The organism is Paralcaligenes ureilyticus (assembly GCF_004346225.1).
Classification (GTDB): Bacteria; Pseudomonadota; Gammaproteobacteria; order Burkholderiales; family Burkholderiaceae_B; genus Paralcaligenes; species Paralcaligenes ureilyticus.
Window position 1 is genome coordinate 1 of sequence record NZ_SMAJ01000022.1, and the last position, 55,132, is coordinate 55,132.

The following is a 55,132-nucleotide window of genomic DNA, read 5'->3' on the forward strand; positions in this document are numbered from 1 at the left end:
CGCCCGCCTGGACGAGGCAGACCCGGGCAGTCGGAGCGCGTAGCGCCCCGACCGCTGGACGGACCGGACGGTACCCACCCCTCGCCCTGCGGCGTGTTAATAGAACGACCTCACCACCCAAAACGACTCAAGAAACAGCGACGCGAAATGCGTTGAGTTCCGTAAACACTTCAACCGAAAATACCCTAGCGCTGCCGCTACATTTCAACCGCAGGCAGGCAAATTTCAAATGCCGTCCCGCGCGGCTCGTTGCTGCGCACCGAGATCGATCCGCCATGGCGCACGACAACCGTTTTCACCAGCGCCAGTCCGAGGCCCGCACCCGAAGGGTTATGAGGCGCGTCTTCGTTCAGCCGGGTGAACGGCTCGAACAGGCCAGTTTGCTGCTGCAAACTGATGCCCCGGCCCTGGTCGAGAATGAGAATCGCCCAGGCTTGGTCCCGGCGGTATACATGACAGCTGATTTCCGTGTGGTCGGGGCTGTACTTGATGGCGTTATCGAGCAGGTTGCACACGGCGCGGGCGAGTAGCGTTGATTCGCCGTTTACCCAGGCCGCCTCCGGGTGATCCGTAAAGAGTATGGCCATATGATGTTGCTGCCCGAGCGCCCAGAATTCATCGCACGCTTGTGTTACCAGATCGACCAGATCCAGCGGCTGGCGGGTAATTTCTATGGCCTCGGCTCGCGCAAGCTGCACAAAACCGTCCACCAGGCCAAGGGTCTTGCGGGCGTGGGTATTGACGCGATCGAGCAGTTCCGGTTGCGGCAGGGCATGGCCGGGATGGCTTTGCATCTGTGTGAGTGCAAGTATGGAGTTTTGCGGCGAGCGCATGTCGTGCGACAGGAACCGCAGAGTGGCTTCGCGTTTGCTTTGCGCGTGGCGCAATTGCGCGATGGCGCCGTGCAGTTGAGTGATCCGTGCAGACAGAGAACCATCGGCGCGCGTGCGCTCTCCGGGCACCAGCGCCAGATCGATGGCGCCGCGTTCCGAGTTCAGCTTTCGCAGTTCGTGGTCGATGTGCTGCAGGGCGGCTTCCTGGCTGCGCCAGCTCCATACGGGATAGGCCAGGGCGACGCCGATCAGGCTTGCGGTAACCGGCATCCATATTTGCGCATAACGCATCAGCAGCCAGCTTGCTACAAAAATCAGCAGCAAAACGGCGGCAATGATCAAAAATGAACGTCGAGGCGACAGGCGGCGCAATGCCATGCACGCCAGCAATACCGGCAGGCAGGCCAACAGGGCGGTTTGCCAGCGCCCGGGGGTGCTTATCCATTGGTTTTCGAGAGCGCTTTGCAACTCGTTGGCCAGGACTTCGACGCCGGACATGGCGTTGCCCATGCGGGCGGCCGGCGTCGAGAATTTATCGCCCAGGCCCGTGCCCCAGGCGCCTATCAGCACATATTTGTCTTTAAAACGGGCGGCCGGCACACGGCCGTCGAGTACGGCCCAATAGGGGTACATGGTGAAGTGGCCGGGAGGTCCGGCATAAGGAATCAATAAGGGCGTGGCAAGCGGCCGGGTTTTCAGGCGCGCCAGTGCGGTATCCGCTGCGGCGGCCTCCAGCATGGAGACGACGAAATGCTGGGCCTGCGCACCCGAGGCCGGCGCACGCTGCAGGGTTACCGAACGCACCGTGCCATCGGAGTCGAGGTCGGCGTTGATATAACCGAGGCGATTAGCCGCTTCGGCCAGCGGCGCGAGCGGCCTTTGTCCGGTGCCCGCGCCCAACACCAGCGGCAGTACGACCCTGCCTTGACGGGACAGGGCTTGTGCGAGTTGTGCGTCGTCGTTGGGGAAGACGCGATCGGCATCCCCGAAAACAATATCCAGCCCTATAGCCTTTGCCTCGTGCAGCCGGTCCAGCAGCCGCGCGTGTACCGTGCGTCGCCAGGGCCAATGACCAAGCGCTTCCAGGCTACTGTCGTCGATGGCAATGATGGCGATGTCGGGCGATGCCGCCCGAGTGGTGGAGGTGGCCAGGGTGGCATCGTAAAAGGTTTGGTCAAGGCGAATCAGCCCCAGGCCAGTGCTGAAATAGCTGATCAGAAGCGTGAATAGCGCCAGGGAGGCGACCACCGCCCACCATTCAACCCGTATGCGCTGTTCCAGATGCCACCAGAAGTCGGCATGACGCGCCATATCAATAATCGGTCAGCAACACGTAACTGCCATCGCCCGCCAGGATCGGAGCGCCATCCGAAGAGTGTAAAACGCTGGCGCCCAAAAAAGCCCGTTGCGCGTCTCGCCCGCCAATTCCGAGCGAGTCAATGGCTCGGACCGCCACGTAGTAGGTGCCGGGACCCGGCGCGCCGAACGTGATGTCGGGCTTGTCAAACGACTGGCTTGAAACCAGATCGGCGCCGGCCTTGTCCGATGAGACTCGCACCAGATAGGAACTGGCCGCGGCGACTGCCGGGAAACGCATGGACTGGCGTCCGCTTTTTCCAGTCGAGGCGGGCAGGTTGGGAGGAGGCAGCAAAGGCCGTATACCGAGCAGCTTGCCTTGAGCATCGATGGCGGTGCCCTGATCCTGGTGAAGCGTGGCGTTTTGCGCCTGCTCCGAGGTAATGTGCGCGACGCCCTTCAGAACCTCGCTTTGGGCGCCTCGGGAAGACGCGTGCACGCGCAGACGGGTGCCGCGCACGCCGGTAATGCTCAGAGGCGTGCGTACTTCGAACCGCCCAACGCCCGTTTCTTTGGGCGCTACGGTGGATTCCACCGAGCCCTGCTTCATGCTGATGACCGAGTCGGTCAGGCCGGCCCCCTTGAAAACACGCAGGCGTTTTATCTCCAGCGTAGACTCCGGGGGTATCGAAAGCAGGCTGCCGTCGTCAAGCTGCAAGGTGGCAAAGCCATTGGCGCCGGTGCGTACGGTTTTGCCTTCCGGGACTTGATCCTTGGTGCGCAGGGCGCGGCCGTCGACGCTGGCCTGCCCGCTCACGTGGGTGACCAGCGCGCTTGCGGGCCGTTCCGGGATCATTGAAAAGGGGATCTTGATTTCCCGCCCGATTGCGAGCTTGGTGGGGTCCTGAACGGCGTTTAGCGCCTGCAGCCGGCCCCAGTTTCCCGCCCCGCTTGTAAATCGGCCGGCGAGGGCGGTCAGCGTGTCGTTGGGCATGATTTTGTACAGAAAATCGTCGCCGCGGGCGCCGGCAGCCTGGGCATATGCAATGCCGGGGGCGGCCCCGGTCAAGGCAATCAATAGCGGCAAAAACAGAAAGCGAGCAAGCATGGGGTAATGAATGGGTTCAGGCGGGATTTTTGGGAATAAGTTCGAGACGGTACCCGAGGGCGTACGACGAACTTAGCCTCACCCCGTTTTCAGGCCGCAGATCGAGCTTTTGGCGGATATTGGAAAGATGGGTGTCAAGGGTACGCGATGTGGCGGGAATTTCGCGGTTCCAGACGGCGGAGCTTAGAACATCTCTGGAAAACAGCCGTCCTGGATTGCGCAAAAACAACAGTGCCAGCTCGAATTCCTTAGGCGCCAGCGTAATCGCCTGATCATGAAGCTGTATGGTGCGCGAGGCGGGGTCGACGGTATAAGCGCCTACATGGAATAAAGAATCGTTCGGCGTCGCCTGGTTACGGCGCGTGAGCGCTGCGATCCGCGCCAGCAGCTCCGCGGCGCGCAGGGGCTTGGACATATAGTCGTCGGCGCCTGCCTGCAAGCCTACGACCAGGTCTTCTTCCAGCGTGTGATTGGTCAGAAACAGCACGGGGATGGCATAACCCAGGTGCGTGCGTACCCAGCGCACAACGTCAATGCCCGACATATCGGGAACTTCCCAGTCAAGCAGCAGTAGATCGAAGGGCTGGGTTTTTTGCAATACGTCGAGTAGCTCCTTGCCCCGGGTGAAGATCGTGCACCGGTGTCCTGCGTCGATGAGTAGCTGTTGTATGAATTGCGCCTGGGCCAGTTCGTCTTCGAGGGAAGCAATATTCATGGGTGGGACTGGGTCCTTGAAATGATCGGCAAGCGGCTACCTGGACAAAAACCAAGGCCGTCCCAGGCTTGACGATAAAATGGATTCTTGTGTAAGCAATGGTACTTAAATGATGTTGCGGTGTCGAGCGCGTCACGTTTGCCCCAAAGCCTACGGTTGGGTAGTTGTCTTCCGATTGACCATCGCTAGATTTGCATGCTAATATGCCCAGCTAACTGACAATTTTATAGATTAATTGCCCGTTAGCCGTTGCAGGTAAAATGCAACGGCGAAACAGCTACAAAGTAGTTATAAACATGCTTCAAAAGGCAAGACCCGCTCTTTTACGTTATTCGTCTTGGGCGGTTTTGCATAACCGCCCAAGACGTTTTGCTGTCGGCTTTGTGCTGGCGACAGGTGTCTGGCGACTCATTCAAATACGTAAATTCAGTACGCAATATAGTACTTAAGAGTGCGAAAAACGTACAGGTCAAAGGATGCGTAAAGGCCATGCCAACCATTAGCCAACTCGTGCGCAAGCCGCGCGAAGTCAGTAGCGCGAACAGCAAGAGCCCCGCGCTCGAAAACTGCCCTCAGCGCCGTGGTGTCTGCACTCGTGTGTACACCACAACCCCCAAAAAGCCTAACTCGGCGCTGCGTAAGGTTGCCAAGGTGCGCCTTACCAACGGTTTCGAAGTTATTTCGTATATTGGTGGCGAAGGCCACAACCTGCAAGAACACTCGGTGGTTCTTGTGCGTGGCGGCCGGGTAAAGGATTTGCCTGGTGTGCGGTACCACATTGTGCGTGGTTCGCTCGATTTGCAAGGGGTTAAAGACCGCAAGCAGTCGCGTTCCAAATACGGCGCCAAACGTCCGAAAAAATCGTAAAACCTATGGCCAGCCTGTCTGGTCAATCAAGTGCAGCGGTGGATATGGTGTCCATCGCAGGTAAGTGGCCATCGTTTAAATGGCCGTGGTCGTGCAAAGCACGGCTCAACTGAACTGTCACAAGGAAGTAAAAATGCCCCGTCGTCGCGAAGTTCCCAAACGTGAAATTCTCCCTGATCCTAAATTTGGCAGTGTCGATCTGGCCAAATTCATGAACGTAGTCATGCTGTCGGGCAAAAAAGCAGTGGCCGAACGCATCATCTATGGTGCCCTGGACCAGGTGCAGGCTAAAACCGGCAAAGAGCCTATCGAGATTTTCAATCTTGCCATCACCAACATCAAGCCTGTTGTTGAAGTCAAAAGCCGCCGTGTAGGTGGTGCAAACTATCAAGTGCCTGTAGAAGTGCGCCCCGTGCGCCGCCTGGCGCTGGCCATGCGCTGGTTGCGTGAAGCAGCCAAGAAACGTGGCGAAAAATCGATGGATTTGCGCCTGGCCGGTGAGCTGATGGATGCGGCCGAAGGTCGCGGCGCCGCAATGAAAAAGCGTGAAGACACGCACAAAATGGCCGAAGCCAATAAAGCCTTCAGTCATTTCCGCTGGTAATCTAAGGATACGAACATGGCTCGCAAAACCCCCATTGAGCGCTACCGCAATATTGGCATTTCTGCGCACATTGATGCAGGGAAAACCACCACTACCGAACGCATTCTGTTCTACACCGGCGTTAACCATAAAATTGGCGAAGTCCATGATGGCGCGGCCACCATGGACTGGATGGAGCAAGAGCAAGAGCGTGGCATTACCATCACCTCGGCGGCCACCACGGCGTTCTGGCGCGGTATGGCCGGCAACTATCCTGAGCACCGCATCAATATCATTGATACCCCGGGGCACGTCGATTTCACTATCGAGGTAGAACGTTCCATGCGCGTGCTCGACGGCGCCTGCATGGTGTATTGCGCCGTGGGCGGCGTGCAGCCGCAATCCGAGACGGTATGGCGTCAGGCCAACAAGTACGGCGTCCCTCGCCTGGCGTTCATCAACAAGATGGACCGCACGGGCGCGAACTTCTTCAAGGTCTACGATCAGATGAAGTCGCGCTTGAAGGGCAACCCCGTGCCTATCGTTATTCCTATCGGCGCTGAAGACACCTTCACGGGTGTGGTCGATCTCGTGAAGATGAAAGGCATAGTCTGGGACGAAGCCAGCCAGGGCACCAAGTTCGAATACATCGACATCCCGGCCGACCTGGTCGGCTTGGCCAATGAATGGCGCGAGAAGCTTGTCGAATCGGCCGCGGAGTCGTCCGAGGAGCTGATGAACAAATACCTGGAAACGGGTGTTCTGACTGAAGACGAGATCAATCTGGGAATTCGCACGCGGACTATCGCGGGCGAAATTCAACCCATGCTGTGCGGCACGGCGTTCAAGAACAAGGGCGTGCAGCGCATGCTGGACGCGGTGATCGATTACCTGCCTTCGCCGGTGGATATTCCTCCTGTTGAAGGTCAGGATGACGACGGTAATGTGGTGACCCGCGTCGCTGACGACAGCTCCAAGTTTACGGCGCTGGCATTCAAGTTGATGAGCGACCCGTTTGTCGGCCAATTGACGTTTGTTCGGGTTTATTCCGGCGTGCTGAAGTCGGGCGATACGGTTTACAACCCCATCAAGGGCAAGAAAGAGCGTATCGGCCGTATTTTGCAGATGCACTCCAACAATCGCTCGGAGATCAAGGAAGTTCTGGCCGGCGACATTGCCGCCGTCGTGGGTCTGAAAGACGTGACTACGGGCGAAACACTGTGCGATCTCGATTCGCACGTGCTGCTCGAACGCATGATATTCCCGGAGCCCGTGATTTCGCAGGCCGTCGAGCCCAAGACCAAGGCTGACCAGGAAAAAATGGGCATTGCCTTGTCGCGCCTGGCGCAGGAAGATCCGTCATTTCGCGTACGCAGCGACGAAGAGTCGGGCCAAACCATTATTTCAGGCATGGGCGAACTGCACCTTGAAGTGCTGGTCGACCGCATGAAGCGCGAGTTCGGCGTGGAAGCCAATGTGGGTAAACCGCAAGTGGCCTACCGCGAAACGATACGCAAGGTTTGCGAAGAGATCGAAGGCAAATTCGTCAAGCAATCGGGTGGTCGCGGCCAATATGGTCACGTCGTGCTCAAGCTCGAACCCTTGCCTCCCGGCGGTGGCTTTGAGTTCGTCGATGCCATCAAGGGCGGCGTGGTTCCGCGCGAATACATCCCCGCGGTCGAGAAAGGCCTTCGCGATACCTTGCCGGCCGGTGTGGTGGCGGGTTATCCGGTGGTCGATGTCAAGGCGACGCTGTTTTTCGGTTCGTACCACGACGTGGACTCCAATGAAAACGCGTTCCGCATGGCTGCATCCATAGCGTTCAAAGACGGTATGCGCAAGGCCAGCCCGGTTCTGCTCGAGCCCATGATGGCGGTCGAGGTGGAAACGCCTGAAGATTATGCCGGTACGGTGATGGGTGATCTGTCTTCGCGCCGCGGCATGGTTCAAGGGATGGACGACATGGTCGGCGGCGGCAAGGTTATCAAGGCCGAGGTGCCTCTGGCCGAGATGTTCGGGTATGCAACCAGCCTGCGGTCGCAGACACAGGGCCGTGCTACGTACACCATGGAGTTCAAGCACTACTCTGAAGCACCTAAAAACGTGGCCGAAGAAGTCATCAGCGCACGTGGTAAGTAATTAGAGCCTGCCCACTCGGAGTGGGCAGGTAAATTTTTTGTTTCCTTGAAAATATCGATAGGATAAATCATGGCAAAAGGCAAATTTGAACGGACCAAACCGCACGTCAACGTAGGGACGATCGGTCACGTGGACCACGGCAAGACGACGCTGACGGCGGCGATCACGACGGTGCTGGCGGCGGCGTTTGGGGGCGAGGCGAAGGGGTACGACCAGATTGACGCGGCGCCCGAAGAGAAGGCGCGCGGGATCACGATCAATACCTCGCACGTGGAATACGAGACCAAGGCACGTCACTACGCGCACGTGGACTGCCCGGGGCACGCGGACTATATCAAGAACATGATCACGGGTGCGGCACAGATGGACGGCGCGATTTTGGTGGTGTCGGCCGCTGACGGCCCGATGCCGCAAACGCGCGAACACATCCTGCTGTCGCGCCAGGTGGGCGTACCGTACATCATCGTGTTCCTGAACAAGGCCGACATGGTGGACGACGCCGAGCTGCTGGAGCTGGTCGAGATGGAAGTGCGCGAGCTGCTCTCGAAGTACGACTTTCCGGGCGACGATACGCCGATCATCACGGGTTCGGCCAAGCTGGCGCTCGAGGGCGACAAGGGCCCGATGGGCGAGCAGGCGATCCTGGCGCTGGCCGAGGCGCTGGATACGTACATTCCGTTGCCCGAGCGGGCCGTCGACGGGGCGTTCCTGATGCCGGTCGAAGACGTGTTCTCGATCTCGGGCCGTGGCACGGTGGTGACGGGCCGGGTCGAGCGTGGCGTGGTGAAGGTGGGCGAAGAGCTGGAGATCGTGGGGATCAAAGACACGGTGAAGACGACCTGCACGGGCGTGGAGATGTTCCGCAAGCTGCTCGACCAGGGTCAGGCGGGCGATAACGTGGGGGTGTTGCTGCGCGGCACCAAGCGCGAAGACGTCGAACGCGGCCAGGTGTTGGCCAAGCCGGGCTCGATTCACCCGCACACGGAGTTCACCTCGGAGGTGTACATTTTGTCCAAGGAAGAGGGGGGGCGTCACACGCCGTTCTTCAACGGGTACCGTCCGCAGTTTTACTTCCGCACGACGGATGTGACCGGGACGATCGACCTGCCCAAGGACAAAGAGATGGTGTTGCCGGGTGATAACGTGTCGATGTCGGTGAAGCTGATCGCGCCGATCGCCATGGAAGAGGGGCTGCGCTTTGCCATCCGCGAAGGCGGACGCACCGTCGGCGCCGGCGTCGTTGCCAAAATCATTAAATAGTTGATACCTGCGTAGGAAGGGGCGGACAGCCTCTTCCTCTTTCGTTCTTTAGGACACATCATGAAAAATCAGAAAATCCGCATCCGCTTGAAAGCGTTTGATTACAAATTGATCGATCAATCGGCGGCTGAAATCGTTGAAACGGCCAAACGCACGGGCGCAGTCGTGCGCGGCCCGGTGCCGTTGCCTACACGTATTCGCCGCTACGACGTCCTGAGCTCGCCTCACGTCAACAAGACGGCCCGCGATCAGTTCGAAATGCGCACTCATCAGCGCCTGATGGATATTGTCGACCCTACCGACAAGACCGTCGATGCCTTGATGCGCCTTGACCTGCCTGCTGGCGTAGACGTGGAAATTGCACTGCAGTAAAGTTTCGCAACCCCCCATGGGGGTTAAGATGAGAAAACGCCGTACTTGGACAGTACGGCGTTTTTGTTTTATGGTGACCGGGTAAGAGAGGGATCGAAAATGAGATTACTTCTGGTGTTACTGGTGTGGGTTCTTGTTTCTGTGCCCGCCGGCGCCCAAGCGTTGCCCTGCAATCAGGGCGAGCCCGTTCGTTTTGCCGGCCAGACATGGGAAAGCGCCGAATTCACCATGAATGTGCTGCAGCAGATTCTGGAAAAGGCCTACGACTGCAAGACCGAGGCCGTGCCCGGAACGGCGGCGGCTACCGAGACGGCCTTGACTCAGAATGATTTGCAGGTCGTGGCCGAATTGTGGTCCGGGCGCACAAAAATCATAGAAGATGCCATCAAGGCCGGTACGGTTCAGGTCATAGGCAATACGCTTGAAGGCGGCGCGAGACAAGGCTGGTATGTGCCCGATTACGTGGTTAACGGCGACTCCAAGCGGGGCATCAAGGCCGTGGCGCCCGATCTGCGATCATGGCAAGACCTGCCCAAATATAAAGCGCTGTTTGCCGACCCCGAGACACCCGGGAAGGGCCGGTTCCTGAACTGCCCGAGCGGTTGGGTTTGCGAGCAGACCAACACCCGCTTGCTAAAGGTTCTTAATCTCGATCAGGGCTACACGAATTTCCGTGCCGGCACTGGCGCTGCGCTCGATGCAGCCATCAGCTCCGCCTACGACCAGGGCAAGCCCATCTTGTTCTATTACTGGCAGCCGACGGGCCTGATGGCGAAGTACAGATTCAAAAGAATCGCCATGCCGCCGTTCAATCAAGCGTGCTGGGACACGGTGGTTAGCGGCAAAGGCGAGCTTTGCCCCACCGATTTTCTGGTTGCGCATCTGGGCATTGCCGTATCTGCGCCGTTTGCCAAAGGCAATTCTGAAGTCATAAAGCTATTCCAGCGGGTGCAGTTCGAGCCGGCCTTGCTGAACCAGATCATTTACGTCATGACCAGTCAGCATGTACGGGGCGATGTGGCCGCCGACCGCTTTTTGCATGAACACCCGGAGATATGGAAGGCCTGGATGCCTGCGGACCGAGCGGCGCGCATGGCCCAGGCCCTCGGCCTTCAAAGCACCGTGGCGCAAGGCGGCCATTCGATCTTCCCGTCGTTGTCCATGACGGAGTATGTCAATAAGCAGCTGGTTTCCGCCGTGCAGCGTTATGGCCAAAGCCTGCACGCATTTAGCGACCTCATCCTGACCACTGTTCTTTTACCCATGGAGCAATTCTTCGAGGCCATACCGCCCATCCTGTTCCTTTTTCTCGTGGGTCTGTTGGCCTGGCACGCCACGCGGAAAATAAGCCTGGCGGTTTGTTATGTGGTCGGTTTGTATGCAATAGGCGCCGTCGGCCTGTGGGACAAACTGATGGAAACCTTTGCGTTGGTGCTGGTGTCCACCGTCTTCGCCATTATTATCGGCATTCCGATCGGTATCCTGATGGCCCGGCATCGCCTTTTACGTCGCGTCCTGACGCCGGTGCTCGATGTCATGCAAACGCTGCCCAGCTTCGTGTACCTGATTCCCGTGCTGATGTTCTTCGGGCTGGGCAAGGTGCCCGCCTTGTTCGCCACCACCATCTATGCCGTGCCTCCACTGATACGGCTCACCACTTTGGGCCTGCGCCAGGTGGATTTCGACATTATGGAAGCCGCCCAATCGTTTGGCGTGACGCGCTGGCAGATGCTCACGCGGGTTACGCTGCCGCTGGCACGCCCCAGCATCATGGCGGGCATCAATCAGACCACGATGATGGCGCTGGCCATGGTGGTTGTGGCGTCGATGATAGGCGCGCGCGGCCTGGGTGAAGACGTGTTGGCAGGCATACAGACCCTGAACGTCGGGCTGGGTTTGCAGGCCGGGTTGGCTATTGTCATCCTGGCCATTGTGATTGATCGCATTACGCAGGCCTACGGCAAGTCGCGGCGCAGCGCCCAGGCCCAAAACAAAGTGGATGTGCGCGATGAGTGACGTCAAAATTGAAGTCCGGGATGTGTACAAGGTATTTGGCGCCAATGAATCACAGGCGCTGGCGCTGCTGCGGGCGGGCGATACCCGGCAATCGGTACAGGCGCAGACCCAGTGCAACGTCGGGCTCGCAGGAGTCAACCTGACCGTGCCTGTGGGCCAGATCTCCTGCATCATGGGCTTGTCGGGCTCGGGCAAATCGACACTGATCCGTCATATGAATCGCCTGATCGATCCGTCGGCAGGCGAAATCCTGATCGATGGTCAAAATATCCTGGCGCTGGATATGCCGGGTTTGCGCCAGTTGCGCCGGCGCACGGTCAGCATGGTGTTCCAGAGCTTTGGCCTGTTGCCGCATATCAACGTGCTGGAGAACGTGGCGTTTGGACTGCACGTGCGCGGCGACGATAAAAAGCAGGCGCGAGAACTTGCGCTGGCCTGGCTGGAACGGGTAGGCCTGACCGAATACGCTAAAAATTATCCCGACGAACTTTCGGGCGGTATGCGCCAGCGTGTGGGCCTGGCGCGCGCGCTGGCGACCGACACGGAAGTATTGTTGATGGACGAGGCGTTTTCAGCGCTCGATCCGCTGATACGCTATGACATGCAAGACCAGTTGATTGCCCTGCAGCAACGTCTGCAGAAAACCATCGTGTTCGTTACCCACGATATTGACGAAGCTCTTCGCCTCGGCCAGCACATCGCCATTTTGCGTGACGGCAAGATCGAGCAGGTAGGCACTCCCGACGATATCAAGAATCACCCCGTCAATGATTATGTCGAGCATTTTGTGGTGCGGCGCGATTCGTAGGCGGCGGCGTCGAAACGGCATGTGAATCATGTAGCGACAGGCCTTGTGCCTGTCATGTAGTGCCACCCCTTGTGGGTGGCAAATCCCCGGACGAAATACGTATCTTGCACTACATGACAGGCACAAGGCCTGTCGCTACATGGTTTACGAGTACGTATTTGTAGCGGCACCCCTTGTGGGCGCCATGCCGTTCTCTGCCACCCAGTTCCCTCCTGCGCGCCATGAAGGGCTGTAATATGGTGGCCTCGTCTATCAATATGCACCGGCATGGTCGACAACATCCACTCCGTCCTGAAAAAGCAATCGCGGCTGCCTTTGTCGCTCAAGGTCAAGTACGTCTTGCGAACGCGCCTTGAGCGTGGCGAGTGGACTGTGGGGACTCGTATTCCGACTTTGCTCGAACTGGTGGCCGAATATGGCGTCTCGCGTGCCACCGTGCGCGCCGCCCTCGATGAACTCGAACAGGAAGGGCTGATTGAGCGCACTCGCGGCAAGGGAACCTTTGTGATTGGAGATGCGAGCAAGGAGCATTGGTTAATGCTGCCCACCGATTGGCGTTCGCTGGTTGAGCATATCGAGCATTTAAAGGTCCGGTTTACGGTGCTTGGCAGCGGTTATGGCTCGCTGGCTGCCGAGATATCGACCCAGACTCCTGCCCCGACTTATTGGTGGACCACCCGGGTGAACTGGGCTGACGATATTCCATACAGTTTCAACACGGTGTATGTAATCAAGCGCCTGCTGGATTTGAAAAAAACGCACTTCGAGTCCGAGCCGATTCTGCCCGTCATTAATCGGTATTTCAAGGATGAACTGCATTCGGCAAGCCAAGTGCTGACGATACGTGCAGCAGACGGTGTTGTCGCTAAAGAGTTGCACATTGAAATTGGCACGGCGGTAGCGCAGGCGCTGCGCGTGGCGCGCAATGCCCAGCAAGAAATTGTGTACGCGGCCCGTGTTTTGTACCCTGCGAAATACTTGAGCATAGAAACCCAGTTCCATCCGCGCGAAGAATCCGGCCGAAATCCGGCCGCTTGAGCTTGATCCGAGCAGACTATTGACAATTTGATCAGAAAGTATAAAGTACTAAAAAGCGTACTTTAATACTTATGGCTCGTTCCTTGTTATTGAACAGGAAAGGCTTTTATAAGTGCGCATAGACCTGCTTCATTTAGGGGATGGCTTTTGAAAATCACCATGCTGGGAACTGGCGCCGCCTTGCCGGATCCGGATCGGGCGCAATCGTCGATCTTGATCACTTTGGATAATGGCAAAAATTATCTCTTCGACTGTGGCGAAGGGTCTACACGTCAAATGGTGCGGGCCAACATCAATCCGGCCGATGTCGGGTGGGTATTTCTCAGCCATCTTCATTACGATCACATTTGTGGTTTGCCTTTCTTCGTTTTATCCAGCTGGGTGTTCAATCGAGACGGGCAACTTAAGGTGTACGGACCCCGTGGCACACGGGATTTTGTCGATCATTCATTTGAAAACGGCGCCTTCAAGGTCGATATCCAGGCTCGCGCCGCCTACGGAGTGCGGCAAAAGAACATCGAAGCCGTGCGTCCTCTGGTTACCGAAGTTAGTCCAGGACTCATCTATCAGGACGAACATGTCAGGATATATGTAGACCTGGTAGATCACATCCCTGCAGAAATCACAGACTGTTTTGGCATACGCCTGGAAGCTGAGGGCAAGGTAGTGGCATTCAGCGGAGATACGGCTCCGTGCGAATCCATGGTGCGCTTGGCTCAAGATGCCGATCTGCTGATTCATGAGTGCACCTTTCCCGAGTCTTTTCTTGCGCATCGCGCCAAATCGGGTGTGGGCACCTATTCTCACACCAGCCCGCTGGAACTTGGAAAAATTGCCGCGCGGGCCAAAGTAAAACAGCTCGTGCCTACTCATTTTGGCCATTTCGACTCGACTAGCCCGGTCATAAAACGAGCGGCGGCCAATCACTTGCCTATAGACTTGATGGGGCCGGATATGCTTGATGAGGTCGTGCGCGATTTGCGCAAGAGCTACAAAGGCCCGATAAGCCTGGCGCATGATTTGATGCGAATTGATTTGTAGGAGGGCGCAAACGCCTCGCCGCACGTATCGGCAGGCGCTTGATTTCAGGGAGACATTTATGTTCGCAAGGTGTTGTAGTGTAAAGACATGGCTGGTGGCCTTGAGTTTGAGTTTTAGCGCCGTAGCCAGTGCGGCTTATCCGGACCATTCGATTCGCGTCATATTGCCGTATGCCGCGGGTGCCGCAGGAGACATCGTCTTCAGGATGCTACAGCCGGGCCTAGCCAAAGAGTTGGGCCAGCCTGTGATTCTGGATTACAAATCCGGGGCCGGCGGGAATATCGGCACACAGGAAGTGGTCCGCGCTGCACCCGATGGTTATACCTTGTTGCTGGGTGCCACGAATAATTTTGTCATTAACCAGTTCCTGTATAAAGGCATGAGCTACGATCCATCGAAAGCTTTGGTGCCTATCGCCAAGGTGGTGGATGTGCCGGCATTTATTTACCTCAATGCCAGTGTGCCTGCACATAATTTTGCGGAGCTCAAGTCTTATGCAGAAAAGCATCCCGGAGTCTTGAATTACGGTACTCCGGGGGCTGGCACAACGCCGGCCCTATCCGGATGGATGTTATCTGAAGCCATACATGGCAATATGACAGCCGTGACGTATCGTGGGTCGGCTCCCGGCGTGCAGGCTTTGTTGGCAAACCAGATCCAGGTTTATATCGGAGGCTATGGGATTGCCTCCGCGTATCTGCCTTCGGGCAAGCTGCGCGTGCTGGCGGTAGCCTTGCCCGAACGTTTCGCGGCGCTGCCCAGCGTTCCGACGACCAAGGAGGTGGGCATAGGCAGTGCCGTAGTCAGTAACTGGTGGGGCATGGCGGCACCCAAGGGTACCCCCGCCCCTATCGTGGAACGTGTAGAGCAGGCCTTGCACACGGTGCTGAGCGATCCCGCCATACAGAAGAAACTGCAGGATCAGGGCTTTGTGGTCAGCCTGGAAAGTACGGCGACCTTCAAGGCCAATTTGCGCAAAGAAGCACCCTACTGGGAAGATGTCATCAAACGTTCGGGCGTGGTTATCAATTAACTAAAAGGGCGGTTGGCCGCAAATGCCATGGCGGTCAACGCAGAGGGCCAGCATGTTCTATCGTCGGCAAGGGCGCGGTGAGGCCTTGATATTGCTGCATGGGTTTGCGTCTTCGTCTCTGTTCTGGACTGCTCTGATGGAGCGGTTTGGCGAGCAATTCGACGTGATTGCGCCCGACTGGCCAGGATTTGGCGCGACGCCGGAAGCGGCGCCTTACACAAGCCTGGCCGACTACGCCGGCGGTGTGATCGACCTGGCCGATAAATTAGGCCTGGAGCGTTTTCACGTAATCGGCCACTCCATGAGCGGTTTCGTCGTGCAAACCTTGTTGTGTGACCATGCGCATCGTTTGAACCGCGCGGTGCTGTATGGCGCGGGCCTTGGCGTTAACCGCGCGCGGCGCTTTGAAACCATTGCTGAAACCTTGCTCAGGCTGGAGACCGAGGGCGTAGACGCCACGATAAGACGGATCGTCAGTTCCTGGTTCGCCGATCCCATACGCGATGCCAAGGCCCATCGCCTGTGTATGGAAGCCGGACGGGGCATGAGCCTGCCCGCCGCCGCGGCGGCCATACGTGCCACCGAGCATGCGGATTTTGAAGGGCGTCTGGGACAGGTGCAGACACGCACCCTTATCATTTCTGGAGAGGCCGAGCGTAGCCATCCACCCGTAAGCGCCATGGAATTACAGAAAGCTCTGGCCAATGCCCATTTATGTATCCTGCCTTTTTGCGGACATGCGGCGCATCTGGAACAGCCCGAGTGGTTCGAGATGATCGTGCGCGAATTTCTGTTGCCTCATCGCGGGTGATCAAATCGGTATCGGAGCGGTGGCAAGATCGAGTGGGTTGGCACGCTTGACGGTATCGAGAACCGTCCTGTACGGCGGGTACGTCGAGCATTTTGTACTATGGCGCGATTCGTAGGCGGTGGCGTCGAAATGGCAGCCACAAGGGCTGCCATGTGTCATCCACCGCTATGTGTTTGTAGATACCGTTTTATGCGTCGACTTGCCCGACGCTTACTTTGGCCTGATCTTCGAACGTGGAGATCGCCGCCGTTAGCGTGGTCGGGGTGCGTTTCTGTCTGATTTTGCCGCGGATAAAGAATAGTATCTGAACCCCCAGTAGCAACGCGCAGGCGCCGACGAACCATGCACTGATGGGGCGTTCGACGAACACGAGCAGGTTACCCCGGGAGAGCAGCAGCGCGCGGCGGAAGTTCTCTTCGACCATGGGCCCTAACACATAGCCCAGCAAGATGGGCGCCACCGAAAAATCGAGCGCCACCAAGATGGCGCCGGCGATGCCGAAAAACGCCACTTCGCCCACTTGGAAGAGGCTATTCTGGGTGCTGAAGCAGCCTACGGCAATGAAAAACATGGCCGAGGGGAGCAGGTATTTATAAGGTACCCGCAATAACTTGACCCACAGCCCTATCAACGGAACATTCAGTATGATGAGCAGCAAATTCCCGACCCAGAAGCTGGCGATCAGACCCCAGAATATATCGGGATGCTCGGTAATCAGCTGCGGCCCGGGTTGAATTCCCTGGATCATCAAGGCGCCCAGCATCAGCGCCATGACCGCATCGCCGGGGATGCCCAGGCTCATCGTGGGGATGAAATCGACCTGCGTTTTGGAGTGCGAGGCCGCCTCGGGAGAGGCCACGCCTTCAATCGCGCCGTGGCCAAAACGCTCGGGGTGTTTGGATACCTTGTGTTCAAGCGCATAAGCCACAAAAGTAGTGATGGTGGGGCCTGTGCCGGGCAAGATACCGAAAAAGGCTCCCACGGCGGTGCCGCGCAGCATCGGGAAAAACGATCTTTTCATCTCGTCTTTGGTGGGGCGCATGTCCTTGAACTTCATTTTCAGGCCGGTGCCGATGATCTGAAGGCGATTGATGCCCAACAAGAATTCGCCCACGCCGAACAAACCCATGGCTAGGGCGACCAGATCCACCCCGTCTTCGAGGTTGATCATGCCGAAGGTGAAACGCATCGTTCCCGTGTTGACGTCGGTTCCGGTCACGCCAATCAGCAGGCCCAGCAGGGTCATGGCGACCCCTTTGAGGGCCGAACCTTTGGACATGGTTGAGCCGGCGATCAGGCCCAGCATCATGATGGAGAAAATCTCGGTGGGCCCAAACTTGAAGGCCACCTCGACCAATACGTTGGAGAAAAACACCATTATTAAGATGCCCACCGTCGCCGCAAAAAAAGACGACATCATGGCGATCCCCAGGGCCGCGCCGCCGCGCCCCTGCTTGGTCAAGGGGTAGCCGTCCAGGCAGGTCACGGCATGCGGGGCGTGCACGGGCAGGTTAAGCAAAATGGCGCCAATCGCGCCGCCGTACATGGAGCCGTAGAAAATACCGGCCAGCATGAGAATGGCCGCCACGGGGTGCATGGCATAAGTAAGAGGGAGCAAAATTGCAATGGCCGACAGGGCGCCCATCCCGGGCAAAACCCCGATCAGGTTGCCGACGACCACCCCAAAAATGGACCACATCAAATTATGGGGTTCAAAGGCGATTCCAAACCCGTACGCCAGGTCGGTAAACGATTGCATTATTATGGACATGGCTTAACCCCAGCGGACGAGTGGAAACTGGAGCTGCAGCGCCCACCAGAACACCACCACGGCGACAATGCTCATGGCGATGGAAAGAATAACGGCGGCCTTGACCGTGTTTTTTCGATCGCCCATCGCGGAAATAAAAACGATGGCAAAGGTGGCAGGCAATAAACCCGTGAATTCACCGAGCACAATAAAGGCGATGATGCCTCCTATGATGCATAGCCAGCCACGCCATTCGGGAGGCAGGGCTTCTTTTGAAAGATGGTGGGTCTTTCCTATGCCGCTGATGGCAATCAGAACACCGCTAATCGCTAACAGCACGCCGATGGCGGCGGGGAAATAGCCCGGCCCCATATGGGCGAGCGACCCGATGTGATAGCCCATGCTTTTGAATACGGTGCCAAGCCCCAATACAATCATCAGGACGCCGCCGTAATAGTCTTTATTGATATTTGCCAATTGTGATCCCCCTTTTTGCAATAAAGCGGCGCCGCGACATCCCGCGCCCAGGCCTTGCTATAGTTTTTTTTGCAGGCCAGAAATGTCACCCCGCCGACAGTCTTGCAACGTTAACTGTCTAATGCTTTCGTGAAGCTGAACAGATGGGTGTTTTAGGGGTAATCACCGAGGGCCGGCTGCCCATTATTTTCCTGTGCAAATAATAGGCCGCGAACGTATGCACCCTGCGTGGGCCATGTATCGGAAAAAAGAATGCCACTTGCCAAGCAGCCCTGCCCCATGATAAAGTACAGGGCTTCGCAATAAGTTTTTTGTTATTGCGGGACTAGATACAATTCTAGACGCACATTCGTGTGGTCAAAAAACAGGGGTATACCTGGTTGCGGCGCCTGGTTACAGCATTGCTGGCAACAGCTTGTTGTTGACGAGCCACTGGCAGCAGGCGCGCCGCCCGTTTTTTGCATTGCACCTAATTAGCCCCGACCAATCGTAGTCGGGAATGGAGAAAACGATGTCGAATCCGACACCTACGCCTGCCGCCTATCGGCTTGGGCTTGTGGGGCGCAAAGTCGGCATGACCCGTATTTTTACCGAGGAAGGCGAGTCCATCCCGGTGACTGTACTGGACGTGTCCAACAATCGCGTTACCCAGGTCAAGTCGCCTGCAGTCGATGGTTACGCAGCAGTACAAGTTGCCTACGGCAGCCGACGCGCTTCGCGCGTGACCAAGCCACAGGCAGGGCATTATGCCAAAGCCGGCGCCGAAGCCGGCAGCATCCTTAAAGAATTCCGCCTCGATCCGGCCCGCGCCGCTGAATTTACAGCAGGTGCGGTCGTCGCTGTTGAAAGCGTCTTCGAAGCAGGTCAGAAAGTTGATGTGACGGGCACCACGATTGGTAAAGGCTTTGCCGGCACCATCAAGCGTCACCACTTCACCTCGCAACGCGCCTCGCACGGCAACTCGCGTTCGCATCGCGTTCCGGGTTCGATCGGCCAGGCGCAAGATCCGGGCCGCATCTTCCCCGGTAAACGCATGTCGGGTCATTTGGGTGACGCGACTCGCACTGTTCAAAACCTCGACATCGTTCGCGTCGACGCAGAACGCGGTTTGTTGCTGGTCAAGGGCGCTGTCCCCGGCCACAAGAACGCCGATGTCATCGTGCGTCCGGCAATCAAGATGTCGGCCAAGAAAGGAGCCTAATTATGGAACTCAAGCTCCTCAATGACCAAGGTCAGTCCGCTTCGACCTTTGCCGCACCCGACACGGTGTTTGGCCGCGACTTCAACGAAGCGCTGGTCCACCAGATTGTGGTGGCGTTTCAAGCCAACGCCCGCAGCGGCGACCGTGCGCAAAAAGGTCGCGACGATGTCCGTCACAGCACCAAAAAGCCATGGCGTCAAAAAGGTACCGGTCGCGCCCGTTCAGGCATGACATCTTCGCCGATCTGGCGTGGGGGTGGCCGCGCTTTCCCGAATTCGCCTGAAGAAAACTTCAGCCAAAAGGTCAACAAGAAAATGTATCGTGCCGGTCTTCGCGCGATTCTTTCTCAGCTGGCCCGCGAAGATCGCATCGCGGTGGTCGATACCTTTGCGCTCGAATCGCCCAAAACCAAATTGGCTGCGGCCAGGCTGAAAAACATGGGTTTTGAGTCGGTTCTGATCATTACCGATGTGCTCGACGAAAATCTTTACCTCGCAACGCGCAATTTGCCGCACGTTGCCGTGGTCGAACCGCGTTATGCCGACCCGCTGTCGCTGATCCACTACAAGAAAGTGCTGATCACCAAGCCGGCGATTGCTCAGTTCGAGGAGATGCTGGCATGAACACCGAACGCTTAATGCAAATCATCCTGGCTCCGATCGTGACTGAAAAAGCCACTTTCGTTGCCGAAAAAAATCATCAGGTCGCTTTTCGTGTCGTCGCTGACGCTACCAAGCCTGAAATCAAGGCCGCCGTCGAGCTCCTCTTCAAGGTCGAAGTCGAATCCGTGCAAGTCTTGAATCGCAAGGGCAAGGAAAAGCGCTTTGGCCGTTTCATGGGCAGCCGGCGCAATGAGCGCAAGGCCTATGTCTCGCTCAAAGACGGTCAGGAACTCGACTTTACGGAGGTGAATTAAATGGCACTCGTAAAAGCCAAGCCAACTTCCGCCGGCCGCCGCGGCATGATCAAGGTGGTGCACCCCGATCTGTACAAGGGTGCGCCCTACGCGCCGCTGCTCGAAAAGCAAACACGTGGATCGGGTCGCAACAACAACGGCCACATCACCGTGCGCCATCGCGGCGGCGGTCACAAGCAGCATTATCGTCTGGTCGATTTCCGCCGCAACAAAGACGGTATTCCGGCCAAGGTCGAACGTCTCGAATACGACCCCAACCGCACTGCGCACATTGCCTTGCTTTGTTATGCAGACGGCGAGCGTCGCTACATTATTGCGCCGCGCGGTCTGGCGGTGGGCGCAACGCTGGTGTCCGGGGTAGAAGCCCCGATCCGCTCCGGCAATACCTTGCCCATCCGCAATATTCCCGTCGGTACCACGATACATTGCATCGAGATGTTGCCGGGCAAAGGCGCGCAACTTGCGCGTTCAGCGGGCGCCTCGGCGGTTTTGCTGGCTCGCGAAGGTGTTTATGCTCAAGTGCGTCTGCGCTCGGGTGAAGTGCGCCGCGTACATGTCGACTGCCGTGCGACCATTGGTGAAGTCGGAAACGAAGAAAACAGCTTGCGTCAAATCGGCAAGGCTGGCGCCATGCGCTGGCGTGGCGTGCGGCCTACGGTTCGTGGCGTTGCCATGAACCCGGTCGATCACCCGCACGGTGGTGGTGAAGGACGCACCGGCGAAGGCCGCGAGCCCGTGAGCCCGTGGGGAACCCCGGCCAAGGGCTTCAGAACCCGACGCAACAAACGAACGGACAATATGATCGTTCAACGACGCAAGCGCAAGTAAGGGGCGAACCACATGTCACGTTCTATCAAGAAAGGTCCATTCGTCGACGCGCATCTGATCAAAAAGGTCGATGCGGCCGTCGAAGGCAAAGACAAAAAGCCGATCAAAACCTGGTCGCGCCGTTCCACCATCCTGCCCGAGTTCATTGGGTTGACGATTGCCGTGCATAACGGCCGCCAGCACGTTCCCGTTTACATCAACGAGAACATGGTCGGTCACAAGCTCGGCGAGTTTGCCCTGACACGCACGTTCAAGGGGCATGCTGCGGACAAGAAGGCCAAGAGGTAAGCGATGGAAACTACTGCTATTATCCGTGGCGTCCATATCTCAGCGCAGAAAACACGCCTTGTTGCGGACACTGTCCGCGGCAAGTCAGTGGCCCAGGCGTTGAATATCCTGACGTTCACACCCAAAAAAGCCGCGGGCATACTCAAGAAAGCTCTTGAGTCCGCGATCGCCAACGCCGAGCACAACGACGGCGCTGATATCGACGAGCTTAAAGTCACCACGATTCATGTGGACAAAGGCCAGTCGATGAAGCGTTTCTCCGCACGTGCAAAGGGTCGTGGTAACCGTATCGAAAAGCAGACCTGCCACATCGTGGTCAAGGTCGGGGCTTAAGGAGTCGCAATGGGACAGAAAATACACCCGATTGGGTTCCGCCTCGCGGTCAACCACAACTGGAGTTCGCGTTGGTATGCCGACGATAAAGTCTTCGGCGGCATGCTCGCCCAGGACATTCGTGTACGCGAATATCTGAAGAAAAAACTCAAAAGCGCCTCCGTTGGTCGCGTGGTGATCGAGCGTCCTGCCAAGAATGCCCGTATTACGATTTACTCGGCTCGCCCGGGGGTTGTGATCGGCAAGCGCGGTGAAGACATCGAAAACCTCAAGGCCGACCTGCAGCGCCTGATGGGCGTGCCTGTGCACGTCAACATCGAAGAGATCCGCAAGCCTGAAACCGATGCTCAGCTGATTGCCGACTCGATTGCCCAGCAGCTCGAAAAACGCATTATGTTCCGCCGCGCCATGAAACGCGCCATGCAGAACGCCATGCGTTTAGGCGCACAGGGCGTCAAGATCATGAGTGCCGGCCGTTTGAACGGCATTGAAATCGCTCGCACCGAGTGGTATCGCGAAGGTCGCGTACCGCTTCATACGCTGCGCGCCATTATTGACTACGGCACGGCCGAAGCACAAACGACTTACGGCATCATTGGCATCAAAGTCTGGGTCTACAAGGGCGACATGCTGCCTAACGGCGAAATGCCCCCAGAGACCGCCGCTCCTCGTGATGAAGAGCGCCGTCCTCGTCGTGCACCTCGTGGCGAACGTCCCGATGGCCGCCGTCCGGCTGCCGCACGCGGTCGTGGGGCTCGAAAGCCAGACGCCGCGCCGGCTGCTACGCCAGCGCCTGAAGGAGAATAAACATGTTGCAACCGTCACGCAGAAAATACCGCAAAGAGCAGAAAGGCCGCAATACGGGCCTGGCTACGCGTGGTGCTCAAGTTTCGTTTGGCGAGTTCGGTCTGAAAGCCACGGGTCGTGGCCGCCTGACTGCACGCCAGATCGAAGCGGCCCGTCGTGCGATCAACCGCCACGTCAAACGCGGCGGCCGTATCTGGATCCGTATCTTTCCCGATAAGCCCATCTCCCAGAAGCCGGCAGAAGTGCGTATGGGTAACGGTAAGGGCAACCCGGAATATTGGGTCGCAGAAATTCAACCCGGCAAGGTGCTCTACGAAATGGAAGGTGTAAGCGAAGAGCTTGCACGTGAAGCGTTCCGCCTGGCCGCCGCCAAGTTGCCCATCTCGACGACGTTCGTATCGCGTCATATTGGTGCTTAAGGAGACCACATGAAAGCTAGCGAACTCCGTTCCAAAGATGCCACCGAGCTCGGTAAAGAGCTCGAGAGCCTGCTCAAGGCACAATTCAATCTGCGTATGCAGCGTGCCACCCAGCAGCTTTCCAATACCAGCCAGCTCGGTAAAGTTCGTCGCGATATCGCGCGCGTGCGTACCCTGGTGACTGAGAAGGCGGGAAAGTAAGATGAGCGAAACTCAAAACACGCAAGAAGCCAAGCGTCAACGCACGTTGATTGGCAAGGTCGTCAGCAACAAGATGAATAAAACCGTGGTGGTTCAGGTTGAACGCCGCGTCAAGCATCCTGTCTATGGCAAAATCGTAATGCGCTCCAATAAGTACAAGGCGCATGACGAGACGAATCAGTACAACGAAGGCGACACCGTCGAAATTTCCGAAGGCCGTCCTATCAGTCGCGACAAGTCGTGGACGGTTGTGCGTCTGATCGAAGCGGCGCGTATTATCTAAACGATATAAGCGTTTCAAAAAAAGGCCCGAAGAGCGATCTTCGGGCCTTTTCCTTTCCGGGCAATAATCAGGCCGGCGGGCTGGCCGTTATGGTTGGTCAGTCATGCTTATTTAGGTATGATTGATAATAATATTTCATTATTAAACATATACCAGGCAGGGAACAATAAAGGGAATGCCCTAGCACTATACGGTTTGCAGGCGGGCTGCGTGAGGTAACACGTAAAGCAAGCGACGGCCGCTTATCGCGGGCATCAAGCCTCCAAGAGGAGAGACAAATGAAGAATGTGGCGGCTAATCAGGCCCAGCGGGATGAGTATTACGCGCGCATCAGCGCCAAAAACATGGCCCCGCTGTGGGAGTCGCTGCACAATCTGGTGCCAAGGTCACCCACCTCGCGTTGCGCTCCCGCGATCTGGAAGTACAACGCCGTACGCGCCGAAATCATGGAGTCCGGCAATCTGATCAGCGCCGCGGAAGCGGTGCGCCGCGTCCTGGTCCTGGAGAATCCCGGGCTCAGGGGCGAATCCAGCATTACGCAAACTCTTTACGCCGGCCTGCAACTGATCCTGCCCGGAGAAATCGCGCCTAGCCACCGCCATGTGCAATCGGCCCTGCGCTTCATCGTAGAGGGTGAAGGGGCGTACACTTCGGTCAACGGCGAACGCACCACCATGCGGCCTGGCGATTTCATCATCACGCCGTCCTGGACTTGGCACGATCACGGTAATGTACATGCGGCCGAGGGCGGCGAACCGGTCATCTGGCTAGACGGGCTGGATATTCCCTTTGTCCGCTTCATGGATGCGGGCTTTGCCGAAAACTACCCCGAGGCCGAGCAACCCATCCTGCGCCCCGAAGGCAATAGTTTTGCACGTTTCGGCTACAACATGGTGCCTGTGCGCCATGGTCACCTCGGCAAGACTTCGCCGATCTTCAATTATCCCTACGATCGTAGCCGCGAAGCGCTGGATCATTTGTATCGGCATGGCGAACTCGATGCCTGGGACGGTGTGAAATTGCGTTATGTCGATCCGACCACGGGTGGTTATGCCATGCCCACCATGGCGACTTTTATGCAGTGGCTGCCGGCAGGGTTCCAGGGCAAGGCCTATCGCTCTACCGACGCAACCGTATTTTCGGTGGTAGAGGGCGCGGGTTCGGTGAGCATAGGCAAAGAGCGCTTCGAATTCGGTCCGCGCGATGTGTTTGTGGCGCCATCGTGGCTCCCCGTCCGGCTTTTTGCCAATGACGATGCGGTGTTGTTCAGTTACTCGGACCGGCCGATTCAGGAAGCGTTGGGTCTTTTGCGCGAAGAACGGATGGCGGGTGCCGACGGTCTGGGTACTCTTTCGGTGGAGGTGGTTTGAATGGCCGGGCACGATATCGAAGTCGCCGTCATCGGCGCGGGCGTGGGTGGACTGGTGCTCGCGCTGAGCCTGCATCAGGCGGGCATTTCCTGTCGCGTGTATGAGGCTGTCGCTGAGATCGCGCCGCTTGGAGTGGGTATAAATCTGTTGCCGCATGCCACCAAAGAGCTGGACGAGCTGGGCCTGTTGCCCAGGCTGGATGCTGTCGGAGTCAGGACAAAAGAATCCATATTCTTTACCCGCCACGGGCAGTTTGTGTATAGCGAGGGGGCGGGACGGGCTGCAGGCTATGACTGGCCTCAGTATTCCATTCATCGTGGCGACCTGCAGATGGTGTTGCTGGCCGCCGTGCTTGAGCGCCTTGGCGAGGGGAGCGTGGTAACCGGATGTCGTTGCACGGGAGTCAGCCAGAAGGACGATCACGCCGTGGCCAGTTTCGAGGACGGCGAGGGAAATGGGCTTGCACCCGTCACTGCAGCTATCGTTGTCGGGTGCGACGGAATCCATTCCGCGTTGCGCAGGCAGCTTTATCCGCATGAAGGAGCGCCGCGCTATTCCGGCATAAACATGTGGCGTGGCGTGACATCGTGCAAGCCGTTCCTGACGGGGGCCAGCATGGTGCGGGCAGGCTGGCTGGCGCATGGCAAGATGGTGATCTACCCGATTCGCAACAATATCGATGCGCAGGGAAACCAGTTGATAAACTGGGTAGCCGAGATCGAATCGCCGGCGCGGGTGCAGCGGGACTGGACTCGCCAGGGCCGCCTCGAGGATTTTTTCCCGGCGTTTGCCGATTGGCATTTCGACTGGCTGGACGTTGCCAGGCTGATACAGGACGCACAAGCCATATTTGAATACCCCATGGTGGACCAGGATCCGCTTCCCACCTGGACTCAGGGCCGCATGACCCTGCTGGGCGATGCGGCGCATCCCATGGTGCCCAGGGGGTCCAATGGTGCGGGCCAGGCCATTATCGATGCGCGATATCTGGCGGGCCAGCTGAAACGGTCGGGATTGACCCATGGCGCACTGATGAATTACGACCGGGCCCGGGTTGAGGCCACTACGCGTGTGGTCCTCACCAATCGTCAAAACCCTCCCGATACCATACTCAGAGAAGTCTATGAAAAATCGGGCGACAAGCCCTTCGGCCGTATCGAAGACATTATCAGCCGCGGCGAGCTGGAGGCCATCTCGAATCGCTATAAGCAGATTGCCGGGTTCGATCCCGACACCTTGAAGTCCAGACAGTCTTTTTTGTAAGTACTGATTCATTCTTAAAAGATAAAACCGGGAGACATTATGTTCAACTTAATTCGTATTGCGCTGGCTGCTTTGCTGGCCGCCGTGTGCTCGCTGAGCTACGCTGCCGATTGGCCCAGCCGGCCCGTTACGCTCATTGTGCCGTTTACGTCGGCCACAGGAATCGATCTGATCGCCCGGCGGCTGTCTGCGGAGCTGCCAAAGAAGCTGGGCCAACCGTTTGTGGTCGAGAACCTGGCGGGCGCCAGCGGCAATATCGGCACGGAAAAGGCGGCGCGCGCCCGGCCGGATGGCTACACCTTTCTAGTGACGGTGAGCACCCTGGTGATGAACCGCACGCTTTACAAACTTCCCTACGATCCTGTCAAGGATTTTGCGCCGGTTGGCCAGACGTCATGGGGCACGCTGGTTCTGGTGACAGGGCCCTCCAACCCGGTGCATAGCGTAGCAGGGCTTGTCGCCGCGGCCAAGGCGGAGCCGGGTAAGCTGACATACGGTTCGCCGGGCGTAGGAACGCCGCATCACCTTGCCATGGCCTTGCTCGATGGCCTGACGGGAATCCGGATGCTGCATGTGCCCTACAAAGGCACGGCCGGCGCCGTGCAGGATATGCTGGGCGGACGCCTGGACTATATGTTCCTGCCTATCCATGTCGCCCTGCCTCAGATAAAGGCCGGAAAGCTGAAGGCCATTGCGGTTGGAAGCCCGAACCGGGTTGCGCAGCTTCCCGAAATTCCCACGCTGGGCGAGGCCGGTTTAAAGGGCGCGAATGTCGATATGTGGTACGGCGTTCTGGCGCCCAAAGGCACTCCTGCTGCGATCATCGAAAAAATGAACAAGGCAGTCAATGAGGTCCTGGCATCTCCAGCGACGGCAGTAGCGTTCGAATCGCAGGGGATGGTGCCCGCTGCGTCGACGCCCGACCAATTTGGCGCGCTGATTGTCAAAGACGACGCGCGCTGGGCCGAGGTTATCAAGGACGCCAAAATTACTGCCAATTGAAATAATGTTCCGGACCTTCAACCATGCAGCTTTATAGTTTCTTTAACAGTTCTACTTCATATCGCGTCCGTATTCCCGGGTACGGATCGGTATCGATGTACTGGCGCAAGGATGAACTTCATCCGCCATCCGTCGAGGCGGGGCTGGCAAGCATCCGTCGCATTTCGCGCGACTACGAGGGCTGAGGGGTTTGCGCTCCAAGGCGCGGGCCGCCTATGGTTTGAGCTGGCGGCGCAATATCTTTCCGACATTGCTGCGCGGCAACGTGTCGCGAAACTCCACGTACTTGGGCGCTTTATAACCGGTCAGCATGCTGCGGCAGTGCTTGATCAGCTCTGCCTCGGTCAGGCTTTTGTTTTTTCGAATGACAAACAGTTTGACGACCTCGCCGGAATGCTCGTCGGGTACGCCGATGGCCGCGGCTTCCAGCACATCGGGGTGCTGCATTGCGACGGCTTCGACCTCATTGGGATAAACGTTAAATCCCGACACAAGGATCATGTCTTTTTTTCGGTCGAGGATAAACACATAGCCCTGCTCGCTGACATAGCCGATGTCGCCCGTATGCAGGAAACCGTCGGCATCGAAAACCTTTGCGGTTTCGTCAGGCCGGTTCCAGTAGCCGGGCATGACCTGCGGGCCACGCACGCAGATTTCGCCGCTTTCGCCCAGAGGCAGGTCGCGCCCCCCGTCGTCGCGTATGGCGATATCGGTGGACGGGACGGGCAGGCCTATGGATCCGGTAAAGTCTTTTTTATCAAAGGGGTTGATGGTGACGGCCGGAGAAGTTTCCGTCAGCCCGTAGGCCTGCGCTATGGGTATGCCTGTCAGGCTCAGCCAGCGCTGGGCGACGGCTTCCTGTACGGCCGTCCCACCGCCGAGAACCATTCGCAGGCCCGAAAAGTCCAACCTGGAAAATTCGGAATTGTTCAACAACGCATTGAATAGCGTATTGACGCCGGTGATGGCGGTAAAAGGCGTGTGCCTCATGCTCTTGACGAATGCAGGGATATCGCGCGGGTTGACGATAAGAAGGTTGCGTGCACCCAGTTTCATGAAGGTCAGGCAGTTGGCCGTGAGCGCGAAGATATGATAAAGCGGCAGGGCGGTAACGATGCAGTCCTGCCCCTCGGTGGTGTAGGGTTTGACCCACGCGTAGGCCTGGCAAACGTTGGACACCAGGTTGCCGTGGGTCAGCATGGCGCCTTTGGCGACTCCCGTGGTTCCCCCCGTATATTGCAGGCAGGCCAGATCGTCATGGCCGAGCGAGGGTGGGGTGAAGGCCGCACGTGACCCGCGCGCAAGGGCCTGATTCAGGCGCAGCGTATTGGGCAGTTCCCAGGCAGGCACCAGCTTCTTTACGTGGCGCACCACCAAGTCGGTGAGGGTGCCCTTGACGGCGCCCAGCATTTCGCCCAGCGAGGTGACGACGATGTGCTTGATCGCCGTCTTGGTCAGCACCTGCTGCAGGGTGTGGGCAAAGTTTTCGGCAATAACGATCGTTTCGGCGCCGGAATCGCGCAACTGATGCTCAAGCTCAGTCGCGGTGTACAAAGGGTTGGTGTTGACGACAGCGGCGCCGGCTCGCAGCGTGCCAAACAGGCACACCGGATACTGCAGCAGATTGGGCATCATCAGCGCGACGCGTTCGCCTTTTTTGACCCCTATGGATTGCAGCCATGCGGCAAAGTGGTGCGAGTGCGCGTCCAGCTGCGCGTAGGTCATGGTGGAACCCATGCTGATGTAGGCCACGTTTTGTGCGTGCTTCGAGCAGCTTTCGTCGAACATGGCTGCGAGCGAGGCGTAGGCTTGCGCCTGGCCGGTGATGTCGGCCGGGACGCCCTGCGGGTAGTGTTCAAGCCAGATGTGTTCCATGGCAACCTTAGAATCGGTACGACACCTGTACCCCAAGCATGTCGATGCTGGCCTTGTACGAACCGTAGACGGTACCTTTGGTGGGATCGGTAGCGTTGTTGATGGACGGGTTGCTCAAGAACAGATGGGCGTAGCCGACGTCGACGGTAGCGTGATCGTTGAAATGATATTGTGCGCCAATCGATAGCCAGATGCGGTCGCCGTCGGGCAGCGATGTCGGACGGTATTGCGCGTCGCGCACCGGCGACTGGTCGTAGGCGACCCCTGCTTTGAAGGTCCATTTCGGGCTGTATTTGTAATTGGCCCCCAAGGCAATACGCCAGGTGTCGCGGAATTTCAGTTTCAGGCTTTCGTTGGGTAGGCTGCCGCTATTTTTGATATCAAGTGAAGGAATACTGCTCCAGCCTGTCCATGAAACATCGCCCAGCAATTGCCACTGGCTATTGAGGTCGTGCACCACGCTAAGAATGGCGGTGTCGGGCAGCGTGACCGTGGTGCTCGCGTCGGCGGTGCGCGCAGGCAGTCCCAGCGGGAGATTGCCAAGAGTGGTCGTGCCGCTGGCGTTGAATCGCATTTTGGAGCGGTAGGACAGGCCGATGCGGGTGTCGGTAGTCGCTTGGTAAAGCAGGCCCAGATTCCAGCCCCAGGCGTCGCCGTGCAGATCGACTTTCCCGTTCATATCCGGCAAGCCGACTAGCTTGCTGAGGGGTATTGAAGGCGCCAGCGCAGCGGCGGGTATGTTGCGCCGATAATCTGCGCTCAGGTGCGCCCAATTCACGCCTGCGCCCAGGGAAAGCCGGTCATTGACCTTGTAGGCAACGGAAGGGTTGATGTTAATGGTTTGGATGCTGAACGAGGTCGATTGATATCGGCCGATCCAGTTGTCGCTGTATTCTGTTGACAGGCCAAAAGGAGCGCCTATGCCCAGGCCAAGAAACCAGTTGGGGTTGACTTGCCATGACATATAGGCATTGGGCAAAACACTCAACGGCCCCGCGTCTCCTCCTGTATTTGACTGTAAAGGCAGGCCGCCAGGCCCGGTGCTGCCGCTGTTCGAAAACCTGAACGAGGGGTCAATCAGGACTGCGCCGGCCGACACATTCACGCCGGGCAGCCTGGTCATGCCTGCCGGGTTGAAAAAGATGGTGCTCGCATTTTCCGCGATGGCCGCCGACCCCGCGTACGCGTTGCCCAGCCCGCTGGCGTTTTGCTCGGTTAATTGAAAACCGGAGGCGTGTGCCCCCGAGGCTCCCAGGCTCAACAATGCCGCCGGGATCAGGTGTAACAGGGGTTTGCTTATTTTCATGACGGGGGCTCGGGATGAATATCGGCTATGCCGGATTATGCGGGACTATGCAGGTCAAAGGGAAAATCGTCAACCGCTATCACGCGGTCGCACAAGTTATTACGCTCTTGTATGGCCGCGTATTCGTCGTCGGTAATGCCTCCTGCCGCGTGTGCGGCGGTGGCGATGTCGCGGACATTGGCCGCGGGGTTGTCGTCGAGGCGGCCGCTTTTTTCGAACTGATGGATTTTTGCGTCAATGTCGCGGGCGGCTAGCGTGGCGGCCAGTGCCGCTTCGATTGCGCCCAGCGGGCTGTGGGTGTCTTTGGGAAGAAAGCAGCCGCGGGTAAGACGATCGCGGGCGGCGCCCGGCTGTGTGATGGCGCGTGCGACGGATTGCCCGAGCGTGTCGCAGGGGGCGGAAAATGGCCGCCCATAAGGAAAGACCAGCACACGCAGCAGGCCGGCGACCCAGCGATTGGGAAAGTTGGCCAACACACCTTCAAAGGCATCCTGCAGGCGAAACAAGGCATCTTGAATGGCCCAGTGCGCCAGCGGCGTATCGTCGGCTTGTCGGCCGTCGTCTTCGTATCGTTTGAGGGTGGCCGATATCAAGTACATTTGCGAGAGTATGTCGCCCAGGCGTGCGGAGAGGCTCTCGCGCCATTTCAGCGAACCGCCCAGAAGCAACATCGAGGTGTCGGCCAGCATGGCAAATGCGCTGGAAAAGCGGCTGATCTGGCGGTAATAAACGTTCATCTCGGGCGCGACATCGGTATCAATCGCCAGCAGTCGTGCACCCGTCAGGCCAAGCCACAGGGTGCGCAGTACATTGCCGGCGGTGAAACAGATATGGCCGCGGATTGCCCGGTCGAAATCGAGCAGGCCGGCCTGTGTATCGGCATTGCTTGCGGCCTGCATTTCGGCCAGGACGTAGGGGTGGCAGCGGATCGCGCCCTGGCCGAAGATAATCAGGCTGCGCGTCAGAATATTGGCGCCTTCGACGGTGATGCCTACCGGCAACTGCTGGTAGGCTCGTCCAAGAAAATTGGAAGGCCCTAGACAAATGCCCTTGCCGCCGATCACGTCCATGGCGTCGTTGACGACGCGGCGGGCGCGCTCGGTGACATGGTATTTGACGATAGCCGAGATGACCGCCGGCTTCTCTCCCAGATCGATGGCGCCCGCGGTCATGCTGCGCGCCGCGTCGATCAGGTAGGTGTGCGCGCCGATACGGGCCAGGGCTTCCTGGACACCTTCGAACTTACCTATGGGAGTGCGGAACTGCTTGCGTATAACGGCGTAGGCGCCCACCGCGCGAGCCGTCATTTTCGCCATGCCGGTGTAGGAAGACGGCAGCGAAATTGAGCGGCCTGCCGCCAGGCATTCCATAAGCATGCGCCAGCCATGGCCGGCCATGCCCGCGCCGCCGATAATGAAATCGAGCGGCATGAAAACATCGTTGCCGCGGGTGGGGCCGTTCATGAACATGGCGTTCAAGGGGAGATGACGCCGCCCCGTTTCGACACCGGGGTGATTGGCGGGCACCAGCGCGCAGCTGATTCCCAGATCTTTTTGGCTGCCTAGCAAGCCGTCCGGATCGTAGAGGCGAAAAGCCAGGCCCAATAGTGTGCAGACTGGGGCAAGCGTAATGTAGCGTTTGTCCCAGGTAACCCGCATGCCGAGCACTTCTTGGCCTTGCCATTGGCCCTTGCAGACGATCCCGCTGTCGGGAATGGCGGCCGCGTCCGATCCGGCCCAGGGGCTCGTGAGCGCAAACGCGGGTATTTCCTCGCCGCTGGCCAGGCGAGGCAGATAGTAGTCTTTTTGCTCTTTGGTGCCGTAGCGCAGCAGCAACTCGGCCGGCCCCAGGGAATTGGGCACCATGACGGTGACCGATAGCGCGGAGTTTCGGGTCGACAGTTTGGCGATGACTTCGGAGTGGGCGTAGGCGGAAAACCCGAGGCCGCCATATTCTTTCGGGATAATCATGCTTAAAAAGCGATTGTCCCGAATGTAGCGCCAGACTTCTGGCGGCATGTCGCACAGCTCGTGGGTGACCTTCCAGTCGTCGACCATGGCGCAGACCGTTTCGACTTCGTTATCCAGAAATGCCTGTTCTTCCTGGGTTAACGTGGGCTTGGGCAGGTTATGCAGTTTCGACCATTGCGGTTTGCCGCGGAATAAATCGGCTTCCCACCAGACGGTACCCGCTTCCAGTGCGTCCTGTTCGGTGCTGGACATGGGCGGCAGGATCTTTTTGTACAGATTGAATATTCGGCGCGAGATCAGGGCCAGACGCAGCGCGCGCACGCTTGCAATGACGACGATGGCCATAATAAGAACTACCACCACGACTGCTGTATTCATCAGTTTGTTTGAAATCCGTTCGCAGGTAGCGGGAATAATATGAGGTATTGCCGTGAGGCGGTTGCTTCAATATATTGTTTTTGATATGGATGATAATAGTATTTCATTTCTCGACATATATTGGCCGCAACGTAATCTGTGACTGTTTGAATCAACATTTTGGGATTTCATGCCATGCAGCTATACAGTTTTTTCAACAGCTCCACCTCGTATCGCGTGCGTATTGCGCTGGCGCTCAAGCAGGTCAGGTTCGAATACCTGCCGGTGAATATCCGCGCGCACGAGCACAAGGCCGCCAATTACGTGGTCAAAAATCCTGGCGCGGGGGTGCCTTTGCTGGTTGATGAGGGTTTCGATCTGGGCCAGTCGCTGGCAATTATCGATTATCTGGATAGCAAGTACCCCAAGCCGCAACTGATTCCACAAGATCGGCAGCGGCGCGCGCGGGTGCTGGAAATCGCCAACCTGATCGCTTGCGATATGCATCCGGTCAATAATCTGAAGGTGTTGCGTTATCTGGTCAATGTGCTGGGTGTTAGCGATGAGCAGAAAAATACGTGGTATCAGCATTGGATAGATGAAGGGCTGCGTTCGCTGGAAGCGCTGTTGCAACGAACTGAGTCGGGGCCGTTCTGTCTGGGTGACGAGCCAACGCTGGCCGATTGTTGTCTGGTGCCGCAGGTGGCCAATGCCTTGCGCATGAAGTGCAAGGTCGATGAGTTTACGCGCGTTATGGCGGTCTACGAGCATTGCAATACCTTGCCGGCCTTTCAGGAGGCGGCGCCAGCACAGCAGCCTGATTTCGATGCATAGTTCTCTGCCCGTCTCGCCTTAACCGCCCACGACGCTCGCGTGGCTGATATTTACGTGATGGTCGCTTGTAGCGCCACCCCTTGTGGGTGGCATGGCGTTCTATAAATACCGCCTCGGTTATCGACGATTTTGGCAGCCACAAGGGCTGCCGCTACATGATTCACGGGCACGTTTTTGTAGCGGCACCCCTTGTAGGTGCCAGGTTTCCCGCTAATCCAAAGCCACGCAAAGACCGGCAAAGAAATCTTCGATCCGGATTTGTGTTTGATCCTTGAACATGGGCTTGGGCAGGGCGCCCCAGACCATGGCGACGAGGTTCTGTTCGGGATTGACGTACAGATGCTGGCCAAAGATGCCTATGGCCTGGAAAGCGCCGTGATGTATTGGGTGGTAATGCGGCAGGGGCCAGAGCATGTAGCCATAGTCGACCTTGGCGCCGCCCACAGTGATCGGCTGGCTGGCCGCCTGGATCCAGCCAGCCGGCAAGACTTCCACTCCGTCGATGACGCCCTGATTCAACAGGAACAGGCCAAATCGGGCATAGTCGCGCAGGCTTGCCGAGATTCCGCTTCCGCCCACTTCCAGGCCATTGGGGGATTCCAGCCACCATTTGGCGTCGGCCTCGGTACCCAGCCTGGACCAGATCTTTTCCGAGAAATAATCGGCCAATGGCCGTTGAACGGCGGCTCGCACCATGGCTCCCGCAATGTGGGTTTCACCGGTGCTGTAGTTCCAGCGGCTGCCGGGGGTTGCGGCGCGCGGTAATCTGGACATCATGTCGACAATGGCGCCAGGCTGTTGCGCTATTTGCAAGTCCAGCATGCGGCGGCGGTCGGATTGAGGATTGGTATAGGTTTCGTCCCATTGCACCCCCGAACACATCGTCAGCAGCTGATGTACGGTAACGCCGTTGTAGGCGCTGTGTTGCAAGACGGGGAGGTAGTGCGAGATGGGGTCGTCCAGGCTTTTGATGTAGCCGTCTTTGATGGCCACGCCGGCCAGTGTAGCCGTTACCGTCTTGGCGATCGACATGGACATCCAGTGCGCTTTTTCAGTATTGCCCAATTGATAGGTTTCGAAGCAGTTGGCGCCGTTTTTAAGCACCAGCATGCCGCTTACTCGATTGATCGACAGAAAATCGTACAGGTCGTATGTTTTGCCTTGCGAGGCAAAAACAAAATTCTGCAAAGGGTTGTCTTGCGTGGGCAGAGGGCGGGCCGTGGGGCTGCGGGCGATTGTCCGGGTCGGAAAGAGCATGTCGGTATGACGAAAGGTACGGGCCTGGATATCGGGGAGTAGAGCGCCGTCATAGATTTGCCGGGCTGTTGCAAGAGGAAGTTCGCATTGCATGATGTGCTGGGCCTGTAGGGGGTAATGGGTTCACGCATGGGGGGCTTGTGTTAAAGCGCAGTATATTGGGCTTTGAGTCAGCGTGTCGTTGTGGCAGAGGCTGGAGAGATACAACGATGTATTCAATAGGAGAGGGTGGATGAGACTTTTATTGGCCACGTTTAAACACGAAACGAATACTTTTTCCCCTGTAGCAACGCCGTTTGAGCGTTTTTTTAAGGGCAGCGCCGGCACCTTGGCCGGCGCTGCCGCGATTGCCGCCCGGACAGGAACGGGTAGTGGAATCGGTGGTTTTATCGATGTGGCGGCGCGATACGGCGCCCAGATCATCGTGCCTATCGTTGCCGACGCCTGGCCCAGCGGGCCGGTTGATCGCGCCGCTTACGAGAAAATTGTTGAGGCCATTCTGCTTGCGGCCGAAGATGTCTTCGATGGCATTTTGCTGGACTTGCATGGCGCCATGGTGGTTGACGGGATTGAGGATGGCGAAGGCGAGCTGCTGCGGCGCTTGCGGCTCATCCAGCCGTCCGTACCGATAGGCGTGACGCTGGATATGCACGCCAATCTCTATCCGGATATGGTGGCCCATGCGACGGTGATTACGGGCTATCACACCTACCCGCATATTGATATTTACGAGGCTGGGGTACGTGCGGCAGAGATTATTTGCAAGACGATTCAGGGCGAGCTTCATCCGGTGATGTCCTGGGGCAATCGCCCGATGCTGCCGCACGTGATGCGTCAGGGCACTCATACCGGACCGAACCGGGATTTGCAGGAGCGCTGCAAAGAGCTTGAAAAGGCCACGGTTCTGGCCGCGTCGCTATTTGTCGGATTCCCTCATGCTGATATTTCCAATGCGGGCCTAAGCGTGGTGGTGTGCACGGATGCGCGCCCCGATGTAGCCAGCGCAAGCTGTGAGTCACTGCTAAATGAAGCCTGGAATCGCCGTGCCGAGTTCTTGTTCGAGTCGGTGCCCCTGGTCGATGCGGTCAAGTCGGCGGTACGATGCACCGACTATCCGGTCGTGTTGCTGGATCACTGCGATAACGTCGCATCCGGCGGTACCATGGATACCACCGTGGTCTTGCGGGAAGTGATCGATCAAGGGATCAGCAATGCGGCGTTCTACGCCATATTTGATCCGGCAGCCGTAAGCCAGGCGATCGCTGCGGGGGTGGGTAATAGCGTGACCATATCCCTGGGCGGGAAGGCTCAATTGCTGGCCACCGGCGAGGCGAATCCGGCTCTGTCGGTAAACGCTACGGTGCGCACGATCAGTGATGGCCGCTTCAAGCTGTGGGGCCCCATGAGTGCAGGGGTTGAAATTTGCACCGGCCCGACCGTTGTTCTGGATACGGGCCGTATTTTGATTGTGGTGGCATCCGGCCATATGGAGCCCTTCGATTTGAATTGCTTTTATTCCCTGGGCATCGATGTACGCAACATGCATTACGTGGTCATGAAGAGCCGTGTTCATTGGCGGGCCGGATTTACCGGTTTGGTCAAGCAGGTCATCGAGTGTGACGGCGTAGGCGTGACAACGTCCGATTATTCCAAACTGACGTTCAAAAACGTGCGCCGGCCTATGTATCCCCTGGATCCGATGTAAGCCGCGATTGTTTTGGTCCCTGGTTCGATGGCAGCCACAAGGGCTGCCGCTACAAAATTCACGGCCGGGTCTTTGTCGGTACGATCTTGGCTGTCAAGGATTATGGCACCCACAAGGGGTGCCGCTACATTAGCGGTGGGGTACGTTTTTGTAGCGGCACCCCTTGTGGGTGCCATGTTGGCTACGCATTAAGCCGGCCATTGCGTCTGAGGGTCGAGCGGGTAGACGGGGTGTTCGATATTCTTGAACGGGAACAAGGCGTAGTTTGAGCTGGTAACCCCGCTGCTGTCGCACTCGACAAAGCCTTTTGCGATGGGAAAAAATACAGGCCGACAATACATGCGCGATTTTAAAAGCAGAAAATCCTTTTTTGCAGGGTCCAGACCCACGCTTGTGAATACGCCCAAATCCCAGGGTTCATGAGTGCGCTCGGTGACGACGAGCTCCAGATCGCCGCACACAAACAGCGCCGTCCGGCCCATGCTGCATTTCAAACCGGTATAAGTGGGTCCTGAAATAATATATTCGCCATTGGTCAACCGCTTGATGCGGCCGGTAAGCGTAACGGGCTCTTTCACAATGCCCAGGCTGCTTAGGGGCCGCTTGTTGCCAAGCCGGAGCGTGAGGTTGGCGCCTTCACCGGCCTGCGCCATTTGGTCGACGGCGTCGGGGTCGCATAAAGGGCCAACACCAATATTGTTCAGCCCTTGCGCCAGCGCTTCTTGCAGCACGTCCATCGTGTCGCACGTGCCGCCCGACATGCAGTTGTCGCTGTGATCGAGCAGCAGAATCGGGCCTTGTGGGTTGCCACACTCGGCCGACTGAATCCGGGACTGTCCGCTCATGTCTTTGGCGCCGCGTATGGAATCCGCCAGCGGCGGGCTGGTATAGACGAAACCTTCTCGAGACTCCCAGATCAGCGTGGCGATATTGTGCGCGGCCTGTTGTGCGGACGCCGAATCTTTTCCTACGGTCACTACGCTGATGCAGGGTGCAGCAATATCGGCCAGGGCAAACCCGGCCAGCACAGAGGCCGCGAGGACGCCATTTTGTTCTGCCGCTTTGGCTGCCTCGATCGCCGCGTGCATGGCTGGCGACTGATCGGCGCTTTTTAGCGTGTGTGTCATCAGGGGCAGGCGCTCCCAGGCAATGACGGGCTTGATATCGCCGGCAAGCATCTCGAGCAGCAGCTTGCCGGCGTGCGCTCCGGTTTCGTACATGTCGATGTGAGGATACGTCTTGAAGCTCACGATGACGTCGGCGTTGTCGATCATTTTTTGCGTAACGTTACCGTGCAGGTCGAGCGCCACGCCAATCGCCTTTTGCGGGTGGCGGGCTTTCAGGCGCTCCAGCAAATCGCCTTCGCCATCCTGGCTGTTTTCAGCCACCATGGCGCCGTGCAGGTCCAGCATCATGGCATCGCAATGATCGGAAGCGGCCACGATGCAGTTGCATAGGGTGTCGTAAGCGGCTTGCGCTACGGGGCCGCTGGGGTTTGCCGTGGCTGAAACGGGCGTAAGTATTTCGGCTCCCGCCGCGCGGGCCAGATCGATAAAGGCGCTCATCGCCGTTCGCCCACCGAGGTTTTCCGCATAGGCATCAGCGTCGTAGGTGGGGCCATTGACGCCGAAAGCCGCAAGTGGGGTAGGAACCGGCGAGAACGTATTGGTCTCGTGGTTCATTCTGGCAATGAGTATTTTCATAATGTTTGGCCGCCTTAATGGGGCACGACGTGGGCTTGTGCCAGCATGGCCAGCAAAAGTACGTTGCCGCCGGCGGTGATGTGTTCCGGTTTGGCGTCTTCGATTTCGTTATGGCTGATGCCATCCTTGCAAGGGATGAAAATCATGGCCGTAGGCGCGACGCGAGCCAGGTAAACCGCATCGTGCCCGGCGCCGCTGACGATTTCTGTGTGCGATAGCCCGAGCTGATCGGCGGCAGACTTTACCGCATTGACCTGCTCCGCGTGAAAAGGTTGCGGTGGGAAATAAACGACTTGTTCGATATCTACCGACACGCCGGTTTCCTGTTGCGTGCAAGCCTTTCTGATGGAGGCATCCATGGCCAACAGAATTTCGTCCGAAGGAGCACGAAGATCTACGCTGAATTTGACTTGGCCTGGGATCACATTGCGCGAGTTGGGGTAGTTGTCGAGCCATCCTACCGTGCCACGGCCATGGGGGGCGTGGGCCAGGGCAATTTGGTTGACGCAGCGTATCAGATCTGCGGCCGCCAGCAAGGCGTCTTTGCGTAATTCCATAGGCGTGGGCCCGGCATGAGCCTCCATGCCGGTTACGGTCACGTCATACCAGCGCTGGCCTAATGCGCCGGTGACAACGCCTATGGTGTCGCGCCGGGCTTCGAGTATGGGGCCTTGTTCGATGTGCGCCTCGAAGTAGGCTTTGATGGGGAAGTGTTCGCTAGGCGTTGTGCCTGCGTATCCTATTTGTTCCAGCGCGGTGGCCACACTGATGTTTTTCACATCGGTTTGTTTCAGGGTGTCGGCCAGGGGAAATGCACCGGCGAAAACGCCCGACCCCATCATCACGGGGACAAAGCGTGAGCCCTCTTCGTTGGTCCACACGGCCACTTCAATGGCCGCTTCGGTCTGAATATCAAGATCGTTGAGGGTGCGCAGGACTTCAAGTCCGGCCAGGACGCCATAGTTCCCATCGAATTTTCCGCCCGTGGGTTGGGTGTCGATATGGCTTCCGGTTAGCACGGGGGGTAAATCCGGGTTGCGACCTTCACGGCGGGCGAAAATATTGCCGATGGTATCGATGCGGATCGTGCAGCCGGCTTCCCGAGCCCATTGCACGAATAGATCACGCCCCTGCCGATCCAGTTCGGTTAGCGCCAGACGGCATACTCCGCCTTTGGGGGTTGCACCGATTTTGGCCAGGGCCATGAGTGATTGCCACAACCTGGCGCCATTGATGCGCACGGTGCTGACAGCATGGTTGGGAGCGTTCATAGAAGTCTCGAATAGAATTTTTCGTCAGGTATTAGTGCGAAATGGCGCCTACACCGAGATATTGGTCTTTGACGTAGGCGTCATTCATAAATGAAGCGTTGTCGTTGGTGTAGACAATTTTGCCACTTTCAATAATGTAATGGCGCTCGGCGAGCTGCATGCAGACTTCCAGATTCTGCTCCACGAGCAATATTGAGATGCCTTGCGCTTTGATCAGTTTAAGCTGAGCGACGATTTCTTCCACGATGACTGGCGCCAGGCCTTCGACGGGTTCGTCGAGCATCAGAAGCCGGGGGTTGTTCATTAATGCGCGGCCTATGGCCAGCATCTGTTGCTCGCCGCCGGACAATTGAGCGCCTCCGTTGCGGCGACGCTCGTATAGGCGCGGGAAGATTTTATAGATATCGTGCAACGACCAGGGCGAGCCTTTTTTACGGCCCAGATTCAGGTTTTCTTCGACGGTCAGCAAACGGAAAATGCCGCGATGCTCGGGCACCAGGCAAATCCCCTGGCTGGCAATGCGGTAGGCGGGCAGCAAGGTCATGTCCTGGCCCTTGAAAATTATTTTGCCGCTCGCCGGCGTAATGAGCCCGGCGATGCTTTTTAGTGTCGTGGATTTTCCCGCCCCGTTGCGGCCCAGCAGGGTCACCAGCTCGCCTTGTTTTACTTCGAGGCCGACACCCTGGATAACATGGCTTTTGCCGTAATAGCTGTGGATATCCTGTACCTGCAGCATCATCGTCCCCCGGTAATCATGCCGCCCAGATACGCGCTTCGGACGCGTTGATCGGATTTGATCGCGCCGGGAGCGCCTTCCACCAGCACTTTGCCTTGTTGCATGACGGTGATCGTATCGGAGATATCCATGACGATGCCCATATTGTGCTCGATCAAAATCACAGTCAGGTCGTTGCGCAGGCCGTAAATCAGTTTTTTCATGGAGTCGATGTCATCGATGCCCATGCCCGACGTAGGCTCGTCCAGAAATATGGCTTTAGGTTTGGCGGCCAGCGCCATGCCGACTTCAAGACGCCGTTGCTGGCCGTGCGATAGCGCACTGCTTAGATTGTGCCGGACTTGCGCCAAACCAATCTTGTCGAGTATGGATTCAATCGCATCGGATTGGTCGGGAGCAAGCCGAATAAGCGACCACAAGCGCAGCGCCTGCCGTGGGTGTGTGCCTTGTATGGCGAGCCTCAGGTTTTCGTGAACCGACAAGGTGGGAAACAGCGAGGTCACCTGGAAAGATCGCGCCATACCCACTTGCACGCGTTGATAGTCGGTTCGTCGACTGACATCGTGGCCATCGAAAACAATGGACCCTTCAGTCAGGGGAACGGTACCCGTCAGTGTGTGAAAAAGGGTGGTCTTGCCCGCGCCGTTAGGGCCGATGACCGAATGTATGGTTTTGGCCTGCACCCGCAGATCGACGCCCGACAGCGCCAGGAATTTTCCATAGCGCTTAACGACATTCCTGGCTTCAAGTAAAGGCTGACTCATGTGGAGGGCTCCTCCGCCGTTGGGTTGGAGGTGCGGCCCGGCTTTACGCAGCGTTTAAACATCAGCTCGCACAGACCCCACAGGCCGCCCTGCATATACAGGCTAACCACCATCAGAAGCAGGCCAAAAAGCAGTAGCCAGCGCGGCCACAGATTGGACAGCCAATCGGATGCGATAACGTACAAGGCGGCGCCCAGCACCGAGGCAAACAGATTGCCGGTGCCGCCAATCACCGTTACGACCAGAATGGTTTCGCTCATGTGGTAGTTGATACTGGTGAGCGGCGCAATGCCGGTCATCATTGCGTAGAGGGCGCCGGCCAGGGCGGTTGTCGCCCCTGACACCATGAACGCGACCAGCTTGAACAGGGTGATGTTGTAGCCTACCGCCGTGGCGCGTGCCGGATTGTCGCGGATCGCCAGCAGGGTGCGGCCGAAAATGGATTCGACCACTCGCTGCAGCAGATAAAACACAATGAGAAAGATAATCGCGACAAAGGTGTAGTATTCCCAGCTGGTTTTGTTGGGCAGCAAAACATAGCCGAAAAGGGTGAGCGGCAGGGTGGGGATATTAAGCAGGCCGTTGTCGCCGCCGGTCCATTCGGGGGTGGAGTAGGCCAGAAAGTAAAACATCTGCGCCAAGGCCAGGGTCAGCATGACAAAGTAGGCGCCCTTTTGCCGGATGGTAAGCCAGCCAATGGCGGCTGCAATCAGGGCGCCCACCAGTATGGATATGAGCAGCACCAGGGGCATGGGCAGGCTGGTGCGAGTCAGGATTATGCCCAGGGTGTAGCTGCCCATGCCGAAGAAGATCCCCTGACCAAACGACAGCAAGCCGGTGTATCCCAGCAAGACATTGCAGGCGAGCGCTGCCAAGGCGTAAATTAATACCTCCGAGGCAAGCGAGCCCGACTTCAAGACAAGTGGCAGAAGGAGCACGGTCGCCAGGGCAAGAAGCATAAGTCGATGTTTGCGTAGTAGATTCATCTAGGCTCTCCCCAGCAAGCCATTGGGGCGAAGAAGCAGGACCAGCGCCATCGATACGTAGATCATCAGGCTCGCACCCTGTGGCCACAGGGTGCTCATGACGCTTTGCACTATGCCCACCAGCAGCCCGCCTAGAAGAGCGCCGCCGAAACTGCCCATCCCTCCAATCACTACCACTACGAATGCGATGGCAATGGCCTCGACTCCCATGAAGGGTTCTACACCGCGGAGCGGCGCCGCAAGGGTTCCTGCCAGGCCGGCGGTGGCGGCGCCCAACGCAAAGACCAGGCCGAAAGTTCGATGAATGTTGATGCCCAGCAATGTCACCATTTCGGTGGATTCGCTACCCGCCCGTACGGTGCTGCCCAGACGGGTGCGTTCGAGCAGCAGCCAGATAAGTATGGCAAATACGGCAGTAAACGCGATGACGAACAGGCGGTATTTGGGATAGATGAAGCCACCCCAAATGACCACTCCTTTTAGCAGGTCGGGCGGCGCCACATTCATTCCTACAGGCCCCCACCCCAGTATCACCAGCTCTTGTATGGCGAGCGCCAGGCCTACCGTAAATAGAATGTGGAATTCGTGCGGCAAGTTATAGACCCTGCGCAGGATAAGCCGCTCGGTTAGCCACGCCAGAGCGCCGACGACGCACGGGCCGATGACCAGCGTCCACCAGAAGTTCGCACCCCATTGCTCGGCCTGGTAACAGGCATAAGCGCCCAATACAAAAAAGGCGCCGTGAGCGAAGTTCACAAATCGCAACAGGCCGAAAACGATCGACAGCCCAACAGCGAGCAGGAAATAAAGCATACCGATGCCGATGCCGTTGATCACTTGCAGCACATAAACATTCATAGGCAATCTGAACCTTAAGGGTGGGCGCTTATATTGCCCGACGGTACGTCAGGCTGGCATTTTGCAACCGGTTTCGGCCACCGGCAGGAATGATTGACCGGCGTGCAGGATTTCGCAGTAATCGTCCTTGTCTTTCATCTTGTTTTTAGGCTTGCCCTTTAGCAGGTAATAGTTCTTCACGACCTGGTGATCCCCCTTGCGGATCGTTTCGGGGCCGGTCAGACCATCGTAGCTCGTACCCTCCATGGCGGCGATGACTTTGGCCGGATCGGCAGAACCTGCCTTGACGATGCCGTCGAGCATCAGTTTGGTGCAGATGTATCCCCCCGCCAGGCTATAGTTGGGATTCATCTTGAACTTGGCCTGGGTTTGTTTGACCAGCGTGTGGTTAAGCGGGCTATCGATACCGTGCCAGTATTGCACGCCGAAGTAGACGCCTTCGCACAGATCGGCGCCCAGCGACTGGAATTGTTCGAGACCCGACGCCCAGGCGATCAGGATGGTGGTATTGGTTTTCATGCCGAAGCTGACGGCCTGGCGCAAGGTTTCCGAGCTTTGCGAGCCGAAGTTCAGCAGTACCAGTACGTCGGGCTTTGTGGCCATGGCATTGGTCAGGTAGCCGCTGAATTCTCTTTCGTCAAGCGAATGGTAGCTGTTTCCAACGTGCTCCAGTCCTTCCTTCTTGAGCAGGTTTTTGGTGGCGGTGAGCAGGCCTTCGCCAAATACATATTTAGGCGTAATCGTGTACCACCGTTTTGCCTTGGGCAGCAACTTGATGAGCGGTCCGACCGTTTCCTGAACGGCGCCATAAGTGGGAACGGACCAGCGGAAGGTTGCATGATTGCAGTCCACCCCGGTGACTTCATCGGCGCCGACAGTCGTGACGAAAACCCCGCCCAGTTTGTCTATGGCCTTACCCATCGCGAGCCCGACCGACGAGAGCACTCCCCCGGCGAAGAAACGCGCATTCGATTGCTGAAACAGATCTTGTACCTGGCGTATTCCAACCGCCGGCTTGCCTTGCGAGTCGAGAATCTTGTATGCCAACGGCCGATTCAGCACCTTGCCGGTTTCGTCGATAATCAGCTGTACTCCCATGGCTGCGAACTTTCCGTTGGCGGCAAACGGGCCCGACATGGAGTTTGGTGCGCCAAATAAAATGGGGCCTGTATCCGTGGCCGCAAACGCGGATTTGAGGCCGATCAAAGGGCTTGCCATGGTGGCCAGGGCGCCAAGTTTAAGTAATTCTCGTCTGTTCATGAAGGTCTCCGGTTGTGATCAGGTTTTAGCTTTTATTTATAGAGGTATTGAATAACGCCGAATGGCAAGGCTTTAAGTGGATTTGCAGAACAAAAAAACCCAACAAACTGCATTAAACAGCTTGTTGGGTTGAAATGAAAAGAATTTTTGAGATTTAAATATGCGTCACAAACTTGGTGACCAGGTAGCCGTCGAAAGTTTCCGTGCCGCCTTCACTGCCGATGCCGCTATCCTTGATGCCGCCAAAGGGGGTTTCGGGCAAGGCGCTGCCGAAATGGTTGATGTTGACCATGCCAGCCTCGATGCCGTTGGCGACTTTGGTGGCCGTTTGCAGCGAGTTGGTGAATACATAGGACGACAGGCCAAAGGGCAGGGAATTGGCGCGTTTGATCACGTCGTCGGTGTCGGAGAAGCGTGTAATGGGCGCAATCGGCCCGAACGGCTCCTCGGTCATGAGCATGGAGTCTTCGGGCAGATCCGTGACCACCGTGGGCGCGAAAAAATGCCCGACCCGTTTCAGAGGTTCGCCGCCCAGTACGACTTTACCGCCCATCTTTAGGGCATTTTCCACAAATTTGGTCATGGTGGGCACGCGCCGTTCGTGGGCGAGCGGACCCATTTGGGTTTCCGGGTCCAGTCCGTCGCCAACCTTGACGGTTTTAAGGGTGTTGACGAATTTCTCCAGAAATTGGTCGTAGGCTTTTTCGTGGACATAAAAGCGGGTGGGAGATACGCACACCTGGCCGGCGTTGCGTACCTTGAACCGTGCCAATTGTTTGGCGGCACGGTCGATATCGGCATCTTCAAACACCAATACCGGCGAATGACCGCCCAATTCCATGGTGACGCGTTTCATATGGGCGCCAGCCAATGCGGCCAGGTGTTTACCCACAGGAACCGAACCGGTAAACGACACCTTGCGTACGATGGGCGAACGGATCAGGTGCTCGGACACTTCGGACGGGATGCCCCAAACGATATTGAGCACGCCGGCAGGCAGGCCGGCGTCATGAAAAGCGCGTGCAATGGCCATGACCGCGCTGGGCGAGTCTTCCGGGCCTTTAAGAATAATGGTGCAGCCGGCGCCGATAGCGGCGCAGATTTTGCGTATGGCCTGGTTGTAGGGAAAATTCCAGGGCGTAAAGGCCGCACACACGCCGATGGGTTCGCGCAATACCATTTGGCGCACTTCGGGGCTGCGAGGCGTAATGACGCGGCCATAGATGCGGCGGCATTCTTCGGCGTGCCAGTCGGCGTGGTCCGAGCAGGCCATGACTTCGCCCACGGATTCACCCAGGGGTTTGCCTTGGTCGAGCGTCATGTTGCGGCCGATTTCCTCGGCTCGTTCACGTGATAGCTGCCCGACGCGGCGCAGTATTTCGGAGCGCTTCATGGGGGAACTGTGGCGCCAGGTCTCGAAAGCGCGAGCGGCGGCGGCCAGGGCGCGATCGAGATCGGCGGTGCTCGCGTGAGGGAGCTGCCCCAGCACTTCCAGTGTGGAAGGGTTGGTGACCTCCTGGGTCTTGCGGCCGTCCGCGCCCAGAAATTCGCCGTCTATATAGAGTGCTAGCTTTTCGTACATACTGTGCGTCCTTGCATTGATGTAAAAATGAGAGTCCTGGTCCAGCCTCGGCCTTGCCCCGGGCTGGGCCGTGAGGCCCGAATGCGACATGCCTTGCTTGATAGGGCTTGCTACTTGCAATTCGTATGAAACTAGAATACCATAACGGACTTGCTTGTCGAAATAGCGTCGCCCATGCATTACGCACATGTAATACGCACATACTACGGGTGGTGTAATTTGAGGCGAGGCAGACAGGTTAAAAGTAGTTAGCAGTTGTAGTAGGCCCAGTAGTTGTAGACCCGGCGATTAAGATTAATAGCAGAATTCAACCCAGGGTTCACAGGTTGCAGGTGATTTGGCTAGCCCAAATGCGCTCGCGGCAGGCGAATCTGACGGGACCAAAACTGGTTGTACGGCGTTGCCCAATAGCGGCGCGGTCCAGCTAAGTTGGAACAGGAAAAATCATGATCCAAATGCAGACCACGCTAGATGTGGCCGACAACACCGGCGCACGTAGAATTATGTGCATCAAAGTGTTGGGCGGCTCCAAGCGCCGTTATGCCGGCATCGGTGACATCATCAAAGTGAGTGTCAAAGATGCGGCTCCTCGCGGACGCGTCAAGAAAGGCGAGATTTACAACGCAGTAGTGGTTCGCACCGCTCACGGCGTGCGCCGCAAGGACGGCTCGCTGATTCGTTTCGGTGGCAATGCCGCCGTGTTGCTCAATGCCAAGCTGGAACCCATCGGTACCCGCATCTTCGGACCTGTAACGCGTGAACTGCGTACAGAGAAATTCATGAAGATCGTATCCCTGGCCCCAGAAGTGTTGTAAGGAGCGAACCATGGAAAAAATTCGTAAAGGCGACGAGGTCGTCATATTGGCAGGCCGCGATAAAAAACGCCGCGGCACCGTATTGCGACGTGTCGATGCCGACCATGTGCTGGTCGAAGGCATCAATGTTGTCAAGAAACACGTCAAACCCAATCCCATGGCGGGTAGCCAGGGCGGTATCGTCGACAAGACCATGCCTATTCATATTTCGAACGTGGCGCTTTTCAATCCCGAAATTGGCAAAGCTGATCGGGTCGGAATCAAAGTCGTCGACGGCCGCAATGTCCGTGTATTCCGTTCCAGCGGCGCCGTCGTTGGCGCCAAGGCTTAAGGGGCGAACAACATGGCTCGTTTACAAGAGTTTTACCGCAGCAAGGTTGTGGCCGACCTGCAGGCCAAATTTGGCTACAAAAGCGTAATGGAAGTGCCTCGCATCACCAAGATCACCCTGAACATGGGTGTGTCGGCGGCGGTGTCGGACAAAAAGGTTATCGAGCACGCCGTGTCCGATCTGACCAAGATCGCGGGCCAGAAGCCCGTGGTGACCAAAACGCGCAAGGCTATCGCGGCTTTTAAAATCCGCGAAGATTATCCCATCGGTTGCATGGTCACCCTGCGTGGCCAGCGCATGTACGAATTCCTGGATCGTCTGGTCTCCGTGGCTTTGCCGCGTGTGCGCGACTTCCGTGGTATTTCGGGTCGTGCGTTCGATGGACGCGGCAATTACAACGTCGGGGTGAAAGAGCAAATCATTTTCCCCGAAATCGAATACGACAAAATCGACGTGTTGCGTGGGATGAATATCAGCATCACCACCACCGCCAAGACCGACGACGAAGCCAAGGCGCTGTTGACTGCCTTCAGCTTCCCGTTTCGCAACTAAGGGGCGATGACGTGGCAAAACTTTCACTCATCAATCGCGACATCAAACGCGCCAAGCTGGCGGAGAAGTTTTCTGCCAAACGTGCTGCGCTCAAGGCCGTCATCGGCGATCAGTCGAAATCCGACGAAGAGCGTTATCAGGCTCGTTTGCAACTGCAACAACTGCCGCGCAATTCAAACCCGACCCGTCAGCGCAATCGTTGCGTGGTGACAGGCCGCTCGCGTGGTGTTTATAGCAAATTCGGTTTAACTCGTCACAAACTGCGCGAGATGGCAATGCGCGGCGAAGTGCCGGGCATGACCAAAGCCAGCTGGTAGGAGAAATTACACATGAGCATGAGCGATCCCATCGCCGACATGTTGACCCGTGTGCGTAATGCACAGCAAGTTAACAAGACGTCGGTCAGCATGCCCTCCTCGAAGCTTAAAGTGGCTATTGCCGCTGTGCTGAAAGATGAAGGCTATATCGACAGTTTCCAGATCGTCGGCGACAAGGCCAAGCCTGTCCTCGAGATCTTGCTGAAATACTACGCCGGGCGTCCGGTCATTGAACGTATCGAACGTGTTTCACGTCCCGGATTGCGTATCTACAAAGGTCGCACGTCCATCCCTCAGGTCATGAACGGCCTGGGCGTGGCCATCGTATCGACGTCGCGCGGTGTCATGACCGATCGCAAGGCTCGCGCTGATGGCGTGGGCGGCGAAGTGTTGTGCTACGTGGCATAAGGAGACTCACATGTCACGCATTGCAAAATACCCGGTCGCTGTACCAAAAGGCATAGAAGCTGCAATCAGCGCAAACCTGATTACGGTCAAGGGCCCGTTGGGCACACTGACTCAAGCCCTGACGGGCGACGTCAACGTCAAGCTTGAAGACAATCAACTGACGTTTGTTGTTACTAATGAAACTCGTCATGCGAAAGCCATGTCGGGGACCGTGCGCGCGCTGGTCAACAATATGGTTGCCGGCGTCAGCAAAGGCTTCGAGCGTAAATTGACTCTGGTCGGCGTGGGCTATCGTGCCCAGGTCCAGGGCGATTCGCTCAAGCTGCAACTTGGTTTTTCTCACGACATCCTGCACAAGGCGCCTGCCGGCGTCAAGATAGAGTGCCCGACCCAGACCGAAATTGTGATCAAGGGTTCGGACAAGCAGGTTGTTGGTCAGGTGGCGGCCGAAATCCGTGCCTATCGTTCTCCCGAGCCTTATAAAGGCAAAGGCATACGGTATGCGGACGAACACGTCGTCATCAAAGAAACCAAGAAGAAATAAGCGCGCAGACAAGGACGAATCATGGACAAAAAAGTATCCCGTTTGCGTCGTGCAGTACCGACCCGCCGGAAGATCCACGAGTTGCGTGTACATCGCCTCTCGATTTTCCGCTCGAATCTGCACATATACGCCAATATTATCTCGCCCGAAGGCGACCGCGTGCTCGTCAGCGCTTCGACGCTCGAGCCCGAGGTTCGCAAAGAGCTTGCCGACAAGAAAGCCAGCGGTGGCAATAGCGCCGCAGCTGGTCTGGTAGGCAAGCGCGTTGCCGAAAAGGCAAAGGCGGCCGGTATCGAACTGGTTGCTTTTGACCGTTCGGGCTTCCGTTATCATGGCCGCGTGAAAGCGCTGGCCGACGCCGCGCGTGAAGCCGGCCTGAAATTCTAAGCAAGGAATTGTCAAATGGCTAAAGCACAAGGCAAATACGCCGCCGAGAAAGAGAGCGACGACGGCTTGCGTGAAAAAATGATTGCGGTCAACCGCGTCAGCAAAGTGGTCAAGGGTGGTCGCACCATGAGCTTTGCTGCGTTGACCGTGGTGGGCGATGGCGATGGTCGTATCGGCATGGGCAAAGGTAAAGCCCGTGAAGTGCCCGTTGCCGTTCAAAAGGCAATGGAGCAGGCACGGCGCGGTTTGCTCAAGGTAGCTCTTAAAAACGGTACTTTGCACCATACGGTTACGGGCAAGCACGGCGCTTCGAAGGTCTTGATCCAGCCCGCGGCCGAAGGTACTGGCGTTATCGCCGGCGGCCCGATGCGCGCAATCTTCGAAGTGATGGGTGTGCGTAACGTGGTGGCCAAGAGTCTGGGTTCGAGCAATCCTTACAACATGGTTCGCGCAACGCTCAACGGCTTGCGTGCCTGCTCGACTCCTTCCGAAGTGGCTGCCAAGCGTGGCAAGTCGGTTGAAGAAATACTGGGGTAAGTCATGGCGCAAAAGCAAATTAAAGTAACCCTCGTGCGCTCTGTTATTGGCACCAAGCAGTCTCATCGCGACACCGTTCGCGGTCTGGGCCTGGGCAAGCTCAATAGCAGTCGCGTGTTGGTCGATACGCCCGAGGTGCGTGGGATGATCCGCAAGGTGGATTACCTCGTCACCGTTTCGGAAGCCTAAAAGGAATCGGGATGTCAGAAACTCAACTCAATACGTTGCAACCTGCCGCTGGCAGCAAGCACGCCAAGCGCCGCGTAGGCCGCGGCATCGGCTCCGGCCTGGGTAAAACCGCCGGTCGTGGTCATAAAGGCCAGAAATCGCGTACCGGCGGCTTTCATAAAGTCGGCTTCGAAGGCGGTCAAATGCCTTTGCAACGCCGCCTGCCCAAGCGCGGTTTTACTCCCATGGGGCAACACCTTTCGGCCGAAGTTCGCCTGTCCGATCTGCAACGCCTGCCCGTCGATGAAATCGACGTTCAAGTGCTCAAGCAGGCCGGCCTGGTTGGCCACAGTGTGCGTTATGCCAAAGTCATCAAGGCGGGCGAGTTGTCGCGCAAGGTTACGCTCAGGGGCCTGACGGCAACGGCGGGCGCTCGCGCAGTCATCGAAGCCGCTGGCGGCTCGTTGGCCTAAGAGGGGTTACGGTGGCTAAAGCGCAGGCACAGAACAGCAAGTCGGGCTCCGGATACGGCGATCTCAAGCGCCGTGTGGTGTTCCTTGTGCTGGCCCTGGTCGTCTATCGTTTGGGAACGCACATTCCGGTGCCGGGGATCAACCCTGATTCGCTCGCTGAGCTGTTTCAGCACAATCAGAGCGGCATCCTGGGCTTGTTCAACATGTTTTCCGGTGGCGCGCTCGAGCGTTTCTCGGTCTTCGCGTTGGGGATCATGCCGTACATCTCGGCTGCGATTATCATGCAGCTGATGGCGGTGGTGGTGCCTACGCTCGAGGCGATCAAGAAAGAAGGGCAGTCGGGTCAGCGCAAAATTACGCAGTACACGCGCTACGGCACCGTGTTTCTGGCGTTGATCCAGGCGGTTGGCATCTCGGTGGCTCTTGAGTCCCAGCCTGGTCTGGTTATCGATCCGGGCATGATGTTCCGCTTCACCACGGTGGTGACGCTGGTGACTGGCACGATGTATGTGATGTGGGTCGGCGAGCAGATTACGGAGCGTGGTCTGGGCAATGGTATTTCGATCCTGATTTTTGCGGGTATCGTGGCTGGTTTGCCTAATGCGTTGACGGGCTTGCTTGATCTGGTGCGTACTGATGCCATGTCGGTTTTGTCGGCGCTTTTCATTCTGGTGCTGGTCATAGCGGTAACGTATTTCGTGGTGTTTGTCGAAAGCGGGCAGCGTCGTATTACTGTCAATTACGCCAAGCGCCAGGTCGGCAACAAGATCTATGGTGGGCAAAGCTCTCATTTGCCGCTGAAGCTGAATATGTCAGGAGTTATCCCTCCCATTTTCGCTTCGTCGATTATTTTGCTGCCCGCCACGATTACCAGCTGGTTTTCCGCCAACCCGCACATGCGCTGGCTGGGTGACCTGGCCGCGGCGATTACCCCGGGGCAACCGCTGTATATCACGCTGTATTCGGGCTTGATCATTTTCTTCTGCTTTTTCTATACGGCGCTGGTGTTCAATAGCCGTGAAACGGCAGACAACCTGAAAAAGAGCGGTGCTTTTGTTCCAGGCATACGTCCGGGCATGCAAACCTCGCGGTATATCGACAAGATACTTATGCGTTTGACGCTGGCCGGTGCGATTTATATTACTCTGGTGTGTTTGTTGCCTGAACTGATGCAGGCACGCTGGAACGTACCGTTTTATTTTGGAGGCACCTCTTTACTGATTATTGTGGTGGTGACCATGGACTTCATGGCGCAGGCCCAAGCCTACATGATGTCTCACCAATATGACTCGCTCCTGAAGAAGGCTAACTTCAAAGGCGCGGGGCTGCCAATGCGGTAAAGAAGGAACAATGGCAAAAGACGACGTTATACAAATGCAAGGTGAGGTCATCGAAAACCTCCCCAATGCAACTTTCCGTGTCAAGCTTGAAAACGGCCATGTAGTGCTGGGCCACATTTCGGGCAAGATGCGTATGCATTACATCCGGATTTTGCCGGGTGACAAGGTCACAGTGGAACTCACGCCCTATGATCTGTCGCGCGCCAGAATTGTATTCCGCTCTAAATAAGCGATCGGCTACAGGAAACCAGGAGTCAACCATGAAGGTAATGGCATCAGTAAAGCGGATCTGCCGCAATTGCAAGATCATTAAACGTCACGGCGTGGTGCGTGTCATTTGCACCGACCCACGTCACAAGCAGCGTCAAGGCTAAACGGCCGAAACGTAACGGATTTAACAAGGAACAGTCATGGCCCGTATTGCTGGCATTAACATTCCGCCGCATCAACACGCCGAAATCGGACTTACTGCCATTTTTGGCATTGGTCGCGCTCGCGCCCGCAAAATTTGCGAAGCGTCGGGTATCGCCGTATCGAAGAAGGTCAAAGACCTTACCGATACCGAGCTCGAGCGTATTCGCGAACATGTAGGTGTGTTCACGGTTGAAGGTGATTTGCGTCGTGAAGTGCAACTATCGATCAAACGTTTGATCGACTTGGGAACTTATCGCGGCATGCGCCACAAACGTGGCCTGCCAGTGCGTGGCCAGCGGACCCGCACCAACGCGCGCACCCGTAAAGGTCCGCGTCGCGCCGCAGCGTCCCTGAAGAAATAATCGAGGAATAGAAGATGGCGAAAGCTTCCACCAGCGGCGCAACCCGCGTACGCAAAAAAGTCAAGAAGAGCGTTTCGGACGGTATTGCGCACGTTCACGCGTCCTTCAACAATACGATCATCACCATTACCGATCGTCAGGGCAATGCGTTGTCCTGGGCCACATCGGGCGGTGCGGGTTTCAAAGGCTCGCGCAAGTCCACGCCTTTCGCTGCTCAGGTGGCAGCCGAGTCGGCCGGACGGGTCGCTCTGGAATACGGCATCAAGACCCTCGAAGTTCGCATCAAGGGCCCAGGCCCTGGCCGCGAGTCGTCTGTGCGGGCACTGAATGCCCTGGGAATCAAGATTTCCAGTATTTCCGACATCACGCCGGTGCCGCATAACGGTTGCCGCCCACCCAAACGCCGTCGCATCTAAGGGGAAGCATCTTGGCACGTTATATTGGACCTAAATGCAAGCTCTCGCGCCGCGAGGGTACCGATTTATTTTTGAAGAGCGCCCGTCGCTCGCTCGACTCGAAATGCAAGATCGAGTCCAAACCCGGTCAGCACGGCCGCACGTCTGGTGCGCGTACGTCCGACTACGGTTTGCAGCTGCGTGAAAAGCAAAAGCTCAAACGCATGTATGGCGTACTCGAGAAGCAATTCCGCCGGTATTTTCAAGAAGCAGAGCGTCGCCGTGGCAACACGGGCGAGACCCTGATTCAACTGCTGGAATCGCGCCTGGACAACGTCGTATATCGCATGGGCTTTGGTTCGACCCGCGCTGAAGCGCGCCAGCTGGTGAATCACCGTGCTGTCGAGCTCAATGGCAAAACCGCCGACATCGCGTCCATTATCGTCAAGTCCGGCGATGTGGTGGCGATTCGCGAAAAAGCCAAAGCGCAGCTTCGCATCCGCGAGTCGCTGGATCTGGCCAATGGCCAAGGTCTGCCGCAGTGGGTAGAAGTCGATGCCAGCAAATTGGCCGGCACCTTCAAGCAAGCTCCCGATCGTGCCGATGTTGCTCGCGACATTAACGAGTCGATGGTCGTCGAGCTGTATTCCCGCTAATTGTTAAGTCAAGAAGCGCAGCTGTATTTCGCGACAGGCCCACTTTTCCGCTTAAGCTGAAAAGTGGGCTTTGCGATGTCATTGGCCGGTCTGCCCGGCTTGTCCGTCAGCCTTATCGGTGTAACGAGCCGAGGGTATTGAAAAGGAATAACAAGTCATGTCGTCTCAAGGTTTTTTAAAGCCCCGCTCGATTGAAGTGGTCCCTGTAGGAAAAAATCACGCCAAGGTCGTGATGGAGCCCTTCGAACGCGGTTATGGTCACACGCTGGGTAACGCCCTGCGCCGCATTTTGCTCTCGTCCATGACGGGCTATGCGCCTACCGAAGTTCAGATTACCGGTGTGGTGCACGAGTACTCCACTCTGGCCGGTGTGCGCGAAGATGTCGTCGACATACTCCTGAACCTGAAAGGGGTGGTGTTCAAGCTGCACAATCGCGAAGAAGTGACGCTGGTCCTGCGCAAGCAAGGCGCCGGCGTGGTTGTGGCCAGCGATATCGAATTGCCGCACGATGTGGAAATCATCAATCCCGATCACGTTATTGCAACGCTGACCGATGCCGGCAAACTGGAAATGCAGATCAAGGTTGAGCAAGGCCGCGGCTATGTGCCGGGCAATGTGCACGCTTTGATCGATGATCGCACTCATACCATAGGCCGGATCGTACTTGACGCTTCATACAGCCCGGTTCGCCGGGTCAGCTATGCGGTCGAAAGCGCTCGTGTTGAGCAGCGTACCGACCTGGACAAGCTGGTGCTCGATATCTACACCAATGGTGTGGTCTCGCCCGAAGAAGCGGTGCGTCAGTCGGCTCGCCTGTTGATGGATCAGATCTCGGTCTTTGCGGCGCTTGAAGGCGCCGGCGACTCTTACGAAGTGCCTGCTCGCGGCACGCCGCAGATCGATCCGGTGCTGTTGCGTCCGGTCGACGATCTGGAGTTGACGGTGCGTTCGGCCAATTGCCTGAAGGCCGAAAACATCTATTACATCGGCGACCTGATTCAGCGTACGGAAAACGAGTTGCTCAAGACTCCCAATCTGGGCCGCAAATCCTTGAACGAAATCAAGGAAGTGCTTGCTGCACGCGGCCTGACGCTGGGCATGAAGCTGGAAAACTGGCCTCCCCTGGGCCTCGAGCGTCCCTAAATGTAGCGGCAGCCCTTGTGGCTGCCAACAAAGGGACGGTCAACAGGTGTTGCCGTCCCATCACCACCCGGCCCGCAGCGTTGCTGATAGAAGAGCCGGTTAATTAGACGGGTCAAACCGTTCACTCGATTCAAAGGAAAACATCATGCGTCATCGCAGTGGTCTACGTAAGTTAAATCGCACCAGCAGTCATCGTCTGGCTATGTTCCGCAATATGGCGGTGTCGCTGCTCACGCACGAAGCCATCAAGACGACTTTGCCCAAGGCCAAGGAGTTGCGCCGTGTGGTTGAGCCTCTTATTACGATGGGTAAAGAGCCTACTTTGGCCAATAAACGTTTGGCGTTTGCGCGCTTGCGCGACCGTGACGCGGTGGTCAAGCTTTTTGCTGAAATTGGTCCGCGTTATAAAGAGCGCAATGGCGGTTATACGCGTGTATTGAAGATGGGTTTCCGTCAGGGCGATAACGCGCCTATGGCGTTCATGGAACTGGTTGACCGTCCTGAAGTTGTCGAGGCTGACGACGCAGAATAAGCCGGGCTTCTGTAGCGGTAGATAGCGCCACCCGTAGCGCCACCCCTTGTGGGTGGCATTCGCTGCAGGTGGCATTCTTTTTGTGCCGCCCTATGCCGCATAAAACCTTCTAGCGCCGCGTCGTGGGCGGTTAAGGTGGATCGGGCTCTGACGGTCACGGTCATGGCTGCGCCATGACTTCCCGCGCGCAGGGCCGGCTTCGGGGCGGCGTGCGAACTCGTGGGGCGAATAGCCC

Annotated in this window: 62 protein-coding genes; 45 read left to right on the top strand and 17 right to left on the bottom strand. The window is 57.3% G+C overall.

Translation table 11 applies throughout. The annotated features are described in order from the left end of the window. Nucleotides 1-197: 197 nt before the first annotated feature. From EDC26_RS18465 to EDC26_RS18475, 3 genes are read right to left on the bottom strand one after another with little or no spacing between them, the layout of a single operon-like run. Nucleotides 198-2,144 (bottom strand): CHASE2 domain-containing protein, encoded by a 1,947-nt coding sequence (locus tag EDC26_RS18465; RefSeq protein ID WP_132585596.1) that lies wholly within the window; start codon nt 2,142-2,144, stop codon nt 198-200. Between the two features lies 1 nt (nt 2,145). After that, the gene (locus tag EDC26_RS18470; RefSeq protein WP_132585599.1) at nt 2,146-3,237 is read right to left on the bottom strand and encodes a FecR family protein; all 1,092 of its coding nucleotides are present in this window, start codon (nt 3,235-3,237) and stop codon (nt 2,146-2,148) included. Between the two features lie 16 nt (nt 3,238-3,253). Next, the gene (locus EDC26_RS18475; protein ID WP_132585602.1) at nt 3,254-3,952 is read right to left on the bottom strand and encodes a response regulator transcription factor; all 699 of its coding nucleotides are present in this window, start codon (nt 3,950-3,952) and stop codon (nt 3,254-3,256) included. A 489-nt stretch (nt 3,953-4,441) separates the two neighbouring features. Between EDC26_RS18475 and rpsL the strand changes: the two genes are divergently transcribed. From rpsL to EDC26_RS18530, 11 genes are all read left to right on the top strand, one after another. Then, nucleotides 4,442-4,819, top strand: coding sequence for a 30S ribosomal protein S12 (rpsL, locus tag EDC26_RS18480; protein WP_132585605.1), 378 nt, complete (start codon nt 4,442-4,444; stop codon nt 4,817-4,819). Between the two features lie 133 nt (nt 4,820-4,952). Continuing rightward, the gene (gene rpsG / locus EDC26_RS18485) at nt 4,953-5,423 is read left to right on the top strand and encodes a 30S ribosomal protein S7 (protein WP_132585610.1); all 471 of its coding nucleotides are present in this window, start codon (nt 4,953-4,955) and stop codon (nt 5,421-5,423) included. A gap of 15 nt (nt 5,424-5,438) precedes the next feature. Next, nucleotides 5,439-7,541, top strand: coding sequence for an elongation factor G (fusA, locus tag EDC26_RS18490; RefSeq protein WP_132585613.1), 2,103 nt, complete (start codon nt 5,439-5,441; stop codon nt 7,539-7,541). Between the two features lie 69 nt (nt 7,542-7,610). Continuing rightward, a complete protein-coding gene (gene tuf / locus EDC26_RS18495) occupies nt 7,611-8,801 on the top strand; it encodes an elongation factor Tu (RefSeq protein ID WP_132585054.1) in 1,191 nt (396 codons plus the stop codon). A 60-nt stretch (nt 8,802-8,861) separates the two neighbouring features. After that, nucleotides 8,862-9,173: a 30S ribosomal protein S10 gene (rpsJ, locus tag EDC26_RS18500; RefSeq protein ID WP_132585619.1), complete on the top strand. Its 312-nt coding sequence runs from the start codon at nt 8,862-8,864 to the stop codon at nt 9,171-9,173. A gap of 99 nt (nt 9,174-9,272) precedes the next feature. Next, nucleotides 9,273-11,189, top strand: coding sequence for a glycine betaine ABC transporter substrate-binding protein (locus tag EDC26_RS20635; protein WP_132585622.1), 1,917 nt, complete (start codon nt 9,273-9,275; stop codon nt 11,187-11,189). After that, nucleotides 11,182-11,997, top strand: coding sequence for a quaternary amine ABC transporter ATP-binding protein (locus EDC26_RS18510; RefSeq protein WP_132585625.1), 816 nt, complete (start codon nt 11,182-11,184; stop codon nt 11,995-11,997). The genes EDC26_RS20635 and EDC26_RS18510 overlap by 8 nt, the downstream gene beginning before the upstream one ends. Nucleotides 11,998-12,264: 267 nt before the next feature. Beyond that, nucleotides 12,265-13,035, top strand: a complete 771-nt coding sequence (locus EDC26_RS18515) for a GntR family transcriptional regulator (protein ID WP_132585628.1) — start codon at nt 12,265-12,267, stop codon at nt 13,033-13,035. Nucleotides 13,036-13,182: 147 nt separating this feature from the next. Continuing rightward, a complete protein-coding gene (locus tag EDC26_RS18520; protein ID WP_132585631.1) occupies nt 13,183-14,076 on the top strand; it encodes an MBL fold metallo-hydrolase in 894 nt (297 codons plus the stop codon). Between the two features lie 94 nt (nt 14,077-14,170). Beyond that, on the top strand, nt 14,171-15,109 hold the full coding sequence (locus tag EDC26_RS18525) for a Bug family tripartite tricarboxylate transporter substrate binding protein (RefSeq protein WP_425012916.1): 939 nt from the start codon (nt 14,171-14,173) through the stop codon (nt 15,107-15,109). A 52-nt stretch (nt 15,110-15,161) separates the two neighbouring features. Then, nucleotides 15,162-15,920, top strand: coding sequence for an alpha/beta fold hydrolase (locus tag EDC26_RS18530; RefSeq protein WP_132585634.1), 759 nt, complete (start codon nt 15,162-15,164; stop codon nt 15,918-15,920). A gap of 187 nt (nt 15,921-16,107) precedes the next feature. Here the strand turns inward: EDC26_RS18530 and EDC26_RS18535 are convergent, their stop codons facing one another. Both EDC26_RS18535 and EDC26_RS18540 read right to left on the bottom strand, forming a co-directional pair. Then, nucleotides 16,108-17,691 carry a tripartite tricarboxylate transporter permease gene (locus EDC26_RS18535; RefSeq protein ID WP_425012901.1) on the bottom strand — a complete coding sequence of 528 codons (1,584 nt, stop codon included), beginning with the start codon at nt 17,689-17,691 and terminating at the stop codon, nt 16,108-16,110. 3 nt (nt 17,692-17,694) lie between these two features. Next, nucleotides 17,695-18,108 carry a tripartite tricarboxylate transporter TctB family protein gene (locus EDC26_RS18540; RefSeq protein ID WP_132585772.1) on the bottom strand — a complete coding sequence of 138 codons (414 nt, stop codon included), beginning with the start codon at nt 18,106-18,108 and terminating at the stop codon, nt 17,695-17,697. A gap of 550 nt (nt 18,109-18,658) precedes the next feature. On the opposite strand from EDC26_RS18540, the gene rplC reads away from it, so the two are divergent. The 14 genes from rplC to EDC26_RS20185 all read left to right on the top strand — a co-directional run bounded on the left by rplC (nt 18,659) and on the right by EDC26_RS20185 (nt 27,243). Then, nucleotides 18,659-19,348, top strand: coding sequence for a 50S ribosomal protein L3 (gene rplC / locus EDC26_RS18545; protein WP_165931068.1), 690 nt, complete (start codon nt 18,659-18,661; stop codon nt 19,346-19,348). Nucleotides 19,349-19,350: 2 nt separating this feature from the next. Next, a complete protein-coding gene (gene rplD, locus EDC26_RS18550; RefSeq protein ID WP_132585640.1) occupies nt 19,351-19,971 on the top strand; it encodes a 50S ribosomal protein L4 in 621 nt (206 codons plus the stop codon). Then, the gene (rplW, locus tag EDC26_RS18555) at nt 19,968-20,264 is read left to right on the top strand and encodes a 50S ribosomal protein L23 (RefSeq protein WP_132585643.1); all 297 of its coding nucleotides are present in this window, start codon (nt 19,968-19,970) and stop codon (nt 20,262-20,264) included. The genes rplD and rplW overlap by 4 nt, the downstream gene beginning before the upstream one ends. Beyond that, the gene (rplB, locus tag EDC26_RS18560; RefSeq protein WP_132585646.1) at nt 20,265-21,092 is read left to right on the top strand and encodes a 50S ribosomal protein L2; all 828 of its coding nucleotides are present in this window, start codon (nt 20,265-20,267) and stop codon (nt 21,090-21,092) included. A gap of 12 nt (nt 21,093-21,104) precedes the next feature. After that, nucleotides 21,105-21,380, top strand: a complete 276-nt coding sequence (gene rpsS, locus EDC26_RS18565) for a 30S ribosomal protein S19 (protein WP_132585649.1) — start codon at nt 21,105-21,107, stop codon at nt 21,378-21,380. A 3-nt stretch (nt 21,381-21,383) separates the two neighbouring features. Next, nucleotides 21,384-21,713, top strand: coding sequence for a 50S ribosomal protein L22 (gene rplV, locus EDC26_RS18570; protein WP_132585652.1), 330 nt, complete (start codon nt 21,384-21,386; stop codon nt 21,711-21,713). Nucleotides 21,714-21,722: 9 nt separating this feature from the next. Further along, nucleotides 21,723-22,520, top strand: a complete 798-nt coding sequence (rpsC, locus tag EDC26_RS18575) for a 30S ribosomal protein S3 (RefSeq protein ID WP_132585655.1) — start codon at nt 21,723-21,725, stop codon at nt 22,518-22,520. Between the two features lie 2 nt (nt 22,521-22,522). Next, nucleotides 22,523-22,939, top strand: coding sequence for a 50S ribosomal protein L16 (rplP, locus tag EDC26_RS18580; RefSeq protein WP_113932165.1), 417 nt, complete (start codon nt 22,523-22,525; stop codon nt 22,937-22,939). A gap of 9 nt (nt 22,940-22,948) precedes the next feature. Then, nucleotides 22,949-23,140, top strand: coding sequence for a 50S ribosomal protein L29 (rpmC, locus tag EDC26_RS18585; RefSeq protein ID WP_132585659.1), 192 nt, complete (start codon nt 22,949-22,951; stop codon nt 23,138-23,140). 1 nt (nt 23,141) lies between these two features. After that, entirely contained in the window at nt 23,142-23,423 is a 282-nt protein-coding gene (rpsQ, locus tag EDC26_RS18590; protein WP_132585662.1) for a 30S ribosomal protein S17, read from the top strand. A gap of 278 nt (nt 23,424-23,701) precedes the next feature. Further along, the gene (gtdA, locus tag EDC26_RS18595; RefSeq protein WP_132585665.1) at nt 23,702-24,793 is read left to right on the top strand and encodes a gentisate 1,2-dioxygenase; all 1,092 of its coding nucleotides are present in this window, start codon (nt 23,702-23,704) and stop codon (nt 24,791-24,793) included. Continuing rightward, nucleotides 24,794-26,056 (top strand): flavin-dependent oxidoreductase, encoded by a 1,263-nt coding sequence (locus EDC26_RS18600; RefSeq protein ID WP_132585668.1) that lies wholly within the window; start codon nt 24,794-24,796, stop codon nt 26,054-26,056. A 39-nt stretch (nt 26,057-26,095) separates the two neighbouring features. Further along, nucleotides 26,096-27,058, top strand: coding sequence for a tripartite tricarboxylate transporter substrate binding protein (locus EDC26_RS18605; protein ID WP_132585671.1), 963 nt, complete (start codon nt 26,096-26,098; stop codon nt 27,056-27,058). 23 nt (nt 27,059-27,081) lie between these two features. Continuing rightward, nucleotides 27,082-27,243: a thioredoxin domain-containing protein gene (locus EDC26_RS20185; protein ID WP_165931069.1), complete on the top strand. Its 162-nt coding sequence runs from the start codon at nt 27,082-27,084 to the stop codon at nt 27,241-27,243. A gap of 28 nt (nt 27,244-27,271) precedes the next feature. Here EDC26_RS20185 and EDC26_RS18610 read toward each other — a convergent pair whose 3' ends face one another. Genes EDC26_RS18610 through EDC26_RS18620 form a run of 3 tightly spaced genes read right to left on the bottom strand, consistent with a single transcriptional unit; the run spans nt 27,272 to nt 32,587 of the window. After that, nucleotides 27,272-28,933 (bottom strand): AMP-binding protein, encoded by a 1,662-nt coding sequence (locus tag EDC26_RS18610; RefSeq protein ID WP_132585674.1) that lies wholly within the window; start codon nt 28,931-28,933, stop codon nt 27,272-27,274. 7 nt (nt 28,934-28,940) lie between these two features. Next, nucleotides 28,941-30,239 carry an OmpP1/FadL family transporter gene (locus EDC26_RS18615; protein WP_132585677.1) on the bottom strand — a complete coding sequence of 433 codons (1,299 nt, stop codon included), beginning with the start codon at nt 30,237-30,239 and terminating at the stop codon, nt 28,941-28,943. Between the two features lie 35 nt (nt 30,240-30,274). Next, nucleotides 30,275-32,587: an acyl-CoA dehydrogenase gene (locus EDC26_RS18620; RefSeq protein ID WP_132585680.1), complete on the bottom strand. Its 2,313-nt coding sequence runs from the start codon at nt 32,585-32,587 to the stop codon at nt 30,275-30,277. A 174-nt stretch (nt 32,588-32,761) separates the two neighbouring features. On the opposite strand from EDC26_RS18620, the gene maiA reads away from it, so the two are divergent. Further along, a complete protein-coding gene (gene maiA, locus EDC26_RS18625) occupies nt 32,762-33,400 on the top strand; it encodes a maleylacetoacetate isomerase (protein WP_132585683.1) in 639 nt (212 codons plus the stop codon). Between the two features lie 210 nt (nt 33,401-33,610). Here maiA and EDC26_RS18630 read toward each other — a convergent pair whose 3' ends face one another. Then, nucleotides 33,611-34,750 carry a serine hydrolase domain-containing protein gene (locus EDC26_RS18630; protein ID WP_132585686.1) on the bottom strand — a complete coding sequence of 380 codons (1,140 nt, stop codon included), beginning with the start codon at nt 34,748-34,750 and terminating at the stop codon, nt 33,611-33,613. A gap of 139 nt (nt 34,751-34,889) precedes the next feature. On the opposite strand from EDC26_RS18630, the gene EDC26_RS18635 reads away from it, so the two are divergent. Continuing rightward, entirely contained in the window at nt 34,890-36,362 is a 1,473-nt protein-coding gene (locus tag EDC26_RS18635; RefSeq protein WP_132585689.1) for a M81 family metallopeptidase, read from the top strand. Between the two features lie 188 nt (nt 36,363-36,550). On the opposite strand, the gene EDC26_RS18640 is transcribed toward EDC26_RS18635, so the two are convergent. The 8 genes from EDC26_RS18640 to EDC26_RS18675 form a co-directional block, all read right to left on the bottom strand. Continuing rightward, the gene (locus tag EDC26_RS18640; protein WP_132585693.1) at nt 36,551-38,065 is read right to left on the bottom strand and encodes a M81 family metallopeptidase; all 1,515 of its coding nucleotides are present in this window, start codon (nt 38,063-38,065) and stop codon (nt 36,551-36,553) included. Between the two features lie 14 nt (nt 38,066-38,079). Next, the gene (locus EDC26_RS18645; RefSeq protein ID WP_132585696.1) at nt 38,080-39,336 is read right to left on the bottom strand and encodes a Zn-dependent hydrolase; all 1,257 of its coding nucleotides are present in this window, start codon (nt 39,334-39,336) and stop codon (nt 38,080-38,082) included. Between the two features lie 31 nt (nt 39,337-39,367). Next, a complete protein-coding gene (locus tag EDC26_RS18650) occupies nt 39,368-40,075 on the bottom strand; it encodes an ABC transporter ATP-binding protein (protein ID WP_132585699.1) in 708 nt (235 codons plus the stop codon). Continuing rightward, entirely contained in the window at nt 40,072-40,836 is a 765-nt protein-coding gene (locus tag EDC26_RS18655) for an ABC transporter ATP-binding protein (protein ID WP_132585702.1), read from the bottom strand. The genes EDC26_RS18650 and EDC26_RS18655 overlap by 4 nt, the downstream gene beginning before the upstream one ends. Further along, nucleotides 40,833-41,822, bottom strand: coding sequence for a branched-chain amino acid ABC transporter permease (locus EDC26_RS18660; protein WP_132585705.1), 990 nt, complete (start codon nt 41,820-41,822; stop codon nt 40,833-40,835). Before EDC26_RS18660 ends, EDC26_RS18655 begins: the two co-directional genes overlap by 4 nt. Then, nucleotides 41,823-42,680, bottom strand: coding sequence for a branched-chain amino acid ABC transporter permease (locus tag EDC26_RS18665; RefSeq protein ID WP_132585708.1), 858 nt, complete (start codon nt 42,678-42,680; stop codon nt 41,823-41,825). A gap of 48 nt (nt 42,681-42,728) precedes the next feature. Continuing rightward, on the bottom strand, nt 42,729-43,940 hold the full coding sequence (locus EDC26_RS18670) for an ABC transporter substrate-binding protein (RefSeq protein ID WP_132585711.1): 1,212 nt from the start codon (nt 43,938-43,940) through the stop codon (nt 42,729-42,731). 154 nt (nt 43,941-44,094) lie between these two features. Continuing rightward, the gene (locus EDC26_RS18675) at nt 44,095-45,522 is read right to left on the bottom strand and encodes an NAD-dependent succinate-semialdehyde dehydrogenase (RefSeq protein WP_132585714.1); all 1,428 of its coding nucleotides are present in this window, start codon (nt 45,520-45,522) and stop codon (nt 44,095-44,097) included. 446 nt (nt 45,523-45,968) lie between these two features. Between EDC26_RS18675 and rplN the strand changes: the two genes are divergently transcribed. From rplN to rplQ, 18 genes are all read left to right on the top strand, one after another. Continuing rightward, nucleotides 45,969-46,337 carry a 50S ribosomal protein L14 gene (gene rplN / locus EDC26_RS18680; protein ID WP_132585717.1) on the top strand — a complete coding sequence of 123 codons (369 nt, stop codon included), beginning with the start codon at nt 45,969-45,971 and terminating at the stop codon, nt 46,335-46,337. Between the two features lie 10 nt (nt 46,338-46,347). Further along, nucleotides 46,348-46,668: a 50S ribosomal protein L24 gene (gene rplX, locus EDC26_RS18685; RefSeq protein ID WP_132585720.1), complete on the top strand. Its 321-nt coding sequence runs from the start codon at nt 46,348-46,350 to the stop codon at nt 46,666-46,668. A 12-nt stretch (nt 46,669-46,680) separates the two neighbouring features. Further along, complete coding sequence (gene rplE, locus EDC26_RS18690) at nt 46,681-47,220, top strand: 50S ribosomal protein L5 (protein ID WP_132585723.1); 540 nt, start codon at nt 46,681-46,683, stop codon at nt 47,218-47,220. 11 nt (nt 47,221-47,231) lie between these two features. Further along, complete coding sequence (gene rpsN / locus EDC26_RS18695) at nt 47,232-47,537, top strand: 30S ribosomal protein S14 (RefSeq protein WP_132585726.1); 306 nt, start codon at nt 47,232-47,234, stop codon at nt 47,535-47,537. A gap of 12 nt (nt 47,538-47,549) precedes the next feature. Then, entirely contained in the window at nt 47,550-47,945 is a 396-nt protein-coding gene (gene rpsH / locus EDC26_RS18700) for a 30S ribosomal protein S8 (RefSeq protein WP_132585729.1), read from the top strand. Nucleotides 47,946-47,955: 10 nt separating this feature from the next. After that, nucleotides 47,956-48,489, top strand: coding sequence for a 50S ribosomal protein L6 (gene rplF, locus EDC26_RS18705; RefSeq protein WP_132585732.1), 534 nt, complete (start codon nt 47,956-47,958; stop codon nt 48,487-48,489). 21 nt (nt 48,490-48,510) lie between these two features. Further along, nucleotides 48,511-48,876, top strand: a complete 366-nt coding sequence (gene rplR, locus EDC26_RS18710) for a 50S ribosomal protein L18 (RefSeq protein ID WP_132585735.1) — start codon at nt 48,511-48,513, stop codon at nt 48,874-48,876. A gap of 15 nt (nt 48,877-48,891) precedes the next feature. Continuing rightward, complete coding sequence (gene rpsE / locus EDC26_RS18715; protein WP_132585738.1) at nt 48,892-49,413, top strand: 30S ribosomal protein S5; 522 nt, start codon at nt 48,892-48,894, stop codon at nt 49,411-49,413. Between the two features lie 3 nt (nt 49,414-49,416). Beyond that, the gene (gene rpmD / locus EDC26_RS18720; RefSeq protein WP_132585741.1) at nt 49,417-49,602 is read left to right on the top strand and encodes a 50S ribosomal protein L30; all 186 of its coding nucleotides are present in this window, start codon (nt 49,417-49,419) and stop codon (nt 49,600-49,602) included. 11 nt (nt 49,603-49,613) lie between these two features. After that, the gene (rplO, locus tag EDC26_RS18725) at nt 49,614-50,054 is read left to right on the top strand and encodes a 50S ribosomal protein L15 (protein ID WP_132585744.1); all 441 of its coding nucleotides are present in this window, start codon (nt 49,614-49,616) and stop codon (nt 50,052-50,054) included. An 11-nt stretch (nt 50,055-50,065) separates the two neighbouring features. Beyond that, nucleotides 50,066-51,394, top strand: a complete 1,329-nt coding sequence (gene secY / locus EDC26_RS18730) for a preprotein translocase subunit SecY (RefSeq protein WP_132585747.1) — start codon at nt 50,066-50,068, stop codon at nt 51,392-51,394. Nucleotides 51,395-51,404: 10 nt separating this feature from the next. Further along, nucleotides 51,405-51,623 (top strand): translation initiation factor IF-1, encoded by a 219-nt coding sequence (gene infA / locus EDC26_RS18735; RefSeq protein ID WP_068375372.1) that lies wholly within the window; start codon nt 51,405-51,407, stop codon nt 51,621-51,623. Between the two features lie 31 nt (nt 51,624-51,654). Beyond that, complete coding sequence (gene rpmJ / locus EDC26_RS18740) at nt 51,655-51,768, top strand: 50S ribosomal protein L36 (protein ID WP_003805360.1); 114 nt, start codon at nt 51,655-51,657, stop codon at nt 51,766-51,768. A gap of 36 nt (nt 51,769-51,804) precedes the next feature. Further along, nucleotides 51,805-52,170 (top strand): 30S ribosomal protein S13, encoded by a 366-nt coding sequence (gene rpsM / locus EDC26_RS18745; protein WP_132585751.1) that lies wholly within the window; start codon nt 51,805-51,807, stop codon nt 52,168-52,170. 14 nt (nt 52,171-52,184) lie between these two features. After that, the gene (gene rpsK, locus EDC26_RS18750; protein ID WP_132585754.1) at nt 52,185-52,586 is read left to right on the top strand and encodes a 30S ribosomal protein S11; all 402 of its coding nucleotides are present in this window, start codon (nt 52,185-52,187) and stop codon (nt 52,584-52,586) included. Nucleotides 52,587-52,597: 11 nt separating this feature from the next. After that, nucleotides 52,598-53,221, top strand: a complete 624-nt coding sequence (rpsD, locus tag EDC26_RS18755; RefSeq protein ID WP_132585757.1) for a 30S ribosomal protein S4 — start codon at nt 52,598-52,600, stop codon at nt 53,219-53,221. Nucleotides 53,222-53,378: 157 nt separating this feature from the next. Continuing rightward, the gene (locus tag EDC26_RS18760; RefSeq protein ID WP_132585760.1) at nt 53,379-54,365 is read left to right on the top strand and encodes a DNA-directed RNA polymerase subunit alpha; all 987 of its coding nucleotides are present in this window, start codon (nt 53,379-53,381) and stop codon (nt 54,363-54,365) included. Nucleotides 54,366-54,510: 145 nt separating this feature from the next. After that, entirely contained in the window at nt 54,511-54,897 is a 387-nt protein-coding gene (gene rplQ, locus EDC26_RS18765; RefSeq protein WP_132585763.1) for a 50S ribosomal protein L17, read from the top strand. Nucleotides 54,898-55,132 lie beyond the last annotated feature (235 nt).

Excerpts from the sequence above, each read along its gene's own strand:
- EDC26_RS18465 (WP_132585596.1), bottom strand. The coding sequence starts at position 2,144 with ATGGCGCGTCATGCCGACTTCTGGTGGCATCTGGAACAGCGCATACGG.
- EDC26_RS18470 (WP_132585599.1), bottom strand. The coding sequence starts at position 3,237 with ATGCTTGCTCGCTTTCTGTTTTTGCCGCTATTGATTGCCTTGACCGGG.
- EDC26_RS18475 (WP_132585602.1), bottom strand. The coding sequence starts at position 3,952 with ATGAATATTGCTTCCCTCGAAGACGAACTGGCCCAGGCGCAATTCATA.
- rpsL (WP_132585605.1), top strand. The coding sequence starts at position 4,442 with ATGCCAACCATTAGCCAACTCGTGCGCAAGCCGCGCGAAGTCAGTAGC.
- rpsG (WP_132585610.1), top strand. The coding sequence starts at position 4,953 with ATGCCCCGTCGTCGCGAAGTTCCCAAACGTGAAATTCTCCCTGATCCT.
- fusA (WP_132585613.1), top strand. The coding sequence starts at position 5,439 with ATGGCTCGCAAAACCCCCATTGAGCGCTACCGCAATATTGGCATTTCT.
- tuf (WP_132585054.1), top strand. The coding sequence starts at position 7,611 with ATGGCAAAAGGCAAATTTGAACGGACCAAACCGCACGTCAACGTAGGG.
- rpsJ (WP_132585619.1), top strand. The coding sequence starts at position 8,862 with ATGAAAAATCAGAAAATCCGCATCCGCTTGAAAGCGTTTGATTACAAA.
- EDC26_RS20635 (WP_132585622.1), top strand. The coding sequence starts at position 9,273 with ATGAGATTACTTCTGGTGTTACTGGTGTGGGTTCTTGTTTCTGTGCCC.
- EDC26_RS18510 (WP_132585625.1), top strand. The coding sequence starts at position 11,182 with ATGAGTGACGTCAAAATTGAAGTCCGGGATGTGTACAAGGTATTTGGC.
- EDC26_RS18515 (WP_132585628.1), top strand. The coding sequence starts at position 12,265 with ATGGTCGACAACATCCACTCCGTCCTGAAAAAGCAATCGCGGCTGCCT.
- EDC26_RS18530 (WP_132585634.1), top strand. The coding sequence starts at position 15,162 with ATGTTCTATCGTCGGCAAGGGCGCGGTGAGGCCTTGATATTGCTGCAT.
- EDC26_RS18535 (WP_425012901.1), bottom strand. The coding sequence starts at position 17,691 with ATGTCCATAATAATGCAATCGTTTACCGACCTGGCGTACGGGTTTGGA.
- EDC26_RS18540 (WP_132585772.1), bottom strand. The coding sequence starts at position 18,108 with ATGATTGTATTGGGGCTTGGCACCGTATTCAAAAGCATGGGCTATCAC.
- rplC (WP_165931068.1), top strand. The coding sequence starts at position 18,659 with ATGTCGAATCCGACACCTACGCCTGCCGCCTATCGGCTTGGGCTTGTG.
- rplD (WP_132585640.1), top strand. The coding sequence starts at position 19,351 with ATGGAACTCAAGCTCCTCAATGACCAAGGTCAGTCCGCTTCGACCTTT.
- rplW (WP_132585643.1), top strand. The coding sequence starts at position 19,968 with ATGAACACCGAACGCTTAATGCAAATCATCCTGGCTCCGATCGTGACT.
- rplB (WP_132585646.1), top strand. The coding sequence starts at position 20,265 with ATGGCACTCGTAAAAGCCAAGCCAACTTCCGCCGGCCGCCGCGGCATG.
- rpsS (WP_132585649.1), top strand. The coding sequence starts at position 21,105 with ATGTCACGTTCTATCAAGAAAGGTCCATTCGTCGACGCGCATCTGATC.
- rplV (WP_132585652.1), top strand. The coding sequence starts at position 21,384 with ATGGAAACTACTGCTATTATCCGTGGCGTCCATATCTCAGCGCAGAAA.
- rpsC (WP_132585655.1), top strand. The coding sequence starts at position 21,723 with ATGGGACAGAAAATACACCCGATTGGGTTCCGCCTCGCGGTCAACCAC.
- rplP (WP_113932165.1), top strand. The coding sequence starts at position 22,523 with ATGTTGCAACCGTCACGCAGAAAATACCGCAAAGAGCAGAAAGGCCGC.
- rpmC (WP_132585659.1), top strand. The coding sequence starts at position 22,949 with ATGAAAGCTAGCGAACTCCGTTCCAAAGATGCCACCGAGCTCGGTAAA.
- rpsQ (WP_132585662.1), top strand. The coding sequence starts at position 23,142 with ATGAGCGAAACTCAAAACACGCAAGAAGCCAAGCGTCAACGCACGTTG.
- gtdA (WP_132585665.1), top strand. The coding sequence starts at position 23,702 with ATGAAGAATGTGGCGGCTAATCAGGCCCAGCGGGATGAGTATTACGCG.
- EDC26_RS18600 (WP_132585668.1), top strand. The coding sequence starts at position 24,794 with ATGGCCGGGCACGATATCGAAGTCGCCGTCATCGGCGCGGGCGTGGGT.
- EDC26_RS18605 (WP_132585671.1), top strand. The coding sequence starts at position 26,096 with ATGTTCAACTTAATTCGTATTGCGCTGGCTGCTTTGCTGGCCGCCGTG.
- EDC26_RS20185 (WP_165931069.1), top strand. The coding sequence starts at position 27,082 with ATGCAGCTTTATAGTTTCTTTAACAGTTCTACTTCATATCGCGTCCGT.
- EDC26_RS18610 (WP_132585674.1), bottom strand. The coding sequence starts at position 28,933 with ATGGAACACATCTGGCTTGAACACTACCCGCAGGGCGTCCCGGCCGAC.
- EDC26_RS18615 (WP_132585677.1), bottom strand. The coding sequence starts at position 30,239 with ATGAAAATAAGCAAACCCCTGTTACACCTGATCCCGGCGGCATTGTTG.
- EDC26_RS18620 (WP_132585680.1), bottom strand. The coding sequence starts at position 32,587 with ATGAATACAGCAGTCGTGGTGGTAGTTCTTATTATGGCCATCGTCGTC.
- maiA (WP_132585683.1), top strand. The coding sequence starts at position 32,762 with ATGCAGCTATACAGTTTTTTCAACAGCTCCACCTCGTATCGCGTGCGT.
- EDC26_RS18630 (WP_132585686.1), bottom strand. The coding sequence starts at position 34,750 with ATGCAATGCGAACTTCCTCTTGCAACAGCCCGGCAAATCTATGACGGC.
- EDC26_RS18635 (WP_132585689.1), top strand. The coding sequence starts at position 34,890 with ATGAGACTTTTATTGGCCACGTTTAAACACGAAACGAATACTTTTTCC.
- EDC26_RS18640 (WP_132585693.1), bottom strand. The coding sequence starts at position 38,065 with ATGAAAATACTCATTGCCAGAATGAACCACGAGACCAATACGTTCTCG.
- EDC26_RS18645 (WP_132585696.1), bottom strand. The coding sequence starts at position 39,336 with ATGAACGCTCCCAACCATGCTGTCAGCACCGTGCGCATCAATGGCGCC.
- EDC26_RS18650 (WP_132585699.1), bottom strand. The coding sequence starts at position 40,075 with ATGATGCTGCAGGTACAGGATATCCACAGCTATTACGGCAAAAGCCAT.
- EDC26_RS18655 (WP_132585702.1), bottom strand. The coding sequence starts at position 40,836 with ATGAGTCAGCCTTTACTTGAAGCCAGGAATGTCGTTAAGCGCTATGGA.
- EDC26_RS18660 (WP_132585705.1), bottom strand. The coding sequence starts at position 41,822 with ATGAATCTACTACGCAAACATCGACTTATGCTTCTTGCCCTGGCGACC.
- EDC26_RS18665 (WP_132585708.1), bottom strand. The coding sequence starts at position 42,680 with ATGAATGTTTATGTGCTGCAAGTGATCAACGGCATCGGCATCGGTATG.
- EDC26_RS18670 (WP_132585711.1), bottom strand. The coding sequence starts at position 43,940 with ATGAACAGACGAGAATTACTTAAACTTGGCGCCCTGGCCACCATGGCA.
- EDC26_RS18675 (WP_132585714.1), bottom strand. The coding sequence starts at position 45,522 with ATGTACGAAAAGCTAGCACTCTATATAGACGGCGAATTTCTGGGCGCG.
- rplN (WP_132585717.1), top strand. The coding sequence starts at position 45,969 with ATGATCCAAATGCAGACCACGCTAGATGTGGCCGACAACACCGGCGCA.
- rplX (WP_132585720.1), top strand. The coding sequence starts at position 46,348 with ATGGAAAAAATTCGTAAAGGCGACGAGGTCGTCATATTGGCAGGCCGC.
- rplE (WP_132585723.1), top strand. The coding sequence starts at position 46,681 with ATGGCTCGTTTACAAGAGTTTTACCGCAGCAAGGTTGTGGCCGACCTG.
- rpsH (WP_132585729.1), top strand. The coding sequence starts at position 47,550 with ATGAGCATGAGCGATCCCATCGCCGACATGTTGACCCGTGTGCGTAAT.
- rplF (WP_132585732.1), top strand. The coding sequence starts at position 47,956 with ATGTCACGCATTGCAAAATACCCGGTCGCTGTACCAAAAGGCATAGAA.
- rplR (WP_132585735.1), top strand. The coding sequence starts at position 48,511 with ATGGACAAAAAAGTATCCCGTTTGCGTCGTGCAGTACCGACCCGCCGG.
- rpsE (WP_132585738.1), top strand. The coding sequence starts at position 48,892 with ATGGCTAAAGCACAAGGCAAATACGCCGCCGAGAAAGAGAGCGACGAC.
- rpmD (WP_132585741.1), top strand. The coding sequence starts at position 49,417 with ATGGCGCAAAAGCAAATTAAAGTAACCCTCGTGCGCTCTGTTATTGGC.
- rplO (WP_132585744.1), top strand. The coding sequence starts at position 49,614 with ATGTCAGAAACTCAACTCAATACGTTGCAACCTGCCGCTGGCAGCAAG.
- infA (WP_068375372.1), top strand. The coding sequence starts at position 51,405 with ATGGCAAAAGACGACGTTATACAAATGCAAGGTGAGGTCATCGAAAAC.
- rpmJ (WP_003805360.1), top strand. The coding sequence starts at position 51,655 with ATGAAGGTAATGGCATCAGTAAAGCGGATCTGCCGCAATTGCAAGATC.
- rpsM (WP_132585751.1), top strand. The coding sequence starts at position 51,805 with ATGGCCCGTATTGCTGGCATTAACATTCCGCCGCATCAACACGCCGAA.
- rpsK (WP_132585754.1), top strand. The coding sequence starts at position 52,185 with ATGGCGAAAGCTTCCACCAGCGGCGCAACCCGCGTACGCAAAAAAGTC.
- EDC26_RS18760 (WP_132585760.1), top strand. The coding sequence starts at position 53,379 with ATGTCGTCTCAAGGTTTTTTAAAGCCCCGCTCGATTGAAGTGGTCCCT.
- rplQ (WP_132585763.1), top strand. The coding sequence starts at position 54,511 with ATGCGTCATCGCAGTGGTCTACGTAAGTTAAATCGCACCAGCAGTCAT.